Source organism: Mesorhizobium sp. FG116 (assembly GCF_057809835.1).
Map to the genome: position 1 here is coordinate 1 of NZ_JBMDKS010000006.1, position 57,671 is coordinate 57,671.

At 59.4% G+C, this 57,671-nt stretch carries 50 protein-coding genes and 1 tRNA gene (1 of these 51 running past the window's edge); 23 read left to right on the plus strand and 28 right to left on the minus strand.

Features of this window, described 5'->3' with window-relative positions; genetic code table 11:
- Positions 1-227 precede the first annotated feature (227 nt).
- The 4 genes from cysQ to ACODTY_RS06985 form a co-directional block, all read right to left on the minus strand.
- Positions 228-1,013, minus strand: a complete 786-nt coding sequence (gene cysQ / locus ACODTY_RS06970; protein ID WP_488993709.1) for a 3'(2'),5'-bisphosphate nucleotidase CysQ — start codon at positions 1,011-1,013, stop codon at positions 228-230.
- Positions 1,014-1,023: 10 nt separating this feature from the next.
- A complete protein-coding gene (gene cysN / locus ACODTY_RS06975; RefSeq protein WP_488993569.1) occupies positions 1,024-2,958 on the minus strand; it encodes a sulfate adenylyltransferase subunit CysN in 1,935 nt (644 codons plus the stop codon).
- A gap of 3 nt (positions 2,959-2,961) precedes the next feature.
- Positions 2,962-3,915, minus strand: coding sequence for a sulfate adenylyltransferase subunit CysD (gene cysD, locus ACODTY_RS06980; protein ID WP_488993570.1), 954 nt, complete (start codon positions 3,913-3,915; stop codon positions 2,962-2,964).
- A 208-nt stretch (positions 3,916-4,123) separates the two neighbouring features.
- Positions 4,124-5,470: a UDP-glucose dehydrogenase family protein gene (locus ACODTY_RS06985; RefSeq protein WP_488993571.1), complete on the minus strand. Its 1,347-nt coding sequence runs from the start codon at positions 5,468-5,470 to the stop codon at positions 4,124-4,126.
- 327 nt (positions 5,471-5,797) lie between these two features.
- On the opposite strand from ACODTY_RS06985, the gene ACODTY_RS06990 reads away from it, so the two are divergent.
- On the plus strand, positions 5,798-6,997 hold the full coding sequence (locus ACODTY_RS06990) for an O-antigen ligase family protein (RefSeq protein ID WP_488993572.1): 1,200 nt from the start codon (positions 5,798-5,800) through the stop codon (positions 6,995-6,997).
- A gap of 34 nt (positions 6,998-7,031) precedes the next feature.
- On the opposite strand, the gene ACODTY_RS06995 is transcribed toward ACODTY_RS06990, so the two are convergent.
- The gene (locus ACODTY_RS06995) at positions 7,032-7,388 is read right to left on the minus strand and encodes a hypothetical protein (protein WP_488993573.1); all 357 of its coding nucleotides are present in this window, start codon (positions 7,386-7,388) and stop codon (positions 7,032-7,034) included.
- A gap of 161 nt (positions 7,389-7,549) precedes the next feature.
- Here ACODTY_RS06995 and ACODTY_RS07000 point away from each other — a divergent pair, with 161 nt between their 5' ends.
- Both ACODTY_RS07000 and ACODTY_RS07005 read left to right on the plus strand, forming a co-directional pair.
- On the plus strand, positions 7,550-9,178 hold the full coding sequence (locus ACODTY_RS07000; protein WP_488993574.1) for a fatty-acid--CoA ligase: 1,629 nt from the start codon (positions 7,550-7,552) through the stop codon (positions 9,176-9,178).
- Positions 9,179-9,282: 104 nt separating this feature from the next.
- Positions 9,283-10,068, plus strand: a complete 786-nt coding sequence (locus tag ACODTY_RS07005) for a DUF1499 domain-containing protein (protein WP_488993575.1) — start codon at positions 9,283-9,285, stop codon at positions 10,066-10,068.
- A 3-nt stretch (positions 10,069-10,071) separates the two neighbouring features.
- On the opposite strand, the gene ACODTY_RS07010 is transcribed toward ACODTY_RS07005, so the two are convergent.
- A complete protein-coding gene (locus tag ACODTY_RS07010; protein WP_488993576.1) occupies positions 10,072-10,980 on the minus strand; it encodes an MBL fold metallo-hydrolase in 909 nt (302 codons plus the stop codon).
- Positions 10,981-11,092: 112 nt separating this feature from the next.
- On the opposite strand from ACODTY_RS07010, the gene ACODTY_RS07015 reads away from it, so the two are divergent.
- The 4 genes from ACODTY_RS07015 (at position 11,093) to wecB (ACODTY_RS07030) (ending at position 15,714) form a co-directional block, all read left to right on the plus strand.
- Complete coding sequence (locus tag ACODTY_RS07015) at positions 11,093-11,686, plus strand: biotin transporter BioY (RefSeq protein WP_488993577.1); 594 nt, start codon at positions 11,093-11,095, stop codon at positions 11,684-11,686.
- Positions 11,687-12,142: 456 nt separating this feature from the next.
- Positions 12,143-13,258: a non-hydrolyzing UDP-N-acetylglucosamine 2-epimerase gene (wecB, locus tag ACODTY_RS07020; RefSeq protein ID WP_488993578.1), complete on the plus strand. Its 1,116-nt coding sequence runs from the start codon at positions 12,143-12,145 to the stop codon at positions 13,256-13,258.
- Positions 13,251-14,498, plus strand: a complete 1,248-nt coding sequence (gene wecC, locus ACODTY_RS07025; protein ID WP_488993579.1) for a UDP-N-acetyl-D-mannosamine dehydrogenase — start codon at positions 13,251-13,253, stop codon at positions 14,496-14,498. The genes wecB (ACODTY_RS07020) and wecC overlap by 8 nt, the downstream gene beginning before the upstream one ends.
- A gap of 61 nt (positions 14,499-14,559) precedes the next feature.
- Entirely contained in the window at positions 14,560-15,714 is a 1,155-nt protein-coding gene (wecB, locus tag ACODTY_RS07030) for a non-hydrolyzing UDP-N-acetylglucosamine 2-epimerase (RefSeq protein WP_488993580.1), read from the plus strand.
- Between the two features lie 28 nt (positions 15,715-15,742).
- Here wecB (ACODTY_RS07030) and ppdK read toward each other — a convergent pair whose 3' ends face one another.
- On the minus strand, positions 15,743-18,406 hold the full coding sequence (gene ppdK / locus ACODTY_RS07035) for a pyruvate, phosphate dikinase (RefSeq protein WP_488993581.1): 2,664 nt from the start codon (positions 18,404-18,406) through the stop codon (positions 15,743-15,745).
- Positions 18,407-18,712: 306 nt separating this feature from the next.
- Between ppdK and ACODTY_RS07040 the strand changes: the two genes are divergently transcribed.
- The 3 genes from ACODTY_RS07040 (at position 18,713) to ACODTY_RS07050 (ending at position 20,708) form a co-directional block, all read left to right on the plus strand.
- Entirely contained in the window at positions 18,713-19,057 is a 345-nt protein-coding gene (locus ACODTY_RS07040; protein ID WP_488993582.1) for a VOC family protein, read from the plus strand.
- A 108-nt stretch (positions 19,058-19,165) separates the two neighbouring features.
- Positions 19,166-19,240: transfer RNA gene (locus ACODTY_RS07045), tRNA-Gln, on the plus strand.
- Between the two features lie 331 nt (positions 19,241-19,571).
- Positions 19,572-20,708 (plus strand): Wzz/FepE/Etk N-terminal domain-containing protein, encoded by a 1,137-nt coding sequence (locus ACODTY_RS07050; protein WP_488993583.1) that lies wholly within the window; start codon positions 19,572-19,574, stop codon positions 20,706-20,708.
- Between the two features lie 36 nt (positions 20,709-20,744).
- On the opposite strand, the gene ACODTY_RS07055 is transcribed toward ACODTY_RS07050, so the two are convergent.
- The 4 genes from ACODTY_RS07055 to ACODTY_RS07070 form a co-directional block, all read right to left on the minus strand.
- The gene (locus ACODTY_RS07055) at positions 20,745-21,953 is read right to left on the minus strand and encodes a DegT/DnrJ/EryC1/StrS family aminotransferase (protein WP_488993584.1); all 1,209 of its coding nucleotides are present in this window, start codon (positions 21,951-21,953) and stop codon (positions 20,745-20,747) included.
- 11 nt (positions 21,954-21,964) lie between these two features.
- Entirely contained in the window at positions 21,965-22,597 is a 633-nt protein-coding gene (locus ACODTY_RS07060; protein ID WP_488993585.1) for an acetyltransferase, read from the minus strand.
- Positions 22,594-23,205, minus strand: coding sequence for a sugar transferase (locus tag ACODTY_RS07065; protein WP_488993586.1), 612 nt, complete (start codon positions 23,203-23,205; stop codon positions 22,594-22,596). Before ACODTY_RS07065 ends, ACODTY_RS07060 begins: the two co-directional genes overlap by 4 nt.
- A gap of 105 nt (positions 23,206-23,310) precedes the next feature.
- Positions 23,311-24,582, minus strand: coding sequence for a nucleotide sugar dehydrogenase (locus ACODTY_RS07070; protein ID WP_488993710.1), 1,272 nt, complete (start codon positions 24,580-24,582; stop codon positions 23,311-23,313).
- 276 nt (positions 24,583-24,858) lie between these two features.
- On the opposite strand from ACODTY_RS07070, the gene ACODTY_RS07075 reads away from it, so the two are divergent.
- Positions 24,859-25,887: a glycosyltransferase family 4 protein gene (locus tag ACODTY_RS07075; protein WP_488993587.1), complete on the plus strand. Its 1,029-nt coding sequence runs from the start codon at positions 24,859-24,861 to the stop codon at positions 25,885-25,887.
- 31 nt (positions 25,888-25,918) lie between these two features.
- Here the strand turns inward: ACODTY_RS07075 and ACODTY_RS07080 are convergent, their stop codons facing one another.
- From ACODTY_RS07080 to rfbC, 7 genes are all read right to left on the minus strand, one after another.
- A complete protein-coding gene (locus ACODTY_RS07080; RefSeq protein ID WP_488993588.1) occupies positions 25,919-27,052 on the minus strand; it encodes a glycosyltransferase family 4 protein in 1,134 nt (377 codons plus the stop codon).
- Between the two features lie 35 nt (positions 27,053-27,087).
- On the minus strand, positions 27,088-28,323 hold the full coding sequence (locus ACODTY_RS07085; protein WP_488993589.1) for a hypothetical protein: 1,236 nt from the start codon (positions 28,321-28,323) through the stop codon (positions 27,088-27,090).
- A gap of 65 nt (positions 28,324-28,388) precedes the next feature.
- Positions 28,389-29,663, minus strand: coding sequence for an oligosaccharide flippase family protein (locus ACODTY_RS07090; RefSeq protein WP_488993590.1), 1,275 nt, complete (start codon positions 29,661-29,663; stop codon positions 28,389-28,391).
- A gap of 120 nt (positions 29,664-29,783) precedes the next feature.
- On the minus strand, positions 29,784-30,671 hold the full coding sequence (rfbA, locus tag ACODTY_RS07095; RefSeq protein WP_488993591.1) for a glucose-1-phosphate thymidylyltransferase RfbA: 888 nt from the start codon (positions 30,669-30,671) through the stop codon (positions 29,784-29,786).
- Positions 30,668-31,531 carry a dTDP-4-dehydrorhamnose reductase gene (rfbD, locus tag ACODTY_RS07100; RefSeq protein WP_488993592.1) on the minus strand — a complete coding sequence of 288 codons (864 nt, stop codon included), beginning with the start codon at positions 31,529-31,531 and terminating at the stop codon, positions 30,668-30,670. The genes rfbA and rfbD overlap by 4 nt, the downstream gene beginning before the upstream one ends.
- Positions 31,528-32,568: a dTDP-glucose 4,6-dehydratase gene (gene rfbB / locus ACODTY_RS07105; RefSeq protein WP_488993593.1), complete on the minus strand. Its 1,041-nt coding sequence runs from the start codon at positions 32,566-32,568 to the stop codon at positions 31,528-31,530. Before rfbB ends, rfbD begins: the two co-directional genes overlap by 4 nt.
- Positions 32,565-33,128, minus strand: coding sequence for a dTDP-4-dehydrorhamnose 3,5-epimerase (gene rfbC / locus ACODTY_RS07110; protein ID WP_488993594.1), 564 nt, complete (start codon positions 33,126-33,128; stop codon positions 32,565-32,567). The genes rfbB and rfbC overlap by 4 nt, the downstream gene beginning before the upstream one ends.
- 261 nt (positions 33,129-33,389) lie before the next feature.
- Here rfbC and ACODTY_RS07115 point away from each other — a divergent pair, with 261 nt between their 5' ends.
- From ACODTY_RS07115 to ACODTY_RS07125, 3 genes are read left to right on the plus strand one after another with little or no spacing between them, the layout of a single operon-like run.
- On the plus strand, positions 33,390-34,541 hold the full coding sequence (locus ACODTY_RS07115; protein WP_488993595.1) for a DUF2793 domain-containing protein: 1,152 nt from the start codon (positions 33,390-33,392) through the stop codon (positions 34,539-34,541).
- Positions 34,541-34,846 (plus strand): hypothetical protein, encoded by a 306-nt coding sequence (locus ACODTY_RS07120; RefSeq protein WP_488993711.1) that lies wholly within the window; start codon positions 34,541-34,543, stop codon positions 34,844-34,846. Before ACODTY_RS07115 ends, ACODTY_RS07120 begins: the two co-directional genes overlap by 1 nt.
- 3 nt (positions 34,847-34,849) lie before the next feature.
- A complete protein-coding gene (locus tag ACODTY_RS07125) occupies positions 34,850-35,173 on the plus strand; it encodes a hypothetical protein (RefSeq protein WP_488993596.1) in 324 nt (107 codons plus the stop codon).
- Between the two features lie 7 nt (positions 35,174-35,180).
- Here the strand turns inward: ACODTY_RS07125 and ACODTY_RS07130 are convergent, their stop codons facing one another.
- From ACODTY_RS07130 to ACODTY_RS07150, 5 genes are all read right to left on the minus strand, one after another.
- A complete protein-coding gene (locus ACODTY_RS07130) occupies positions 35,181-36,212 on the minus strand; it encodes an NAD-dependent epimerase (RefSeq protein ID WP_488993597.1) in 1,032 nt (343 codons plus the stop codon).
- A gap of 133 nt (positions 36,213-36,345) precedes the next feature.
- On the minus strand, positions 36,346-38,328 hold the full coding sequence (locus tag ACODTY_RS07135; RefSeq protein WP_488993598.1) for a polysaccharide biosynthesis protein: 1,983 nt from the start codon (positions 38,326-38,328) through the stop codon (positions 36,346-36,348).
- A 255-nt stretch (positions 38,329-38,583) separates the two neighbouring features.
- A complete protein-coding gene (smc, locus tag ACODTY_RS07140) occupies positions 38,584-42,042 on the minus strand; it encodes a chromosome segregation protein SMC (protein ID WP_488993599.1) in 3,459 nt (1,152 codons plus the stop codon).
- 57 nt (positions 42,043-42,099) lie between these two features.
- Positions 42,100-42,840 (minus strand): DsbA family protein, encoded by a 741-nt coding sequence (locus ACODTY_RS07145; RefSeq protein ID WP_488993600.1) that lies wholly within the window; start codon positions 42,838-42,840, stop codon positions 42,100-42,102.
- A 132-nt stretch (positions 42,841-42,972) separates the two neighbouring features.
- Positions 42,973-43,470 (minus strand): DUF721 domain-containing protein, encoded by a 498-nt coding sequence (locus tag ACODTY_RS07150; protein ID WP_488993601.1) that lies wholly within the window; start codon positions 43,468-43,470, stop codon positions 42,973-42,975.
- 58 nt (positions 43,471-43,528) lie between these two features.
- Here ACODTY_RS07150 and mutY point away from each other — a divergent pair, with 58 nt between their 5' ends.
- A complete protein-coding gene (gene mutY / locus ACODTY_RS07155) occupies positions 43,529-44,638 on the plus strand; it encodes an A/G-specific adenine glycosylase (RefSeq protein ID WP_488993602.1) in 1,110 nt (369 codons plus the stop codon).
- A gap of 4 nt (positions 44,639-44,642) precedes the next feature.
- Positions 44,643-45,251 carry an HAD family hydrolase gene (locus ACODTY_RS07160; protein WP_488993603.1) on the plus strand — a complete coding sequence of 203 codons (609 nt, stop codon included), beginning with the start codon at positions 44,643-44,645 and terminating at the stop codon, positions 45,249-45,251.
- Between the two features lie 75 nt (positions 45,252-45,326).
- On the opposite strand, the gene ACODTY_RS07165 is transcribed toward ACODTY_RS07160, so the two are convergent.
- Positions 45,327-46,460 carry a site-specific DNA-methyltransferase gene (locus tag ACODTY_RS07165; RefSeq protein ID WP_488993604.1) on the minus strand — a complete coding sequence of 378 codons (1,134 nt, stop codon included), beginning with the start codon at positions 46,458-46,460 and terminating at the stop codon, positions 45,327-45,329.
- A 165-nt stretch (positions 46,461-46,625) separates the two neighbouring features.
- Here ACODTY_RS07165 and ACODTY_RS07170 point away from each other — a divergent pair, with 165 nt between their 5' ends.
- Positions 46,626-47,315 carry an HAD family hydrolase gene (locus tag ACODTY_RS07170; RefSeq protein WP_488993605.1) on the plus strand — a complete coding sequence of 230 codons (690 nt, stop codon included), beginning with the start codon at positions 46,626-46,628 and terminating at the stop codon, positions 47,313-47,315.
- 70 nt (positions 47,316-47,385) lie between these two features.
- On the opposite strand, the gene ACODTY_RS07175 is transcribed toward ACODTY_RS07170, so the two are convergent.
- Positions 47,386-47,982: a hypothetical protein gene (locus ACODTY_RS07175; RefSeq protein ID WP_488993606.1), complete on the minus strand. Its 597-nt coding sequence runs from the start codon at positions 47,980-47,982 to the stop codon at positions 47,386-47,388.
- A 214-nt stretch (positions 47,983-48,196) separates the two neighbouring features.
- Here ACODTY_RS07175 and thrC point away from each other — a divergent pair, with 214 nt between their 5' ends.
- Genes thrC through ACODTY_RS07195 form a run of 4 tightly spaced genes read left to right on the plus strand, consistent with a single transcriptional unit; the run spans position 48,197 to position 54,396 of the window.
- Positions 48,197-49,594 (plus strand): threonine synthase, encoded by a 1,398-nt coding sequence (gene thrC, locus ACODTY_RS07180; protein ID WP_488993607.1) that lies wholly within the window; start codon positions 48,197-48,199, stop codon positions 49,592-49,594.
- Between the two features lie 14 nt (positions 49,595-49,608).
- A complete protein-coding gene (locus tag ACODTY_RS07185; protein WP_488993608.1) occupies positions 49,609-50,901 on the plus strand; it encodes a M16 family metallopeptidase in 1,293 nt (430 codons plus the stop codon).
- A gap of 6 nt (positions 50,902-50,907) precedes the next feature.
- Complete coding sequence (locus ACODTY_RS07190; protein ID WP_488993609.1) at positions 50,908-51,504, plus strand: GNAT family N-acetyltransferase; 597 nt, start codon at positions 50,908-50,910, stop codon at positions 51,502-51,504.
- A gap of 3 nt (positions 51,505-51,507) precedes the next feature.
- Positions 51,508-54,396 carry an EAL domain-containing protein gene (locus ACODTY_RS07195; protein WP_488993610.1) on the plus strand — a complete coding sequence of 963 codons (2,889 nt, stop codon included), beginning with the start codon at positions 51,508-51,510 and terminating at the stop codon, positions 54,394-54,396.
- A 36-nt stretch (positions 54,397-54,432) separates the two neighbouring features.
- On the opposite strand, the gene ACODTY_RS07200 is transcribed toward ACODTY_RS07195, so the two are convergent.
- Entirely contained in the window at positions 54,433-55,041 is a 609-nt protein-coding gene (locus tag ACODTY_RS07200; RefSeq protein WP_488993611.1) for a YqgE/AlgH family protein, read from the minus strand.
- A 142-nt stretch (positions 55,042-55,183) separates the two neighbouring features.
- Between ACODTY_RS07200 and ACODTY_RS07205 the strand changes: the two genes are divergently transcribed.
- Positions 55,184-56,008, plus strand: coding sequence for a protein-disulfide reductase DsbD domain-containing protein (locus tag ACODTY_RS07205; RefSeq protein WP_488993612.1), 825 nt, complete (start codon positions 55,184-55,186; stop codon positions 56,006-56,008).
- Positions 56,009-56,138: 130 nt separating this feature from the next.
- Positions 56,139-56,624, plus strand: coding sequence for a peroxiredoxin (locus tag ACODTY_RS07210; RefSeq protein WP_488993613.1), 486 nt, complete (start codon positions 56,139-56,141; stop codon positions 56,622-56,624).
- A gap of 30 nt (positions 56,625-56,654) precedes the next feature.
- On the opposite strand, the gene rnhA is transcribed toward ACODTY_RS07210, so the two are convergent.
- Positions 56,655-57,182: a ribonuclease HI gene (gene rnhA / locus ACODTY_RS07215; RefSeq protein WP_488993614.1), complete on the minus strand. Its 528-nt coding sequence runs from the start codon at positions 57,180-57,182 to the stop codon at positions 56,655-56,657.
- 1 nt (position 57,183) lies between these two features.
- A protein-coding gene (locus tag ACODTY_RS07220; RefSeq protein WP_488993615.1) for a homoserine kinase crosses the window boundary here: on the minus strand, positions 57,184-57,671 show its 3' portion. 478 nt of this gene lie beyond the right edge of the window; the window shows 488 of its 966 coding nt (coding positions 479-966); the start codon falls outside the window, past its right edge; its stop codon occupies positions 57,184-57,186.

Here is a 57,671-nt window from a genome sequence, read left to right on the forward strand (position 1 = left end):
GCAGGCCGAAGGCCGTTGCGGAGACCCTAGGATCCATGCCGTGACCAAACGGCAGTGCGCAAAAGGCGCAAAAGAATGCTCCTCATTCTGAGCCGCCCCTTCCACAGTGAACCTCACGGCATGGATCATCGGGTCGCGCCTTTCGCTACGCTCAGGCTTGCCCGAGGATGACGAAGCCGAAGGGAACCCCATTCCGGCCATAGTGGCTGCGCTGGCGATCCCCGACTTTACGAAATCTTCGGGGCTCCGCTGGCGATGAAATGGGGATTGGCGAAATCCTCGTCGTGGTCCTGATTGCGCTTGCCATACGTCAATGGCGAACCATCGAGCTTGCGCGTCATGCCGCCTGCCGCCCGCAGCACGGCATCGCCGGCGGCGGTGTCCCACTCCATGGTGCGTCCGAAACGCGGATAGACGTCGGCCTCGGCGGCGGCAACCAGGCAGAATTTCAGGGACGAGCCGACCGACACGATCTCGGCTGCGCCCAGACTGCGGATATAGGCTTCGGTTTCAGGCGTGTTGTGAGACCGACTGGCGACGACCGCCAAAGGCAGGGTGGGCTCCCGCGCGAAAATGGGCTGGCGAGCGACGACAACGAAATCCTCGCTGACCCAAAGCGCCTCGGCATGGTTCGGCCTTCCGCAAAAGAACCGGCCCGTGCAAGGCGCGAACACGACGCCGATTTCCGGCACACGATTGCGGATAAGCGCGATATTGACGGTGAAATCGGTGCGGCGCTTAACGAATTCCTTTGTTCCATCAAGCGGATCGACGAGGAAAAAGGCTTGCCCCAGACGATCGGGCAAGATGCCTGCGGCAGCCTCTTCCTCGGCCACGCAGGGAATGTCGGGAAAGGCAGCCCGCAACCCGGCCAGAATGATTTTTTCGGCGGCGCGGTCGGCTTCGGTTACAGGCGTGCTGTCGGCCTTGCTGTCGACGTTGCAGCCCGCGTGGTAGACGCGCATGACTTCGCGACCTGCCTCGAGGGCCAGCTGCTCGAAGATTGCGAGGATGGCTCTGTCGTCAGATTCCGGCACCGCTGTCGTACTGGTCCTGGGCAATGTCGCGCTCAATCAGCCACCGTTCCACCATCTCCACCATTTCCTCGGGCGTCCGTCCAAGGGTTTTCAGGTGTATCTCCGGGTTCTCGGGCGATTCGTAAGGCGAGTCCACACCGGTGAAGTTCTTGATCTCACCTTTGAGCGCCCGTGCGTACAGACCTTTCGGGTCACGCTTGGCGCATTCCTCGAACGGCGTGTCAACGAACACCTCGACGAATTCGCCGGACATCAATTCCCGTGCCAGACGCCGCTCGGCCTTGAACGGCGAAATGAACGAGACGATGACGATCAGGCCCGCATCGGCCATCAGCTTGGCGACTTCCGCCACACGCCGGATGTTTTCGACGCGGTCGGCATCGGTAAAGCCGAGGTCGCGGTTCAAGCCATGACGGACATTGTCGCCGTCAAGAATGTAGGTGTGGCGGCCGGTGGCATGGAACTTCTTGTCGAGCAGGTTGGCAATCGTAGACTTGCCCGAACCGGAGAGGCCGGTAAACCAGAACACGGCGGGGCGCTGGCCCTTCAACGCCGCGCGGGCGCGCTTGTCGACATCAAGCGACTGCCAATGGATGTTGTCGGCGCGGCGCAGCGAATGCTGGATCATGCCGGCACCAACAGTCGCGTTGGTGATGCGGTCGATCAGGATGAACGCGCCGGTCGAACGGTTCTCGGCGAACGGATCGAAGGCAATCGGCGAGCGGGTCGAAATGTTGACGACGCCGACTTCGTTGAGCCCCAGCGACTTCGCCGCCTCTTGCGCGAAGTCGTTGATATTGAGCCGATATTTGAGATCGGTGACTGTCGCGCTCGCCTGATCGGTCTCGGTGCGCAGAATGTAGGAACGCCCCGGCAACAGAGCCTGTTCATCGAACCAGACGATGTTGGCGGCAAACTGATCCGCCACTTGCGGGCGCGCGGATGGAGCAACCAGCAGATTGCCGCGCGAAACCTCGACCTCCTCATCAAGGACCAGCGTCACCGCCTGCCCGGCAACCGCACTCTCAAGATCGCCGCCATGCGCGACGATGCGCTTGACGTTGACCGAGGTGCCCGACTTGGCGACCACGACCTCGTCGCCCTTGGCAATCGACCCCGAGGCAATCGTTCCGGCAAAGCCGCGAAAATCGAGATTGGGCCGGTTCACATACTGCACCGGAAAGCGGAACGGCAGTTCGTTTGCCACATCGTCGACCACGACGGTCTCGAGGTGTTCGATCAGCGTTGGCCCATCGTACCAAGCCATGTTTTCCGAGCGCTTGCTGACGTTGTCGCCATAGCGGGCGGACATCGGAATGGCCGCGACGGAGCGGAAGCCGAGTGTTTGCGAGAACTGCACGTAATCAGCGACGATTGTGTCGACAACGGCCTTGTCGAAATCGACAAGGTCGATCTTGTTGACGGCCAGTACGATGTGCCTGATGCCGAGCAGCGAAGCGATGACCGAATGGCGTCGGGTCTGGCGCAGAATGCCCTGGCGCGCATCGACAAGCACAATGGCGAGATCGGCGGTCGAGGCACCTGTTGCCATGTTGCGCGTGTACTGCTCGTGGCCGGGCGTGTCGGCAACGATGAACTTGCGCTTCGGCGTGGCAAAGAAACGGTAGGCAACGTCGATGGTGATGCCCTGCTCGCGTTCGGCCTCGAGGCCATCGACCAGAAGCGCGAAGTCGACATCGTCGCCGGTGGTGCCGTGCTTGCGTGAATCGCGCTCAAGCGCTGCAAGCTGATCCTCGAAGATTTGCCTGGTGTCGGAAAGCAGGCGACCGATCAGCGTCGACTTGCCGTCGTCAACCGAGCCGCAGGTCAGGAAGCGCAACAGCGACTTCTTTTCCTGCGATGCGAGGTAGTCGCGAATATCGTCGGACGCTGTCAGATTGTCGGCGGAGACATGGCGCATGGCTTAGAAATATCCTTCGCGCTTCTTCTTTTCCATCGAGCCGGATTCGTCGCGGTCGATGAGTCGTCCCTGCCGTTCCGAGGTGCGGGCCGTCAGCATTTCACCCACAATCGCTTCCAGCGTGTCGGCGTCGGATTCGATCGCACCGGTCAGCGGGTAGCAGCCCAGCGTGCGGAACCGCACCATCTTGTCCTCGATGCGCTCATCGGGACGCAGCTTCATGCGGTCGTCGTCCTTGAGGATCAGCATGCCGTCGCGCTCGACCACCGGCCGCTTCTTGGCGAAATAAAGCGGAACGATGGGGATGCCTTCCTGCAGGATGTACTGCCAGATATCGAGTTCGGTCCAGTTCGAGAGCGGGAAGACACGGATCGATTCGCCGGCGGAAATGCGGGTGTTGTAGATGTTCCACATCTCCGGCCGCTGGTTCTTCGGGTCCCAGGCATGCTGGGCGTTGCGGAACGAAAAGATGCGTTCCTTGGCGCGCGACTTTTCCTCGTCGCGGCGCGCGCCACCGAAGGCCGCGTCGAAGCCATATTTGTCGAGCGCTTGCCTGAGCCCCACCGTCTTCATGATGTGGGTGTGCGTGTTGGAGCCGTGATCGAACGGATTGATGCCGTCGCGGACACCTTCCTCGTTGATGTGCACGATCAGATCGAAGCCGAGTTGCTTGGCCATCGTATCGCGAAAAGAGATCATTTCGCGGAACTTCCAGGTCGTATCGACGTGAAGGAAGGGAAACGGAGGCTTGGCCGGGTAGAACGCCTTGAGGGCCAAATGCATAAGGACCGAGGAATCCTTGCCCACCGAATAGAGCATCACCGGCTTGGAAAAGTTTGCGGCAACCTCGCGGAAAATATGGATAGCCTCTGCTTCCAGCCGTTGCAGGTGGGTAAGCGCGAGGTTCATGGCTGCGTTCGTTCCTTTCCCGGATGTACGCCCTTGTTCGCCGGCCACCAAGCCCGATCGGCAGTCGTAGCATCCTTGGAGTTGTCTGCGGCTGTCTTCTATCCGCGTCCCATCCAACAGCCAACGTCGGTCCCGCTCATTCCACCGTCAGGTTGAAATGATTTTTCTACATATACGGCAATTCGGGCAAAAAAACTTGAGAGGCGGCTGAGGCAATTCAAACCGTATGGCGGCGTCGATGGCCGGGGAAGGCTGGCTAACCAAGATGGGGCCTGTGGGCACTGCGGCCTACACTGTAAAGTTCGAAGCCGTGCCGCGTCGCGATGGCCGGATCGTAGACATTGCGTCCGTCGAAGATGACCGCTTGTTTCATTGCCGACTTCATCATGCCGAAATCGGGGACGCGGAAACTCTTCCATTCGGTGGCAACGATCAGGGCGTCGGCACCCTGCAGTGCCATTTCCTTGGTCTCGCACAAAACGAGATCATTGCGGTGGCCATACAGGCGTCGGCACTCGTTCATGGCCTTGGGATCATGTGCCTGAACACTGGCGCCGGCTTGCCACAGCGCCTCCATCGTCGCCCTTGCAGGTGCTTCGCGCATATCATCGGTGTTCGGCTTGAATGCCAGTCCCCACAGCGCAAACGTGCGGCCGGAAACATCGCCGCCGAAGTGCCGCGTGATCTTGTCAACTAGCACCAGCTTCTGCCGGTTGTTGCGCTCCTCGACTGCCTTCAGGACAGACGCACCGAAGCGGATTTCCTCCGATGTCTGGATCAGGGCGCGGACGTCTTTCGGAAAGCATGAACCGCCGTAGCCTAGGCCGGGGTAAATGAACTGGTAGCCGATGCGCGGATCGGAGCCGATGCCGTGGCGAACGCGCTCTATATCCGCGCCCAGCATTTCCGCCAGGCTGGCGATTTCGTTCATGAAACTGATGCGCGTGGCGAGCATGCAGTTGGCCGCATATTTGGTGAGCTCGGCGCTGCGGACGTCCATCACGATGATCTTTTCGCGGTTGCGATTGAACGGCGCGTAGAGTTCTCGCAGTGACTGCTCAGCGTCGGCGCTCGACACACCGATAATGATACGGTCAGGCCGCATGCAGTCATCGACCGCCGACCCTTCCTTCAGAAATTCCGGGTTGGAAACGACATCAAAGACAATGTCTTCGCGTCCCCTCTCCTTCAGTCGCCTTGCGATCTGGTCGCGAACCTTGTCGCCGGTACCGACGGGCACCGTCGATTTGACCACGATGAGCTTGCGATCATCCATGTGCGCAGCGATGGTATCGGCTACCGCAAGGACGTGGCGCAGGTCAGCCGAGCCGTCCTCGCCGGATGGCGTTCCGACGGCAATGAACTGGACATCGCGGCCGCGCACGCCCATCTCCGGGCTGGTTGTGAAACGAAGATTTCCAGCTTCGCTGTTTTCACGAACGAGCTTTTCCAGACCTGGCTCGAACAGTGTGATCTCGCCCCGCTGCAAGGCTTCGATCTTGCTCTGGTCAACGTCTACGCAAACAACATCGTAGCCGGTTTCAGCCAGAACTGCGGCCTGCACAAGACCAACGTATCCGGTTCCGAATATCGTTACTTTCAATTTGCTTCCTTGTGGGCGAAAGGAATGATTGTGCAAATTTGCGTAAGCGACGGCTTGATCGTTGCGCTCGCGCTGCAGCCCCTTAAAAGGCCGATACGGCGATTTACATGTCTCTTGTGAAAGCTTGACGACATGGCGGGACACACCTGACGCCATTCGTGCGTTCAACGCCCAATGCGACCACATTTTGAGTAGACTATCGTTTGAATTGGCGAATCATTGCAAAGTCTTGATGTGAACGTAGGTGTCCTAGGCGGATCGAAAACGCTTGGTATGGCGTTGCCAAAGAACGGCATCGATCGAAACAACGTCATTTCGATATTTCTGATGGGAGCGCTTCCAGCAGTCGGCGGGAGCGTGATTTCCGTCATGCTCTACTCGTTCTTCGTATGGGGCGTTCTTTCGCTTGCGTTGCAGCGGTTCGAGTTCGAGATGACTCGCTCCGACCGGGTGCTGGCCGTTACGTTTACCGCTTTTGCCGCGTCGATCGTGCTGACCGCCCTGATTGGCCCGAACCGGTCTGACATCCCGCATTCTATAATTTGGCTTCTGGCGTTCCTCGCGCCCTGGGTTGTCATTCCCAGGCTAAGGGCCACCAAGGGCATTGATCTTCTTTCGCCTTATCTCATCGGTGCCGCTGTCGGCGCCGTGATCGCGGCTTTCCTGGCGCTCATACAATCGGGACTGTCCGGCGTTCGCTCGGAGGGTGGCGCAGGCAACGCTGCGGTGTTCTCGATCATGTCGCTTTGCTTGATGGGAATAGGAGGGCTGAACATCGCATCCGCCTCCAAAGCCCGACAACTCCTCGCAATTGCCGCAGTCGTTGGCGGCACCGTAGCGTTGGTCATGTCGCTTACCCGGGGCGTTGCCATTGCCTTGCTTCCGGTCCTTTTCCTGCTTTTCCTGTTCGATCCCGCGCGCTGGCGCTCCGTTGTCGTCCGCCCGATCAGCCTTGCGATACTGACTGCCGCAACAATCGCATTCTACAGTTTTCAGAGGATGCTTGACTGGCGTTGGGAACAAACGGTCCGCGAGTTTCACCGCATACTGATGGGGCAGCAGACGACGAAAAGCATCGGCGAACGACTGAGGCTTTGGGAAGCAGGACGTGACGCTTTCCTGGAATCGCCCTTCTGGGGCCACGGCATTCAAAACAGGATGGCGTCGCTGGTGCCGGAACTGTCCAAGGACGACCTACCGATCCGCAGCTTTACCCACGCACATAACGGCTTTCTTTCTTTTGCCCTCGACGGCGGCATCCTGACATTGACCGCATTGATTGCGGTCTTGTGCGCGCCGGTTTTCATCGCATGGCGCGCTCCACGCGATGCCAACTACCGGATGCGGTTTTGTCTCTCGCTTATCGTCTCCACCTCCTACGCCGTCTCCGGCATGACGCAGATCATGTTCAAACATGACATCATGGATGCGTTCTTCGTCTTTTGCGCCATACTGATTGCAGCATCCATACCGGCTGGTTCAGTGTCGGACGCAATCAGAGCCAACGCAAAACCGCCCGCCTCCTGATCGTGCAATCAGGCAAATCCCATATGTTTGCTAGTCAGGCGGCGGCCTGGAAAACGTCCATCAATCCGGCATAAGCAGGTGCTATACCGGCTACCGGATTCGTGCTCTTCGATGCTGTCTCAACCTTCAGTGTCCCACCGTTGACAGGCAGGGTGAGAAGCAGGAACTGACGCTTTGAGTCGCTGCCGACCGTTGCAGCCGCCACGAATTCGCTGCGGCCACCAACATCAATACACATCTTGAACAGCATTTCGCCGCCGACCAATTCCAAAGCCTGGCCGACGATCTCAACGAACTCGTCTTCGGAAACGGTTCGCTCTTCTGGCACGAGATCGCCAAGGCTATCAGCCAAGCTCTTCTCCAGTGCCTTTTCATCAAGCTGCGCGTCCATGCAAACCTCGTGCATTTCGCTGACCAGCCCCGCCTCACAAAAGATTTACGTCGACAATGGCTGCATTATGGCGCGCATCGTAGCCAATTCGACCTAACCGACGGCATTGGCGACTCGACAATTCTGCGGTTCGTTCCACAATGCATTCAGGGAGAAACATCATGCTCGGATTGATGCAGGAATGGCCGCTGCTTTGCCATAAGGTACTGGACGCGGCCGCGACCCAACACGGCAAGCGGGAAATTGTCACGCGCTCGATCGAAGGCCCCATCGTCCGCACCACTTATACCGACATCCGCACGAGATCGCTCAAGCTGGCGCAGAGGCTTGAGCGCGACGGTTTCCAACTGGGGGACCGGATTGCAACGCTTGCCTGGAACAGCGCCCGCCACCTCGAAGCGTGGTACGGCATCATGGGTATCGGCGCCATCTACCATACGCTGAACCCGCGGCTCTTTCCGGAGCAATTGGCCTGGATAATGAACCACGCCGAGGACAAGGCGATCTTTGTCGACCTGACCTTCGTGCCGCTCCTGGAAAAGATCGCCGGACAGGTCAAATCATTGACCAAGATCATCGTTCTGACTGACCGTGCGCACATGCCTGAAACCGCCCTTGCAAACGCAGTTTGCTACGAAGACTGGCTGGCCGAAGCGGACGGCAACTTCCAGTGGAAAGAGTTCGACGAGCATACCGCAGCCGGCATGTGCTACACTTCGGGCACCACCGGCGGCCCTAAAGGTGTTCTCTACAGCCACCGCTCGAATGTGCTGCACGCCATGATGGCGGCAATGCCCGACGCAATGGGAATATCGGCGCGCGACGTCATCTTGCCGGTCGTTCCCATGTTCCACGCCAATGCGTGGGGGCTCGGGCAAGCCGCACCAATGATCGGCGCGAAGCTTGTCATGCCCGGCGCAAAGATGGACGGCGCCTCGATCTATGAACTTCTCGACACCGAGAAAGTGACGTTCAGCGCCGCCGTGCCGACAGTATGGCTGATGCTGCTGCAATATCTTGAGGAGACCGGCAAGAAACTGCCATTCCTCAACAAGGTGGTAATCGGCGGGTCTGCCTGTCCCCGCGTCATCACCCAGAAATTCCAGGACAACTACGATGTCGAGGTGGTGCATGCGTGGGGCATGACTGAAATGTCGCCGCTTGGAACGCTTTGCACGATGAAGCCCGAAACCCAGGACCTGGAAGGCGAAGAACGGCTGGCAATCCAGAAGACGCAAGGGTTCGCGCCGTTCGGGGTGGAGATGAAGGTAACTGACGACCACGACAACGCACATGCTTGGGACGGCAAGACCTTCGGCCGGCTCAAGGTGCGTGGTCCGGCTGTGGCACGCGCCTATTATGGCGGCGCGGGCGCGGAACAATTCGACGAAGACGGCTGGTTCGACACCGGCGACGTCGCCTTCATCGACCCCAATGGCTACATGCAGATCACCGATCGGGCCAAGGATGTTATCAAGTCCGGGGGCGAGTGGATATCCACCATCGACCTCGAAAACCTCGCGGTCGGCCATCCCGACATCGCGGAAGCTGCGGTTATCGGCATAATTCATCCGAAATGGGACGAGCGGCCCTTGCTTGTCGTTGTGCCCAAGGCGGGCAAGGAACCCAGCAAGAGCGAGATACTTGGCTTCATGGACGGCAAAGTCGCGAAATGGTGGATGCCCGACGATGTCGCCTTCGTCAGCGAAATTCCGCACACGGCCACAGGAAAGATCCAGAAGACGGCGCTGCGGGAACAATTCAAGGATTATCGTTTGCCAACCGCCTGACGGGCACCAACATATCCGCCAACTTCTTGCGACCCGGCATTCAACTTTGCCGGATCATGCGCTAAGCATCTGGCCGGAAAGTGCGAAACGGTCTTTGGCAGGCAATGAGCGAATATCCTGACAGGCAGACGTCGAAAGCCGCGGGCTGGTCACGCCGAACGGGTGCCTTTTCCCTCGTCCTTTTGTCGACGGCATGGGTTGGACACCATTTCAACCTTGTGGAAACGCCCGCGTTCCTCTGGGTTCTGGCTCTAGTAGCGCTGCTTGCGGCATTCGCATTGCTGTTTGCCGGCTTTGCTTTTTCAAGGTTGTGGACTTTTGGCGACCGGGGCGGCCACGACCTGATGGTGGGCGCGTTCTTGGCGCTCGTCGTCCTGGCTCCATTTGCGGTTGCAGCCTACTGGGCAACGATCTACCCGCCGCTAAAGGACATTTCCACCGATCTGGAAGATCCGCCTTCGCTCGCAACTGCCAAGGAAAGTGCAAGCGGGATGCCGGCACCGACCACGCCCGGCGAACGGCGCTTGCAGGCGCAGGCTTATCCGTTGGTGACGGGCCGGCGTTACGAGCTTCCGTTCAAGGAAACCGTCGATTCTGTCGAAGCCGTGTTCGCGAGACAGGGATGGCAGGTCGAAGGTTCTTTGCCTTCATCCGATACCAATGCCAGCGATGCGGTCGTCAACGCTGTCGCAAAGAGCTTCGTGCTCGAACTGCCCGCCGATGTTGCAATCCGCGTAACCAGCGAAGGCGAGACGAGCTATGTCGATATGCGCTCGGCCTCGCGCTATGGCCGACACGACCTTGGCGACAATGCTGCCCGCATCGTGAAATTCCTGTCGGAACTGGATCAGGAAGTGGTCGGCCAGATCGGCACCACCTCGACCGAGTAGAGATCAGTTCGCAGGGAAATAGACGCTGTCGATCGATGGGCTCGCTTCTGTAACGACGATGCCGCGCGCTACCAGATCTTCGAGATGGGCAAGGACAGAGAGCCCCGCCGCACCGTGAAGACGCGGATCGGTGTCCCGATAGATCGCCTCCACCATCGCCTTGATGGTGCGGTCGCCCTTCCTGACCCGCTCGAGGATGGCGCGCTCGCGCATTTTCCGATGCGCTTTCAAACCGCGCATGAAGGCATGCGGCGCACTCACCTGCCCGCCGTGGCCGGGCAGAAACAGACGGTCATCGCGTTCGAGCAACAAGTCTAGAGACGCCATGTAGTCGGCCATCGCCCCGTCCGGCGGTGCAACGATGGTAGTCGCCCAGGCCATGACATGATCGGCAGAAAACAGGATACGGCGACCTTCAAGGGCAAAGGCCAGGTGATTTGCCGTGTGGCCGGGGGTGAAGACCCCGCGGATCGACCAACCGTCTCCATCGATGACGGCACCGTCCGCCATGGCCACGTCCGGCTTGAACTCGGTATCGGCACTGGCGTCGAGTGGATTTGTTTCACCAATCCTTAGCGGGCGCGCGGGACGGTGCGGCCCCTCGGCTACGACCACCGCTCCCGTTTCGGCCTTCAAGCGCGCAGCGAGCGGAGAATGGTCGCGATGGGTATGGCTGACAAAGATGTGGCTGACCGGCCGGCCGGCAATGGCTGCAAGCAGCGTCTGCAAGTGCGAGTCGTCGTCGGGGCCGGGATCGATCACGGCCAGCGAATCGTGGCCAATCAGGTAGCTGTTGGTGCCATGAAAGGTGAAAGGCGAAGGGTTGGGCGCGGTAACGCGCTGCACGCCTGACGCGACGGCAACTGCCTTGCCGTATGCCGGTTGAAAACTCGTATCGAATTTGAGGGGCATAGCCTATTTACTCAGGCAAGACGGGCAAAATCGTTTGCCGCATATCACGGAAGACAATATAGGGGAAACCCGAAGCGCATTTGCGCTCTGGCCAAACGGATTGAGGAAGAACATGGCAATTGCAACAACGATGCGTCCGCTTGTTTCACTGGCTCTGCCCGAAAAAGGTGCCGCCAGGCTTGTCACCCAGTTGTTCCTCGCCATTGCCGGAACGCTCTTGCTGACGCTCTCGGCCAAGACGAAAGTCATGCTTGGCCCCGTCGATATGTCGCTGCAAACGCTTGCGATCTTCCTGATCGCAGCGGCTTTTGGCATGCGGCTCGCCGTCGCGACGCTGGTTCTCTACATGCTCGAAGGTGCGATGGGCTTCCCCGTGTTCCAGAGCACGCCTGAAAAGGGCATTGGTCTTGCCTACATGGTCGGCACCACCGGCGGCTATCTGGCCGGCTTCGTGGTCATGGCCGCTATCGCCGGCTGGGCTGCCGATCGCGGCTTCGACCGTAACCCGTTCAAGCTGTTCGGTGCGCTGCTCGTCGCGGAAGTCATCATGATGGCTATGGGCTTTGCATGGCTTGCGACGATCATCGGGGCCGAAAAGGCTTGGCAGTTCGGCGTCGTCCCGTTCATCGTGCCCGACCTTGTCAAGGTTGCACTGGCCGCCAGTTTGGTGCCGGCCGTATGGTCGCTGCTGCCGCGCCGCAAGTAACCAAGTCCGCGCCGGTACACCCGGCGCAACACAGAAAAGAATGCCAACGCCCGGTGCGCACGTACCGGGCGTTTTCTTTTGCAAAGGCTGCCCAGTTGGCGGATGCCACCGGTACCGCCTCGATAGCATGTGCAGATCGACAACGGCTCCGATACCTCCCGACGTCGGAATGGCGGGTACGCACTTCGCCTTATGGGCTAGGTCGTACCCGGCCCTGTTAGGCCATTGAGAGTAGAGATTTCCGGGCTCCTCGTAGGGTATCAGTTAGATCATGAGGACAAGGAGCTAAATCGGGAAACAGCTCTGCGAGGCGGCACTGGCAACAAGGCAACGCCGACCCGCGTGAACTGAGGTCCAGGGGCAGGTTCGCGGCGGCTTGAAACACCACTCGACGAGCATTCCCATTCGGCGAAATGTCCGGCAACCGGCCCGTTGGGTTTGGCTTGGGGCTTGCGCATGAAGGCGATGATTGTATTTGGCACACGCCCGGAAGCCATCAAGATGGCTCCCGTCATCAAGGCGTTTCGGGCCGACGGCCGTTTTGAAACGGTGGTTTGCGTGACGGGCCAGCACCGGTCAATGCTCGACCAGGTTTTGCAGGCATTCAACATCGTTCCCGACATCGACCTCAACATCATGCAGCCCGGTCAAACGCTGACGGATGTGACGGTCAACGTACTCGAGGGGTTGGGCAAGGTCCTTGCCGATACGAAGCCGGATTTCGTGCTGGTGCACGGAGACACCACAACCGCAATGGCAGCCTCTCTGGCCGCGTTCTACCAACGGATTCCGGTGGGTCACGTCGAAGCCGGTCTGCGCACACGTGACGTCTGGCGCCCGTGGCCGGAGGAAATGAACCGCTGCGTCATCGACGTGTCAGCCCGGTGGCTGTTTGCACCGACCGAAGGCGCGCGCAACGCGCTGATCGAAGAAGCAATCCCCGACGAACGCATTGTCGTGACGGGCAATACCGTCATCGATGCCCTGTTGATGGCTTCCGAACTCATCAGGTCCGACCCGATCGCCGAAGAGGCGTTTCGCAACAAGTTCTCCTTCCTGAATCCAAACAAGAAGCTCGTGCTTGTCACCGGCCACCGCCGCGAGAACTTTGGCGACGGCCTGCGCCGCATGTGCGAAGCTCTGGTGAGCCTTGCTTCAAAAGGCGATATCCAGGTCGTCTATCCCGTTCACCTCAACGAGAATGTCCAGCAAGCAGCCAAGGCAACGCTGGCCGGCGTCAGCGACGTATTCCTGATCGATCCGCAGGAATATCTGCCGTTTGTCTACCTGATGGGCCGCTCTCACATTATCGTCACCGATTCCGGCGGCATACAGGAAGAGGCCCCGGCTCTGGGAAAGCCTGTCCTGGTGACCCGCGACGTGACGGAACGCCCCGAGGCGATCGCGGCAGGCGCCGCGCGGCTCGTCGGCACCGATCCCTGCCGCATTGTCGCCGAAGCGCGACGGTTGATCGACATCCCAGAGGAATACAAGCGCGCGAGTTCCGCCACCAATCCCTACGGTGATGGCCGCGCAGCGCATCGGATATTGGAGACCATCGCCAATGCCTAGCCAATTTGAAGCGGTCTCGGTCATCGGGCTTGGCTATATAGGACTGCCGACTGCCGCGACCATAGCAAGCCGTGGCATCCAGGTTCTCGGCGTCGATACGAGTTCAAAGGCGGTTACCGCCATCAATGCCGCGCGCGCACATTTCAGCGAGCCCGATCTGGATGGCCTCGTCCATTCGACCGTCAGAAGCGGCCGCCTCAAGGCGTTTACCGAGCCGCAACCGGCGGACGCCTTCATCGTCGCCGTCCCGACGCCGATCCAGCCCGACAAACAGCCCGACATCTCCTTTGTCGAGCAGGCGATACGGTCGATCTGCAAGGTTCTCAAGGCCGGCAACCTGGTGATCCTGGAATCGACGAGCCCCGTGGGCACCACACAGAAGATGGCGGAGGTCATTGGCCAGGAGCGACCTGACCTTGTCGCGGCAAACGGCTCCAAAAACCACTTGAAAATATCGATGGCCTACTGTCCCGAGCGCATCCTGCCCGGCCGGATGGTCTACGAACTGGTGCAGAACGACCGCATCGTGGGCGGCATCACGCCGGAATGCGCCAGTCGGGCCAAGGAACTCTACAGCACATTCGTGCGTGGGCAGATTTTCGAAGCGTCTGCGGCTGCGGCCGAGTTGGTCAAGCTGATCGAGAACGCCTATCGCGACGTCAACATCGCCTTCGCCAACGAAGTCGCCAATGTCTGCGACCATCTCGGGCTGGATGCGTGGCAAACGATTGCGCTCGCCAACCGGCACCCGCGCGTCAAAATACTAAACCCCGGTCCCGGCGTCGGCGGTCATTGCATCGCCGTCGATCCCTGGTTCCTGATCACGCAATTTCCGGAACTGACACAAGTTATGCGGGCAGCCCGCAACGTCAATGACGGACGCCCCCACTCGGTTGTCGACAGGATAGAGACAGCACTCAACCAGACGGGGAGCAAGAAGGTTTGCTGCCTGGGTCTCTCGTACAAGGCCGACGTGGACGACCTACGCGAGAGCCCTGCGGTGGAGATCGTGGAGATGCTGGGTCACAAGGGCTACGATGTTACCGTCGTAGAGCCCCATGTCACTGAGCTTCCGAATGCCCTGGTCGGCCACTCCAATATCAGGCTGCAACAGCTCGAAGATGCGGTAACCGGCAGCGACGTGGTCGCGCTCCTCGTTGCGCACATGCCGTTCAAGAACGTCGACCGCGCCAAGCTGCAAGGCAAGCATCTGGTCGATTGCGTCGGGTCCTGGAACTAAATTACGCGTTTTTCCGGACTGGTGTTAGAAGATCGGCAATCAGCCGGATTCGACACCAGTCATGACACGACGCCCCTGCATTATCCATCTCGTTGCCGGCACGCGCCCCAACATCATCAAGATCGCACCACTTCACAAAGTTCTGTCTCAGCAGGACTGGTGTTCTGTGCGGCTGATTTTTATCCAGCAGCACAACTCGCCCAGCATGACGACCGAGATATTCGATGATCTCGGCATTTCAGAAATGGTGTCGCTCGACCTGACCGCCACGGGCTACGGGCCGCGCATGGGCGAGATCATTGCGAGATACGAAGAGTTGTGTGCGCAGGATCATCCCGACATGGTGGTGGTATCCGGCGACGTAGATGCCTCGATAGCAACCACCCTTGCCGCCAAGCGGCTTGGCATCCCTGTCGTACATCTTGAAGCAGGGCTTCGCAGCGGCGACATGCTGATGCCCGAAGAGATCAACCGTGTCGTGATCGACTCGATATCGGACCTCATGCTTTCGCCTTCCGAAGAAGCGATGAACAACCTCATCTTCGGAGAGGGCAAACCGCCTGAGAAAGTCGAGTTCGTCGGCAACATCATGATCGATTCGCTGTCGTCGACCGTCAAATCCGAGCTCCAGGCGGAACTTCTCACGCAATACAAGCTCACCGCACGATCATTTGCCGTTGCGACATTCCACCGACCTTCCAACGTCGATTCAAAGAAGCCGATCGAAGCGATTTGCGATCTTTTGCTTTGGCTTGCGCAGCGCACCGTCGTGCTGTTCCCGGCCCACCCACGAACCCTCAAGCAGTTGGAGCGGTGGAAATTCGACACCCGGCTTCGTGAGAACGGCAACATTCGCCTCGTTCCGGCGCTGCGCTATGCGGAGTTCGTCAACTTGGTCGCGGCATCGGCACTGGTGTTGACGGATTCCGGTGGCATTCAGGAAGAAACGACCTGGCTGGGCATTCCCTGTTTTACCTTTCGCGACACCACCGAGCGCCCCGTCACCATCCGAGACGGTACGAACTGCCTCGTCAACATCTATGACGTGCGCAGCCGACTGGAGGTTTGCCTGAACCGCCTGGCGAAGAACGCCGAACCCAGCAGGACGCGCATTCCGCTATGGGACGGGCAAACAGCATTTCGCTGCGCTGCGGCCCTCAACAGGTGGTGGACCGCCGATCAAGCCCGCAACAGGCGAAGGCTCGATCAAGCGTGAGATAAGGCAAGTTCAGTCCGACGAGACGCTATCGCTTGCGCACTGCCGCCTGGGCCGCCGCCAGCTTGGCAATAGGGACGCGGAACGGAGAGCAGGACACATAGTCCAGGCCAACCGTTTCGCAGAAGTGGATCGACGCCGGGTCGCCACCATGCTCGCCACAGATGCCGAGTTTGATGTCGGGGCGCGTCTTGCGGCCCTTTTCGGCAGCCAGTTCCACAAGTTCGCCAACGCCTTCGATGTCGATCGACACGAACGGGTCCTGATCGATGATGCCCTTCTGCCGATAGACCTCGAGGAACGAGGCTGCGTCGTCGCGTGAGATGCCGAAGGTGGTCTGCGTCAGGTCGTTGGTGCCAAAGGAAAAGAACTCGGCCGTTTCTGCGATGACATGGGCGCGGATCGCCGCTCGCGGCAGCTCGATCATCGTCCCGATCAGGTATTCGAACTTGACGCCGGTTTCTTCCATCACGCTTTGGGCAACCGCATCAATGCGGGCCTTGACGTAATCGAGCTCCTTCTTGAGACCGACCAGCGGCACCATGACTTCCGGCACGACCAGCTTGCCAGCCTTGCGGCCCGCTTCCACGGCGGCCTCGAAGATGGCGCGCGCCTGCATCTCGGCGATCTCGGGATAAGAGACGGCCAAGCGGCAGCCACGATGACCCAGCATGGGGTTGAACTCGTGCAGGGCTTCCGTGCGCTGGCGCAGCTTGTCTGCCGCGACCTGCATGGCGTCGGCAACCTCGGCGATCTCTTCCTCGGTCTTGGGCAGGAATTCGTGCAGCGGCGGGTCCAGCAACCGGATCGTGACCGGCAAGCCGGCCATGATTTCGAACAGCTCAAGAAAATCCGAACGCTGCATGGGCAACAGCTTGGCAAGTGCCGCGCGGCGGCCCTTTTCGGTATCGGCGAGGATCATTTCGCGCATGGCAACAATGCGGTCGCCATCGAAGAACATATGTTCGGTGCGACAAAGCCCTATGCCTTCGGCACCGAATGAACGCGCCATACGGGCGTCCGCCGGCGTTTCGGCGTTGGTTCGCACCTTCATGCGGCGTGTCTTGTCAGCCCACTCCATGATGGATGCGAAATCGCCCGAAAGCTCAGGCTGCAGCATCGGCACAGCACCCTTTAGAACCTGGCCGGACCCGCCATCGATGGTGATGATATCTCCCTTGCGGAAGGTCTTGCCCATGGCGATCAAGATGCCGTTCTTGTGGTCGACCCGCAAGGAACCGACGCCAGAGACGCAGGGCTTGCCCATGCCGCGGGCAACGACAGCCGCGTGGCTGGTCATGCCGCCACGCGTCGTCAGGATGCCTTGCGAGGCATGCATGCCGTGGATGTCTTCAGGGCTGGTTTCGACGCGCACGAGAATGACCTTGCGCCCTGCCGATTTCATCTCTTCGGCTTCGTCGGACGTGAACACGATTTCGCCCGTCGCGGCGCCGGGCGATGCAGGCAAGCCAATACCGATCACGTCGCGTTCGGCCTTCGGGTCGATTGTCGGGTGCAGCAACTGGTCAAGCGAAGCCGGGTCGATGCGATCGACGGCTTCGGCCTGTGTAATCAGGCCCTCATTGGCCATGTCCACCGCCACCTTGAGCGCCGCCTTGGCGGTACGCTTGCCGGACCGGGTCTGCAGCATCCACAACTTGCCGCGCTCGATGGTGAATTCGAGGTCCTGCATGTCGCGGTAGTGGTTTTCGAGACGCCGCGAGATTTCGACAAATGCGTCGAACGCTTCAGGCATCAGCTTCTCAAGCGATGGCTTGTCGGAACCGGCAGCGATCCTCGCCTTCTCCGTGATGTTCTGCGGAGTGCGAATGCCTGCCACGACGTCTTCGCCCTGGGCATTGACCAGGAACTCGCCATAAAGCGCCTTCTCACCGGTCGAGGGATTGCGAGTGAACGCAACGCCGGTGGCGGAGGTGTCGCCCATGTTGCCGAACACCATGGCCTGCACGTTGACGGCGGTGCCCCAATTTTCGGGGATATCGTGCAGCCGCCGGTAGGTGATGGCGCGGGCGTTCATCCAGCTCGAAAACACAGCGCCGATGGCGCCCCACAATTGCTCGCGCGGGTCTTGCGGGAACGGCGCGCCAAGTTCTTCCTCGACCTTGGCCTTGTAGAGCGCGATGACCTGCTGCCATTGGATAGCGGTCAGTTCGGTGTCGAGTTCATGGCCGAGGCTCGCCTTTTGATCCTCAAGGATTTCCTCGAACATCTCGTGGTCGAGATCCAGCACCACGTTCGAATACATCTGGATGAAGCGGCGATAGCTGTCATAGGCGAAACGCGCATCACCGGCATCGGCGGCAAGCGCTTCGACCGTCTCGTCGTTGAGGCCAAGATTGAGCACCGTGTCCATCATGCCCGGCATGGAGGCGCGCGCACCGGAGCGCACGGAGACCAGCAGAAGCTTGGCGGGATCACCGAAACGACGGCCGGTGATGCGGCTGATGTGCTCCAGCGCGCTATCGATCTCGGCTTCCAGCGCTTGCGGATAGGAGCGCCCGTTGGCGTAGTACCAGTTGCAAAGCTCAGTGGTGATGGTGAACCCCGGAGGCACCGGTAGGCCGAGGCTGCACATTTCGGCAAGATTGGCGCCCTTGCCGCCGAGCAAAGCCTTATCGCCAGCGCGGCCTTCGGCCGCTCCGTCACCAAAGGTGTACACCCACTTCGTCATTCCTGGTCCCCAACATTCGGAGATTGACTAGGCCCCTGATCGGGGCTGGATGCGGGGAGCGATAAGGTGCCGGAGCCTGAAACGCAAGCGTTCGCTGCCGCACAGAAGAGCTACAATCGATTAAAGACGGGCTGAAGGCCTAGCCGCAGACATTCCTATGAATTTCCACGCGCAAACAATGGGATAGCAAACCTCTACAAGATTACGAATCGCCCGCTCACACATTGAAACGGACAATTGTCCGCTCTTGCGCTTGCTCTTCGCCTCTGGAAGAAATAGAACATAATAAGAACAAACGAGGTTACCATGAGACAGACAGGGAAACTCGACTATCTTGAAATGCCTGCAACCGGGGGTTCGCTGGACAGCGTCAAGGCATTCTACAGCGCGGCGTTTTCGTGGTCGTTCACCGACTACGGACCAGACTATTCGGCATTCAGCGAAGGGCTGGATGGCGGCTTCCACACGAACGCGGCGGAAGGATCGGCAAAGCCGTTGCCGGTGCTCTACAGTGAAAACCTGGAAGAAACGCTTTCCGGCGTCAAGAATGCAGGTGGGCGGATCGTAAAGCCGATTTTTTCATTTCCGGGCGGGCGACGCTTTCATTTCACCGACCCCGCCGGCAATGAACTTGCGGTGTGGGGCATCTAGGCAGCTTCTTCGTCCTGAAAAAGCGGCGACATAGATGGCAGCGCCGGATTGTGCTTTTCACCGGCACTGCCTATAAGGCCGCTCTGTTCGACTCTACGCGTCGGCTTTTGGGGCGTCGCCAAGCGGTAAGGCATCGGTTTTTGGTACCGACATTCCCAGGTTCGAATCCTGGCGCCCCAGCCAACTTTCAATTTCACTGCCGGCGAATTTGAGCTCAACTGCTGGTAGCGGGAATTGCCGGCCAAGACGCTTGCTTGTGGCGTGGTGGCAATTGGAAGCCGAAGCGGATAACGTTTGCCGGTAACGTCTCTGTATCCGGTTTCCCGTGGCGCAGCCTGCGACGGAACACGCTAGCTTGCCAGACGAAACCATCCTTGAATGCGCATGCCTTGTTGTGAACACGCCTAGCGACTACCGCGAGTCGCAGCAGGCATAGCCAAAGTTGAAATGGGGCCTCGGCCCATCATTTTCATACGCGTACTCGAACATCGCATGAATTCATGGGAGGGCAGGTTTGGACAACGCAGTAGGCAACGAAATCGACCTACGTGACGTGCTTTCAAGGCTTTGGCGGGGCAAACTTACAATACTCGCGACTACCGCCCTTGCCGCTCTCATCGGCGCCGGGGCGTACTATGCCTCGCCGAATGTCTACCAGTCCGAATCGACCATCTATCCAATCACTCAAAGCGAATACGCAGGGTACATTGACCTGCTGGCGCGAAGCGCCTTGCCCGATCTCAACACCGTGGATAGCGAGACAGATCCCGTGTTGGGATCAGCGTTTCCCTACACGCGCGACAGCCTTTTTCAGGAATTCACCACCTACCTACAATCGCCAGGGCATCTCATCTTGGCAGCGCAGGAAAGCGGCGTGGCGAGAGACGAAGGACAAAAGGATACGTCAGAAGCCGCCGCCCTCGCTTTTGCGCGTACCGTGAGGTTCACACCCGCGACGGACAAGAAACCCAGTTTCGAAATGCGCGTGAGGGGAAGCGACAGAGAAGCCGTCAACAAGTTTGTTGCATGGAGCCTCGAAAACGCAGGGCTTGAGGTCGCGAAAACAATCCGCGAAGCCACAATGGGCAAGATTGCAGCCGGTGCAAAAATTCGCGGCGACGCCATCGCCAAATTGCGGGTCGAGATCGATGCACGCAGGAACCAGCAGGAAAAAGCTCGCAAGGACGAAGCCATCATGGTCGCGGAGCAGGCCAAGATCGCAGAGACCCTTGGCATCAAGGACCCTGTTACGGTTCCCTCATCGGTTGCTCCCGGGCAAACTTTTACCGTTCCTTCAACCCAGGTGATATCCGGCGAACAGCCAATGTATCTCCAGGGCAGCCGTGCGCTCGAGGAACAGATCAATCTTCTCAACACCCGCAGCGACAACGATCCATTTATCACCCAACTGCGGGATCTCGAGCGGCAGATCTACCAATTGGAAAACAACAAGGACAGCGAGCGTCTCACCCAGCTTCTGAATGAGTCGCCCCTGAGCGACCCGGCAACGGCTCCGATTGCAGATTACAGCGTCATCGGCGCCAGCGCAGAGAAGGTGTTTCCCAATATCAGCATCTTCTTGGGCGGCGCGGTGCTTCTTGGTCTCCTTTTGGGCTCTATGATCGTGCTGCTTCGGGTAGACCGAAGCTGAGGTACGACAGATTCGAGCGTCTAAGGACCAAATACGCTAGGGTTTTTGTGCCTCCGTAAGAACTTTTCCAATCGCTTCGATCGATTTCTGCATTTCGCCCGGTGTTAGTGTTGGGTGGACGAGAAACATCAGACTCGTCTCACCCAATTCACGCGCTACCCGCAATGGCAAGCTTGGACGCCAGGTTGTGTTATCGAATGCCCGCTCAAGATAAACCTCCGAGCATGAGCCTTGATAGCAAGGAACGCCGCAAGCGACGATCTCGTTGACGATTCGATCTCGAGACCAACCGTCAGCCAGATTTTCCGGTCGGACATATGCGTAGTATTTGTAATAGGCGTGTCGCGAATCGTTACCCAGTTCAGGACGCCCATACGGCGACGGTATTCGCACCGGACCGTTTTCATGCGCGAAAGCTGCCAGTGCTCTATGAAGGACTGCGGCGTTGGCTTCGCGTGCCGTGGACCAGTCACTCATTCTTCCTACCTGTACCCGGCCAATTGCCGCTTGCATTTCTGTCATGCGCCAATTTGTGCCGAAGCTTTCATGCAGCCAGCGAAAGCCTGGCGGGTGCGCACGTTCGAAAACAGCTTCCCAACTCTTGCCGTGTTCCTTGAAAGACCACATCCGGGACCATAGGTCGGCATCGTTGGTTGTGACCATGCCGCCCTCGCCGCCGGTAGTGATGATTTTGTCCTGACAGAATGACCAGGCACCTATGTGCCCGATCGTTCCGACCGAACGGCCCTTGTAGCGCGCTCCATGAGCCTGGGCACAATCTTCAATGACCTTGAATCCATTCTGCTCTGCGAGTTCCATGATCGGATCCATATCGCAGGGCCAGCCCGCCAGATGCACCGGAATTACCGCCCTTGTGCGCGCAGAGAGCACCGCTGCAATCGTCGCCGCTGTAATATTGCCGGTGTCCCTGTCCACATCTGCAAATACAGGTGTCGCCCCTGCATTCACAACGCACGACACCGAAGCGAGAAATGTGCGTGGGGTGACGACAACTTCATCTCCTGGACCGATGTCCAGCGCGCGAAGCGCGATATCTAATGCAACCGTGCCGTTGGCGAGCGCAATAGCATGACTTGATCCACACCATTGCGCGAACTCGCGCTCAAAACTTCGACATTCATCGCCGGTCCAATAGTTCACGCGGTTGGAGCGAAGCACATTCGAGACGGCATCAACCTCTTCTTCGGAGAAGGACGGCCATGGGGAGAACGGAGTATTGAGCACTTTTTCAACCGTTAGAGATGCGTTTCAACGAGTCTGGCGGGAACACCGACATAGGTCCGTGCAGGCGCAAGGTCAGACACGACAGCCGCACCTACACCTACTATGGCATCGTCACCTATTGTAATGCCCTGGCGTACCGAACAACCTGTGCCCAGCCAGACCTTTGACCCGACCGTGACGCTACCCGAAAGTGTCACCCCTGGCGCAACATGGCTGGCGGCACCGATCACGCAGTCATGATCGATCCGCGCGCCTGTATTGATGATGGCAGCATTAGCCACCTTTGCACCGATGTTGATAACGGCGGCAGGAGCAACGAAAACCCCATCATCGATTTGCGCACGACGGCTTATTACGGAAGCTGGGTGGATTATCGAGGGCACCTGGAAACCGAGATCCACCAGAAGAAGAAAAAGCTCTTGCCTGACGGTATTGTTTCCAACCGCAGCGATTGCTTGCGGCCACTTCCGCAGCAGTTGGCCTGCCATGGGAATCGGACCCAGAAGAGGAAACGGGCTAGCGAAGCTTTCCGCTTGGGGAGAATCGTCGAGAAAGGCAATTTCTTCGTAACCGCAGTCGGAAGCGGCGTCAGCAACGACCCTGCCATGGCCACCGCATCCCAAAACCAGAAGCGATTTCCTCATTGTCTGCCGGCACCATTTCGGCTGCTACCGGTGAAACGCGGCATGGTGGCCTCACCTCCGGCGGAAATGCCGGCTCGCCCAAGAACCTTTGCCAAGGTAAGCGCCATGATCTTCATATCTAGCCACATGGACATGTTATCTACGTACCACACGTCAAAGGCAAATTTCTCTTCCCAGGAAATTGCATTGCGGCCATTTACCTGCGCCCAGCCAGTGATGCCCGGCTGCACCTCATGCCGTCTCGCCTGATCGGGTGAATATAGCGGCAGGTACTCCATCAACAACGGTCGTGGGCCGACAAGACTCATGTCTCCCTTCAGCACATTCCATAGTTCCGGCAATTCATCGAGGCTGGTTGAACGCAGGAAGCGACCAAAAGATGTCAGCCTCTCGGCATCCGCAAGCAACTTGCCGTCCTTATCGCGTGCCTCTCGCATTGTCCGGAACTTGACCATCATAAACGGCTTGCCGCCTTTTCCAGGCCGAAGTTGAGAAAAGAAGATCGGGCTGCCAAGTCGCAACCGAACAAAAAGCATTACCGATAGGCAAACAGGGATCAGCAGAACCAGCAAGATCGCTGAAGCAACAATATCAAATGAACGTTTCATAAAGGAACAACCGATTCAACAAACCATGTTCAAGTAATGAAAGTGATCCATCGCACTTTTGCTGCTGACTCCCGCGGGTTGTGGGCGCTGCCTCAAGTGGCTCCGCTATAGACGCAGATCGCTGTCGGTAACACCGAGCATCCCCTTGATATCAAAAAGCACGCCGTTCGGCTTGACGTAGCCGCGTATGCCGCCGGCACCCATATCGCGGAACTCATCATGCGAGACTGCTACGATTACCCCGTCATAACCCGCAGCCAATGGCTCCGGGGCTAGGTGCAAGCCATATTCCTTCTCGACTTCTTCGCCATCCGCCCAAGGGTCATGAATGGATACCTCCATCCCGTAGTCCGATAGTTCGCGGACGACGTCGACCACCTTTGTGTTGCGTATGTCGGGGCAATTTTCCTTGAAGGTGATGCCAAGCACCAAAACGCGGGCACGAGACGCATCGATGCCTTTTGAAATGAGGGCCCGTACAAACCTTGAGGCGACCAGTTCCCCCATCAAATCGTTGATGCGGCGCCCGGCCATGATGATCTCGGGGTGATGGCCCACCTCTTGCGCCTTGTGGGTAAGGTAGTACGGATCGACGCCAATGCAGTGACCACCCACAAGGCCGGGACGAAACGGGAGAAAATTCCATTTCGTGCCGGCAGCTTCCAGAACGCTCATCGTGTCGATGCCCAGCTTCTGGAACAGCGTCGCAAGTTCATTGACGAGCGCAATGTTTACGTCGCGTTGCGTGTTTTCGATGACTTTGGCAGCCTCGGCGACCCGGATCGAGGGCGCACGATAGGTGCCGGCGGTGACGACTGCGGCATAGACCGCGTTGACCAGGTCAGCAGTTTTCTGCGTGGAGCCGGAGGTTACTTTGACGATCTTGTCGATGGTATGAAGCTTGTCACCCGGGTTCACGCGTTCCGGGCTATACCCGGCGAAGAAATCGGTATTGAAGCGCAGGCCGGATACTTGTTCGATGACTGGAACGCACTCCTCCTCCGTAACGCCGGGATAGACGGTCGATTCGAACACGACCGTATCGCCGGCCGAAATCACCTTGCCAACCGTCGCACACGCCGCCTTGAGCAAACGCAAGTCGGGTCGTTTGGCGGCGTCGATGGGAGTTGGCACTGTGACAATATAAAAATTGCAGGCGCGCAGGTCATCAAGAGCGTCGCTGAAGGAAAGCGTCGTACCACGCAGTTCGCTTTCAGTGACTTCGAGGGTACGGTCGTGCGCGTTCCGCAACTCCGCAATACGCTTGGCGCTTATGTCGAACCCGGTGACCGGAAAGCGCTTGGCAAGCAGTACAGCTAGAGGCAGGCCGACATATCCCAACCCAATGACACCAATTCGGATATTGTCGAGAATCACCACAATCAAAGCTCCAGTCGTCGAAAAAGTGATCGTTTTCTAGCCCATTCCGTTCCCCGCGCAACGAAAACCCTTTTCGTGCTTCCATCACAAATGTTAACCGAAGGCCTCGTAGCTGCTGTTCCCATGATCGATTCCATTCGGCCACCAAGCCGTGCCCCACACCAATGTCGCGTATTTCTGCTCGGCAGCTTCGCCCATTCAATCGTAACCTTGCGCATGCCGCTTATCCGAAAGATCAGGGCACTGGGCGGACATGTGGCGGTCGGCGCACCTATGGCTCAGTTCTCTCAAGAGCATCTCGCGCTTCTTGAGGACGCAGGTGTTCCCGTTCACGACGTTCCCGTGGATCGTCACGCAGTGATGAACCCGGTTGATGAGCTGAACTACGTTCGCCGGGTCAGGGCCGTGGCTCGCCTGGAGCGTGCGAACGTATTCATTCCCTACACGATCAAGCCGGTCGTATTCGGCACATTCGGCGCACGGCTGGCGGGTGTCGGGCGCATCATGCCGATGGTCACCGGCCTCGGGTCGGTCTTTATCGAAAAGACACCATCAATGCGCGCCCGATTTGTTCGCGGCGCTGCAGTCGGCCTCTATCGCACGGCCTTCAAATTTGCCGATACGGTCTATTTCCAAAACCCCGACGACATCAGTGATCTTAGAAAACTTGGCGCGCTTGGCCAATCCACGCGGGTCGATATCCTGGCGGGCTCCGGCATAGACATAGAGCAATTCGCTGAAGTCCCCTTGCCTGGGACATCCGGTGGCAGGCCAAGATTCCTGATGGTGTCACGGCTTCTCGCCGACAAGGGACTTCGGGAATTCGCCGAGGCGGCCCGCGTCGTCAAATCCCGCCACCCGCAAGTGGAGTTCGCGCTGGTTGGCCCGGCAGATACCAATCCAACCGCTGTTCCAATTGAGGAAGTCAGGAGTTGGAGCTGGATAAGTCATACGCCATGGATGGACGACGTCAGGCCGGCGCTTGCGGAATGCTCGGTCTACGTGCTGCCCTCCTACCGGGAGGGCACGCCTCGCAGCGTCCTGGAGGCCATGGCGACGGGGCGCCCCATCATCAGCACAGATGCGCCCGGATGCCGCGAACCGGTAGAGGAAGGCATCAATGGTTTCCTGGCGCCGCCGCGTACCGTGGAGCCGCTCGTGCTGGCGATGGAGCGCTTCATAGACCATCCGCGCCTCGTTGCGGAAATGGGCGCGGCCAGCCGCCGGATTGCCTGCGAAAAATATGATTCCCGGTTCGTCTACGACCCGATGCTCAGACGAATGGGGCTGCTGCATGAATAGGCGGTCTGTTGCAGCTCAGGCTTGAAGCAGTTCAAGTGGATTTCAAACCCCATACCCTGTGGTAACGTTCCACCATATTTTCTAGCGAAAATTCGTTCAGGATCCTCTGCCTCGCGGCGCGACTGCGTGATTGCCACTGCTTGGCATCAGTCCGTTCGCGCAGCGCCTCCACAATGGCTTCTGCGAGCCGCTCGGGATCGCGAGGCGGCACTACCCAACCGGTATTCCCTACGATCAACGCAGCATCGCCGACATCAGTGACGACACAAGGCGTGCCGCACGCCATCGCCTCGGCGACTACGTTCGGGAAGGCCTCGCTTCTGGAAGAGAGTACATGAAGGTCGAGCGCATTCATGATCGCAGGAATGTCGCCACGCCGACCGAGCAGACGAACAGCCCCCTGCAACCCGTGATCCTTGATCTGGGCAACAAGGGCGGCGTTGTCGTCTGAACAGCCCGTTCCGGCAAGCAAGAGGCTCGCGCCCGGAAAATGGCCGAAAACTCGCGCAAATGCTGCAAGGAGCGTCGGGTGATCCTTGTCAGGGTGCCAGCGTCCGACGAAACCGACGACGGGAAGTTGTGTTCCTATCCCGAACTCTTGCCGGATTGCCGCACCTGCCGTTTCATCTGGTGCAAATTTTCCGGTCTCATAGCCATTGGGCACCACCACGAACTTTGATGGATCGTAGCCATACTCTTCATGAACAAGGCGCGCGTTCTCGGCGCAGGCCACGATATGGGAAGGGATGCTTGCGGAAAGCCAGCCGCATAGCCGATTCACCAGAAGCGTGCTTTTTCCCGTCGTGCCGGGAACGAGATCGGCGTGACGTATCCCCCAAACAACGTTGCCACATCCGGCCAACCGTGCCGCCAGACCGCCCACGAGATTGGCGTGATACATCCAAGTCTGAACAACATCCGGTTTGAACCGACGCAGCATCCCATACAACCGAATAATGGCAGCTAGTGTAAGACGGCCTCGCGCCAACCCTAGGCAATGGGTCTCAACGTCTGCCTCTCGAAGCATGGGCGCATATTTGCCCTCCGGCCCGAGCGCAACGACGATGTGACGGTAGCCCGGCTGTGGAAAGGTGCAGAGCCGATACAAAACAGCCTCAGCCCCCCCATCAGCAAGACCGGTAATCAAATGGACCACACATGTCACACTTGCGCTCCACAATCCAATTCACGCCTGCTTCATTATACAGATTCATACTTATTACTTCCCAAATTTATATCATTAATAACGACCATAAGCCCTCTTACTAAAAAATAAGAGATCAAAATTTGCCTGAATATCGCAATAATGTTCTCCATTGAGTTTCGATATATAAACGCGCCGCACAAAACACCAAAAATAATCAATAATATCCTCGATGATCCATTTATTTTAGAAGACAAACTATTTACACATATAATAAACAGTGCGTATAAAAAAGCGAATGCGATTACGCAATATATACTACCGATGCTGTATGCCTGCCCGATATAGCTATATGCAATACCATAGCCGAGGTCGACACCAAGAAAATCCTGAAATTGCACATTCCACTCAGAGCTGCGTACTCCGAATACAGACGGCACAAAAAGCACCTGCCCAATTACCCCCCTAATAAGATGCGCGAAACTATAACTAAATCCATCTCCGATCACGATCTCAAGCGTATTGTGAATCACAAACGGCTCGAATGACTTTACCATAGCGATTTGATTTGCCTCCGATAATGGATTTATATCTGGAAATGCGCCACCAAATTTTACCCAATTATACAATGCTTTTGCATTAAATACTGTTATGTACAATATTATTGCTAATACAATAAATCTTATATTAAATATTATTTTTAATATCCTTCTTTGTCTGAAATTCAAAACAAGCAAAGATAATATAATAAATACCGGTATTCCTCTGTCACCAGCCACGACAATCATTATCGTCATTACAGCGAATAATGCCGAGATAACGTATCTCTTCACACTTAAAGACGCTATGAACCCAAGTGCCACAACCCACGACCAGATTAACTTTGGAACAGCAACACGTGTGCTACCTCCGATCTGTCGTTCCCCCAAAAAATACAACGGACTATCCTGTAAAGCGATATAAGCATATATAATAACTGCGATTATCATCGCAGCTCTCGCAAACTCTGCGTATTTAACCCTGTTTAACGGGACCACTTCCCTGGAACTAGGAGAAATCAGCAGCACCGCCATAAAGACAAGCCAGAAAACCAGATGTGCGGCGATCACCAGTTCGGAAGCGGGCAGCAGCGCGCCTCCCTGCTCATACGCAAAAGTGAGGCCGACAAAAGATGGCACAGAATAGGCCGTCAAACCAATAAGGCTGATGCCGACTATGGAGAAGGCACCGTACTTTGCCATCCCCAGCGTGGTCGTCGACAGGGCAACGAGCCAAAGCGCAATCTGATACATTCATCAACCCGATCAGGTAGCCAGACGCTCATTTCCCTGCATGACAGACGGCCCTATACCACCTTCTACCGCGCATTACGCAGCCTCCAAAACACCAACACAATAAGGTTAACGCAGGATATTCCACCGACCACGCTGAATAACGCGACAGTCAGGAGATCATTGGAGAAGTACCTCACGCCGATCGCCAAAGCGGCCGCCCGCGCTGCGAGTGTACAAACAGTGTGGACGAGGAATATTTTCTGCATTCCGAGAACTGAAGTCGCGCCAATGCAAGGCCTGTTCACCAGCATAAAATATAACCACAACGCCAGCCAACTGGCGTAGTCTCCGGCACGCGCCCACTCCGCTCCGAAAACGAGCGCAAAAACCTGCGGACCAAAAAAGAAAACGAATGCGAACGGCGGCAAACCGACGATGGCCAGTCCGCCAACAACCCTCAGGAACGTTGCTTCAAGCGCCATTCCCTGCAGTGAATGAGACCGGAACAACGGATAGAACACGTTGTCCACGCTCTTGCCGATCAGTGAGACTGGCGCCTGCAACGCGAGCGCGGCGAGTGCATAGAAGCCCGCTGATGCAGAGCCCACAGTGCCGCCCAGCACAAGTACCGGCAAACCTTCCGACACCGCGCTGACAACCATCTGCGGGGCGCGGTATATTGGAAAATCGCGATGCAGCCTGGCAACTCGCCACAACTCGGCGGTCAACCATTTCCGCGCGCGTACGACTCGGATCACGCCGCCCAGCTTGCCGGTTAGCATTCTCGCGTAAACCAGCGGTCCTGCCGTGGCAACGGCGATCAGGCTGCTGCCCGTCGGGCTGAGGAACGCAAGCCCACAACGCGCAATGTTGATGTAGATCGCCTGCCATACTGCGACCTTTGCGATGAAGCGAAACCTTTCCTCACGGATTGCCCAATTGTACGCGACCTGTTGCAGACTGGTAAAAAAAACCGAAAGAGGAACGAGCATTATAAGGAGCCCGAACCCGCTTACATCGAAGAAGGTTTCAATATCTCTATATAGAAGCACGATCAGCAGAAACATGACGCTGGACGACATGAATGCGGACAGGATCGAGATTATCGAAAGCGTGACCGAATCCTCGCGGCTTTCCGGTAGGACAATCGCAATCGGGTATCCCAGCGAGGCCAAGGGAGCGGCTATAGCAACGATTGACGCGAACATCCCGTGTACGCCCATGGCCACAGGGTCGTATAGGCGCGTGAGTATCGGTATGAATATCAGCCAGACGCTCTGCGCGGCGGCCGTTCCGCCTGCCATGGTTACGACATTGCGTACGAAAGGCCTTGCCAGGAGACCACGAAAACCTTTCACTGGATCCTACGTTCCAAAGTCACTCGTTTGGGCGCAATCAATGCACCAGCACCCATGCGTCGATATTCGGATGCGCACCCTCAGCCTCACCTATGGCGTCGCGCAAGTACCTGATTCCATTCATGCCCTCGAAATATCCTGAGGCAGGATTCCAAGCAAATACTGACCGTATTCGTTCTTCTCCATCAGCTTGCCGCGCGCAGCGAGTTCGTCAGCGCTGAGCCAGCCATTGGCAAAGCCGATCTCTTCAAGGCAGGCGATCTTGTGGCCCTGGCGCGCCTCGATGGTCTGCACGAAATGTCCGGCTTCGAGCATGCTTTCATGCGTTCCGCTATCCAGCCAGGCAAAGCCTCGGCCGAGCAATTCCACCTGAAGGTCACCCCGTTCCAGATAGGCCTCGATCACGCTGGTGATCTCCAGTTCGCCTCGCGGCGACGGGCGCACGTCGCGGGCAATGTCGACAACGTCCTTGTCGAAAAAATAAAGTCCGGTAATGGCGAAGCGGCTTTTCGGCTGCTTGGGCTTTTCCTCAACGGACAGCACCTTCCCTTCCGAATCGAACTCAACCACCCCAAAGCGGGCGGGATCCTTGACCTGATAGCCGAAGATCGTGGCGCCTTGCGGGCGAAGCGAAGCGGCGCGCAGCTTTTCGGTCAGGCCGTGCCCGTAGAACACGTTGTCGCCAAGAACCAGGCAGGCAGGATCGCCGCCGAGAAAATCCGCACCGATCACAAACGCCTGCGCCAGCCCCTCCGGCCTTGGCTGTGCGGCATACTGGATGCGAGCGCCAAACTGGCTGCCGTCTCCAAGCAGGCGCTGGAATGCGGGACCGTCTTCCGGCGTGGTGATGATCAGGATGTCGCGAATGCCCGCCAGCATCAGCACCGACAACGGGTAGTAGATCAACGGCTTGTCGTAGACAGGCAAAAGCTGCTTCGAGACGCCGATTGTCAGCGGCCACAACCTTGAGCCCGTGCCACCCGCCAGAACGATACCCTTGAAGTTCATGCAGCCTTCTCCAGTTCCTGCAAAATGCGGGCAAGCCCTGCACGCCAGTCCGGTCGTTCTATCCCGAAAGCCGTCGTCAATGAAGCGCAGTCCAGTCTCGAATTCGCAGGCCGGCGCGCGGGCGTCGGATAGGCCGAGGTGGGAATATCGCGAACCGCACAATTTAGTTTCGACTGGCGGAAAATCTCGCGCGCAAATTCTGCCCAGGAAACATCCGGCGCGCCGGCGAAATGAAAGATACCGCCATTGCCCGATCGTTCCTTCATGGCTCGCGCCATCGTCAGCAATGTAGAGGCAATATCGGCGGCAGGTGTCGGTCCGCCAATCTGGTCAGCCACCACATCAAGGGCATCTCGCTGCGCGCCAAGGCGCAACATCGTTTTCACGAAGTTGCTGCCATGGGCTGAAAAAACCCACGAGGTCCGCAGGATCGCATGGGAGCCGCCGGCGGCGACAACACCGTTTTCGCCTGCCAGTTTGGTCCGTCCATAGGCGTTGAGCGGGTTCGTCATTTCATCCGTCTTGCGTGGCTCGGAGCCGCTTCCGTCGAACACGTAATCGGTCGAGATGTGCAGGAACGGTTTGTGCTTTCCCGCAGCAGCACGCGCCATTGCGGCCGGTGCGTCGGCGTTGACAAGGCGCGCCAGTTCTTCTTCGGTTTCGGCGCGATCCACAGCCGTGTAGGCAGCGGCGTTGATGACCACATCGGCGTCACTTTGGCCGATGATTACTGCACAACCGTCCGGGTCGCTAAGGTCAGCCTCAGCGCGCCCGAGACACAGCATCTCCCATCCATCAGGACATTGGCGCCGCAATTCTTGCGCGACTTGCCCGCTGCGGCCGAACACCAGCAATTTCACGCGCGCAATCCCAGCCGCGCGCCAACGCCAGACCGGTCCTGGAGCGCACGCCACCATGGCTCATTGTCAAGGTACCAGGCTACTGTTAGCGCGAGCCCTTCCTCCAGTGTTACCGACGGGCGCCAGCCCAACTCGGAACGAATCCGCTGCGGATCGATCGCGTAGCGCGCATCGTGCCCCGGCCTGTCGGTAACAAAGGTGATCTGGTTGGCGTATTGCGCAGCCTTTGGTCGTTTCGCGTCAAGCAATGCACATATGCTGGTGACGATATCGATGTTTCGCGCCTCGTTCTCGCCGCCGATATTATAGCTGCGACCCGGAACGCCATTCGATAGAACCGTCAGCAAGGCATCGGCGTGGTCCTCGACATAGAGCCAATCGCGCACGTTCTCGCCCTTGCCATAGACGGGGATCGGCTTGCCGGCCAGTGCGTTCAGGATCACGACCGGTATGAGCTTTTCCGGGAAGTGGTATGGGCCGTAATTGTTGGAGCAATTGGTGAGCAAAACCGGAAGGCCGTAGGTTTCTCCCCAGGCCCGTACGAGGTGGTCGCTTGATGCCTTCGACGCAGAATAGGGCGAATTGGGCGAATAGGGAGTGTCCTCCGTAAACTTGCCTTCCGAGCCAAGACTGCCATAGACCTCGTCGGTCGATACGTGGTGAAAGCGAAAGCTTTCCGGCCGCCCGGCCCCGTGCCAATAGCGCCTTGCCGCTTCCAGCAAGGTGCAGGTGCCGGTGACGTTGGTTTCGATAAAGGTAGTCGGGCCGTCAATTGAGCGGTCAACATGGCTTTCCGCCGCAAGGTGCAAAACCGCATCCGGCCTGTGGGCGGTAAAAATGCGATCAAGCGCCGCCCGATCACGGATGTCGGCATGTTCGAAGGCATAGTGCTGGCTTTCGGCGACGCTGGCAACGTTGTCCAGGCATGCGGCGTAGGTCAGCGCATCCAGATTTACGACATCGTGACCGCGAGCGATCGCGAGCCTCACCACCGCAGAGCCGATAAATCCCGCCCCGCCGGTTACCAAGAGCTTCATTGGCTATTCTCCACGTCAAACGGGCTTTCAAAAGCGGACAGAGGTTGGGCTGCCATATCCTTTTGCGACAATACCGGCGGACCTGATAGTCCCCAGTCAATGCCGGCGCTGTCCCAAAGCACTGTACCATCGCATTCCGGCGCATAGTGATCCGTACACTTGTAAACGACTTCGGTGTCGTCCTCGCGCGTGACGAAGCCGTGAAGGAAACCTGCTGGGATCCACAACTGCCGGCCATTTTCGAAACTCAGTTCCGCTCCGAACCATTGTCCGAAGGTTCGGCTGCCGCGCCTTATGTCTACAGCCACGTCGAAAAGGCTGCCACGCCCGCATCGCACCAACTTGCCCTGGGCATGGGGGGGAGATTGGAAATGAAGTCCCCGCAAGGTTCCGGCGCGCTTGGACAATGAATGATTGTCCTGAACGAACTCGGGCAGATCTACCCCATGTTCACGCAGAGCACGCCTGTTCCAGCTCTCGCTGAAAAAGCCACGCTCGTCGGCGAACCGCCGCGGCGTCAGCACCAGCAGTCCATCTATCGGTGTCTTTTCAACTAGCAAGCCGTGCTCCTTTTGGGTCGACGCTGCCGGATATGTGGCCGGCACGACAAGTCCCCTTTTCGTACAAGCCCCGCCGACATGAGGGTAACCGACACCAACCGGGCCAGATCAACGGGCCTGACCTCGAATACGGACCACCTGACTGCGCCCTAGCGAGACGTGGATGGAATAAGCTTCAAATTATGAATTTGCCACAGCTTTATCCACACTCCCCCGGCCGAAACCATAATCCCGTCAATCGGAACGGGAGTGCCTTTGACAATGGAGAATACCACCAATCTCGACCTGCCATACATCATGCCTTCGCAGGCACAAAAGCATGTCACCCACAACGAGGCGCTGTCTATCCTTGACGCAGTGATCCATCTTTCGGTTCGCGATCGCGATCTGACAGAGCCTTTTGGAGAAGAGGAGGATGGCGAACGATACATTGTTGCCGCAGGGGCCACAGGCGCATGGCTGGGTTGGGACGGCGCGATTGCAGCGCGCATCGACGGAGCGTGGCAGCGCATCAACCCCGGCGTCGGCTGGATCGCCTGGGTGGAGGACGAGGCGAGATTCGTTTGCCGGACCAACGGCGAATGGCTCGATCTTGGCGAAACGCTTGCAACGCTGCAAAATATGGAACTGTTCGGTCTCGGCACCACCGCCGATGTGGTCAATCCGTTCGCAGCAAAACTCAACAAGGCGTTGTGGTCCGCCCGCTATTCTGGCGAAGGCGGCGATGGCAACCTGCGCTACACCATGAACAAGGAAGGGCCTCCGGGCGTCCTGTCGTTGCTTATGCAGTCCGGTTGGTCGGGCCGGGCAGAGATCGGCCTGGTCGGCGACGATGATCTTTCCATCAAGACTTCGCCGGACGGCTCGACCTGGAAAGAGGCGCTTCGCCTCGACCGCACGAGCGGAAAAGCGTCGTTTCCCCAAACGCCGGCTTTTGCCGCCCTTGGCGGCTTGACCGGCGCAAACGGCGCGTTCGTGCGCTTCACCGGCTCCAATTCGGCGGTCATGCAGCCGATTTTGGGTGCTGTCTCACAGACCGGCGGCCTACCCACGGGCGCGATGATTGAGAGCGGCTTGAATTCCAACGGCGCATATATCAGGTGGGCGGACGGGACTCAAATCTGCAGCCTGGCCGGTTCAATTAACCCCACGATGGCAACAGCCTCCGGCGCACTATTCTCCAACGACGAAGCCGGCCAATATGTGTGGACTTTCCCCGCTGCGTTCGTCGCTGCTCCCACCATGAGTTCCGGCGTAAGTAGGGCGACTTTTGATTCCCGACGCATCTTCATCACCTACAATGGCGACAACCCAGTCACCACTACCCAAGCGAAGCTGTCATTTGCTTCCACGACATCGGCGGGATCTCTTGGGCTTCGACTACATACGGTCGCATTCGGAAGGTGGTTCTAGTGAGAATTTCATTATGTCCAGTACGGCGCGACGAGAAGCTTTCCGTAGTCAAAGCCGGTGAACTTCTTACTATCAATGGTGACGAGATCGACCTGTCGACCTTGCCCGAAGGCGCCTCTTTGCCAGCGGTCGCGGCCAGCAACCCGTGGATGATCGGCGATGTGCAGCGCGTCGGCGGCGAGCTTCATCTCACATTGCTCTTGCCGCATGGACCGAACCCGAGTGCCGAAGTCGCCTTTCCTGCGACCCTCAACAATCCGCCCGACGGCGAGATCAACCTTCCTCGTGATAAAATGGAGGCGTGAGCGATGTCTCAAATCGACTGGTCGCAGATGGTGACCGCAAACATGAAAGCCGAGCAGGCACGCAAGGAGGCGGCTGCGCGCCTGGATGGCGCTGTTCAGGACCATCTGGACAAAGAGGCGCGCGCCCACGGGTACCGGGATAGTTCGACCCTCACCTCATACTCCGGCTCCGCCGTATCGAAATGGCGGGCAGAAGCAGGGGCCTTCATCGCTTGGCGTGACAGTGTTTGGCTTGCTGTCCAAAGCACAGCAAAGCGAGAGATCATGCCTGAGCTGGACTCTCTCATAGCAGCGCTGCCCGCGATGGCGTGGCCTTCACAAGCCTGATACCTGGTCAGTCCTGAGGTTTGCCGTAGAAGTCGAGGTACCAATCCACAAAACGGCGAACGCCTACGTTCACCGGCGTTGCCGGCTTGTAGCCAAGCTGGGAGACAAGATCGCTCACATCGGCAAATGTGTCGGGCACATCACCGGGCTGCAACGGCAGAAGCTTTCTTTCCGCCTTGCGGCCCAACGCCTCTTCCAGGGCAGAGATGTATTCGCTCAGCCGGACGGGATTGTTGTTGCCGATGTTATAGATGCGAAACGGCGCACGGCTCGATGCGGGATCCGGATTGTCGCCATCCCAGTCCGGGTTGGGCTTGGCGACGGCATCACTGGCGCGGATCACACCTTCGGCAATGTCCTCGACATAAGTGAAGTCGCGCGTGTGATTGCCATTGTTGAAGACAGAGATCGGCTTGCCTTCGAGAATGGCTTTCGTGAACAGAAAAAGGGCCATGTCCGGTCGGCCCCACGGCCCGTAAACGGTGAAGAAGCGCAATCCCGTCGTCGGCAGGTTGAAAAGATTCGAATAGCTATGCGCCATCAATTCGTTGGCGCGCTTGGTGGCGGCATAAAACTGCAGCGGATGATCGGCGATGCCATGCTCGTTGAACGGCATTTTTGTATTCGCACCATAAACGCTTGAGGTGGACGCGTAGGTCAGGTGCCCAACGCCAGTGTGGCGGCAAGCCTCCAGAATGTTGGTGAAGGCAATGATGTTGCTCTCAACATAGGAATGCGGATTTTCCAGGCTGTAGCGAACGCCAGCTTGTGCGGCCAGGTTGATGACGCGATCGAATTTGTTGTCAGCGAAGCACTTTTCGACCGCCGCCCGATCAGCAAGATTGGCGCGGACGAAACTGTAACTGCCACCCTGATTTCCCGCGGCTTCTTCAAGAAGTGCGAGGCGCGCCTCCTTCAGCTTCGGGTCGTAATAGTCGTTGACCATATCAAAGCCGACAACGTCGTCGCCTCGCTCGATCAGCCTTCGTGCGACATGGAAACCGATGAAGCCGGCGTTGCCGGTAACAAGAACCCTCATGGGGCGCAGCTCCTTTGCTCAGTTATGCGGATGGGTAGTGCGAGCCGAACAGTCGATGGTGTTAGCCCTGTCCGCACAGAAGCCGTTCACATTCAGCGGTGTTGATTGTCTAGGCCGGTCGCCTGAATTCCCTTCATGCAACGGGCTTGGGGCGAGAGGGAGGTTTTCTTGCAACCTTGCCGTCCAGTTCGAAATCACTGCTTGCCGACGCCATGACGGGGCCTACTGGCGAGTATTCCGGCACGATATGGTTGAGAAGCTCTACAGCGCGCACCTGATCCTCGTTGGCAATCGCACCCTCCAACACGGCAAGCGTCTTGTGCAGCACATCCTTGTCGATGACACGCGGCGATGCCACGAAATAGGGTACATCCGGGTCTTTCTGGTTGACCTCGGACGGATCGAAAAGTTCTTCGTAGAGCTTCTCGCCGGGGCGTAGACCGGTAAAGACGATTTCGATATCTGCATGCGGCCTGAAGCCGGCCAACTGGATCATCCGCTCGGCCAGATCGATGATCTTCACCGGCTTTCCCATGTCCAGAACCATGATGTCGCCTCGCCTGCTGCCGATGTGCGCGGCAGACGCGTTGAGCACCAGACAGACGGCTTCCGGGATGGTCATGAAAAACCGCACGATCTCGGGATGGGTCACCGTGACAGGGCCACCAGCGATGATCTGTTTCTGGAAGCGCGGCACGACCGAACCGTTCGAGCCCAGGACGTTGCCGAAGCGTACGGTCGTGAACAAGGTCGACTGCGACGTGACGTCCAGGGCCTGGCAATAGGCCTCCGCTGCGCGCTTGGTGGCGCCCATGACATTGGTCGGGTTCACCGCCTTGTCGGTCGAGATCATGACGAAATGCTCGACGCCATGACGCACCGCTGCATCGGCTACGTTGCGCGTGCCGAGGAGATTGGTCTTGATGCCTTCGATGGCGTTGTTTTCCACCATCGGTACATGCTTCAACGCGGCGGCGTGAAAAACGAGCTGGGGATGGAAGCGCGCAAAGACGCTCGCCACCCGGCCGCGGTCGCGGACGTTCACCAGCGCCGTCACTACGTTGAGATTCGGATAATTCTCGCGAATTTCCATGTCCAGCTTGTAAAGATGGAACTCGGAGTTGTCGGTCAGGATCAGCATTTCCGGCCGATATTCCGCGATCTGGCGGCACAGTTCCGAGCCGATCGAACCGCCTGCGCCGGTAACAAGGACAACCCTGCCGCTGACCATGCGCGCCACGCCTTCAAGATCGGCGGTGATTTCGGGGCGGCCAAGCAGATCGCCCAGGTCGATGGTTTTCGGCTGCAGGATCGACTGGCTGGTCAGAAGCGAGGTTTCCCTGAAGTCGGGGATGCGAGAGGCCTTGATACGCATACGCCCGCACTTTTCCACCACCTCGGCCAGATGCTGGCGGTCGGGCTGCATTTCGGTGTCGATCAGCTCCGAAACAACGATCCCCTTTTTCTTCAAGCGCATCACGATCGATTCGAACTGGGTGAAATCGCCGAGTACCTTGACGCCTTGCACGATGCGGGCCTGATTAAGCACCTTGTCGTCGAGGACACCGACAATATTGAACTCGCTCGCGGCTCCCCGCCGGTTTGCGCGGATGAAACTTTCCGCATTATCGGTCAGGCCGTACAGCAAAACATCGTGCACTTTCCTCGGCGGCGATGCTTCCGAACTACGCAGCGAAAAGAAGGAGTGCTCCATCGCCAGGCGATAGCTGAGGCGCGTCAAGGACAAGCCTATGACGAGGTAGACGAAGGTGAGCACCGGTACCGAGCGAGGCACATTCATGCCGCGCGATGTAAGGAACGCGGCCATAGTGTAGGCCACAACCGATGCCAGGCTTACCTTGAGGATCGTGAAGATGTCCGGGATCGAGACATAGCGCCACGAGCCCCTGTGCATGGAAAACAGCCAGAAAAACAACAGGAAGATCCCCGAGAACGCGAGGGTCTTCTCTTCAAGCTCAGGCACCGTGTAGAAGAGCCTGCTTCCGAAGACCGTAAAGTAAGCGAGGAATAGCGCAGCGCCAGCCGATAGAACGTCAAGCAGTGAGCCACCGAGCCGCCAGAGCCGGGTCCCATTGAGGACGTCACCTAGCACCATCTGATTCCCGAACTCCTTCGTTGCATTTCTATATCTGCAACGCGCTCGCATCAATGAAGACTATTCGCGACTGGTCCCGTTCCGCGAGAAGCGAACCGGGAAATGCCATTCAGGTTAAAATTCAGCCACCAAAACCAGCACCCGTAGCGGCTGGCGAGTCTCGTCAAAAGCCGGGAATCGATCCCCTCTCGACTTCATGCTTCGATCACTTTTGCGGCAACAGCGTGGCGAGCCACGAGGGAAGCCGAGGGCAAACTAGCTGGCCTCGCGCATTGCCTCAGCGGCCTGCAAGTCGACCGAAACAAGTTGGCTGACGCCTTGCTCGGCCATGGTCACGCCGAACAGGCGGTCCATGCGCGCCATGGTAATGGGGTTATGGGTTATGACGACAAAGCGCGTTTCCGTAGACGCCGCCATCTCGTCCATCAGGTTGCAGAAGCGTTCGACATTGTGATCATCGAGCGGCGCATCGACTTCGTCGAGCACGCAGATCGGCGCCGGATTGGTCAGGAACACCGCGAAGATCAGCGACATCGCCGTCAACGCCTGCTCGCCGCCGGATAGCAGCGTCATCGTTTGCGGCTTCTTGCCCGGCGGGCGGGCGAGGATTTCCAGCCCCGCTTCAAGCGGATCTTCCGATTCGATCAATTGCAATTCGGCGGTGCCGCCACCGAAGAGATGTGAAAACAGCCTCTGGAAATGACCGTTAACGACATCGAAGGCGGCGAGCAGGCGCTCGCGTCCTTCGCGGTTCAGGCTCTGGATGGCCTGTCTCAGCTTGCGGATCGCCTCGATGATGTCTTCGCGCTCGGACACAATCGCTTCAAGCCGCTCGGATAGTTCCTTCTGCTCTTCCTCGGCGCGAAGGTTGACCGCGCCTAGACGCTCACGCTCGATCTTGAGCCGTTCCAGCGTGCGCTCGATTTCACCCATGTCCGGCATCGGGCTGTCTGCTTCCAGGCCGGTGTGCTTGATGACCAGATGCGGCGGGGTGTTCAGCGCTTCCTGGATACGGGCTTCGACCTCTTGCCGGCGATCGTCGGCAGCGGTCAGCCTCTCCTCGGCGCGGGCGCGGGCCTCACGCGCTTCGGCCAACCCCTGGATCGCAGCGGTCGCTGCCTTGTCGAGTTCGGTCTGCCTGTTTTCCGCGTCCTGCAAACGGTCGCTGGCAGCCATTCGCAGCGCCTCGGCCTCGGAAAGCTGTGTCAGCAAGGCGCGACGGCGGGCGTCGAGCTCATCTGGAGCATCGGCCAGCTTCTCCCGCTCCTCCATCGCCTCGGCCTTGCGCTCGCCGAGAGCCGCGATCTGGGCGGATGCGTTCTCTGCCCGCATCAACCAGTTGCGACGTTCGCCTTCGATGGCCTGCAGCCGGCGGGTGCGGGCCTCAGCTTCGCGGCTAAGCCCGTCATGCACGGCACGGGCATCGGCAAGTGCCGCCCTGTCACCGGAGACGTGCGATGCAGCCTGTTCAAGTCGCGACTGGAGATCACCGAGGTCCGGAGCCTCGCGCAGCAGGGATTCTGCTTCCGCAAATACCGCTGCTGATTCTTCATGTTCTTCCACCACCCTTGCGCGGGCATCGGAGAGAGCATCGCGTCGACTGGACAATTCACCTGCCGCCCGTTCGGCAGCGGCGAGCGCGGTCTTGGCGCCATCCAGCCCCTGCTGGGCTTCGCGCAGGGCTTGCCTTGCAGAACGCTCAGACTCGGTACTCTGGCGAATTGTCGCCTCCGCCCGGGCAAGCGTCTCTTCAGCGGCGCGCACGATACGTGTCGCGGCCACCGCCTCAGCGTCCAGTTCGGCAAGCCTATTCTTCTGAGCAAGGCGCATGGCGGCTGCGGTTGGAGCATCCGCGCTCGCGGTCAGGCCGTCCCAGCGCCACAACGCACCATCCCGGCTGACCAGCCGCTGACCGGGGGCGAGTAACGATTGCAGGCGCGCACCATCGGCCGCTTCGACGATGCCCACCTGCGCCAACCTGCGCGCCAACTGCTGCGGTGCGCGCACCACACTTGCAAGACTGCGCACCCCTGCGGGAAGCGCAGGATCGCCAGCCTGCGGCTCGCTGCCGCCCCAATGGACGGGCGCGCTGCGCTCCAAAGGCACGTCGAGGTCTTCACCAAGAGCCGCGCCTAGCGCCGTCTCGAAGCCGCGTTCGACATTCAACTGCTCAAGCACCGCCGGAAAAAGGTCGCCGCTTGCCGCGTTGAGTATCTTTGCCAATGTGCGCGCTTCAGTCTCGATACGCCCCAGTTCAGCCTTTGCATCCTGCAACGGGCCACGCGCCTGGCCCTCAGCATCCCGAGCCTCCGTGACCGCCTGCTCGGCTGCCTCAACCGCAGCCTCAGCCTCTTCGAGCAAACCGGTGGCCTGCTCGACCACCTCCCGCTTTTCCGCTGGATCAGCCAACCCCGAGATACGGGCACCGATCTCGGACAGCTCGCGATCCATCTCGGCAAGCTGGCGGGCAAAGCGGTCGCGGCGCTCGCCGGTCTCACGCAAAGTCCGCTCGACCTGATTGCGCGATGCTGCGGCGTCGGCACGCTCCGCCGTCAGCGCTGCAAGCTTGCCTTCGCTGGCAGCGAGCGTAGCCGCAGCCTGTTCGAACGCCGACCGCGTTACCGCTTCACGCTCGGCGGCATTGGCGTTTCCCGAGTTCAGCCCGGCTTCTTCTTCCGCCAGGCGTTCCAGAACATCGGCATTGTCGCGCACCATGCGCTCCTCGCGCACGATGTCGGCATCGAGCTGTTCCAGCCTGCGGTCGAGCTCGGACTGGCGCGAGCGAATACGCCCCGCTTCCTCCTCGATCTGCGACTTGGCGATGGAAAGCCGTTGGAATACCGCAGCGGCAGCAGCTTCCGCCTCGCGCAGTTCAGGCAGCTTGTGCGCACCTACGGCCTGATCCTTGGCAGCGTTCATCTGGACTGCGGCCCGTTCGCCAACCAGAGAGGTTGCTACTGCGAGCGCAGAGCGCGCCTCGCCTTCCTGGGTCTTGGCCAACGTCCAGCGAAGATGCAGCAAGGTGGCCTCGGCCTTGCGGATATCCGCCGAAAGGTTCTTGAAGCGGGACGCCTGCCGCGCCTGCCGCTTGAGGTTTTCGATCTGGCCTTCCAGTTCGCCTACGACGTCGTCCAGCCGTTCAAGATTCTGCTCGGCGGCCTTGAGCCGCAACTCCGCTTCGTGGCGACGGGTATGCAGGCCGGAAATACCGGCTGCTTCTTCAAGCAAAGCCCGCCGGGCCTGCGGCTTGGCCTGGATCAGCTCACCAATGCGGCCCTGCCCGACCATAGACGGCGAACGAGCGCCGGTCGACTGGTCGGCGAACAGGAGTTGCACATCCTTGGCGCGCGCCTCCTTGCCGTTGATGCGATAGACCGATCCCGCTTCGCGCTCGATGCGGCGCGACACCTGCAGTTCGTCGGCGTCGTTGAAAGCGGAGGGCGCGGTTCGGTCGGCATTGTCGAGGAACAGCGTGACTTCCGCGGTATTCCGAGCCGGACGCGTGTTCGAGCCGGAAAAGATCACATCGTCCATGCCGGACGCGCGCATGTTCTTGTACGAGCTTTCGCCCATCACCCAGCGCAGCGCCTCGACAAGGTTCGACTTGCCGCAGCCATTCGGTCCGACAATACCCGTGAGACCGCGCTCGATGACGAACTCGCCGGGCTCTACGAAAGACTTGAAGCCGAGAAGACGCAGGCGCGAAAACTTCATGCGCGCCTCATGCCGGAACGAACGCCGAAGCGGAACCGCTCCGGCGTTGCCGAAACTTTAGACGAGAGGGTCGATGATTGCCGACATTTCCTCAATCGACAGCGCGCCTTTGTAGGTTTTCCCATTGATAAAGAAGGTCGGTGTCGAGTCGACCTTGAATTCGTCTGCGCCCCGCTTCTGGACGGCTCTCACTTGTTCAAGAAGGGCTTGGTCCGTCAAGCAGGCGTTGAAGCTCTCCTGTGTAAAACCGGCCAGCTTGGAAAGCTGGAACATCGCGTCCTTGACGTTTTCCGCCGCAGCCCAGCTCTGCTGCTGCTTGAACAGCACATCGACCATCGGGAAATAGTTGTCGCCGGCGCAACGCGCCAGCATGAAACCGGCTTCTGCGCGCGGATCGAACGGGAATTCCCGGAAAATGAAGCGGACCTTGCCGCTGTCGATGTACTTGGACTTCAATTCCGGAAAGGTAGTCTCGGCAAAATGCGCGCAGTGCGGGCAGGTCATCGAAGCGTATTCGACGATGGTGACCTTGGCGTCTTCCTTGCCGAGCACCTTGTCGGGCAGCGCGCCGGGCTTCAGCAACGCCGCCATGTCCACGTCGCCAGCCGATGCCGGGGCAGCAGCGGCGGGCGCGGCAGGTGCGGCTGGCGCCATTGCATCAGTCGAAGTCGAAGCGGCCGGCTTGGCGTCCGTCGCCTTGGCCTCCTCGCCGGAGTCGCTGCAAGCCGAAAGCAGCACGGCTGCCGGCACTGCGGCCAATGAGGTCAGTACGGTTCTGCGAGACAAGGCACGGATCATGCGAATCACCTGATTTTGGTTGAATTTTGCAACGCAAAGGCACGGAAAAGCGAGAGTTGGCGCGAATTAAGGCATTGCCATCCCCAATCCAATCGCCAAATCCCGCGCCTTCGATCACGAAAACGCGAGCATTCACTTCTTGCGGCCCAAAACCGTCGCTCCAAGCTGCTCAAGAGAAGCACGAAGTCCGTCATCCTCAATACGCTCTACAGTCTTGGCCAGCTTGGTTTTCTCGGGTTCGGACAGGGACCGCAGCGTCGGCATCTCGCGCCGCCTGCCCGAAGTCAATGGTTTCTGGACTATTTTGATGCGACCAATCGCCATGAAGCCCAGGAAGGCGTTGGCCTTGCCGATGATTTCGCCGGTCTGGTGCTGCAGATGAAGCGCCGCCATGCCTTCGCACGCGATAACCAGCGTCGCCGGCTCGAACGGATCGTCCTCATGCATGCGGCGCGGCCACTGGATCTTTTCGGGGCGCGAACTGGCAGCCAGCCTCGCACCCACGATTTCTTCCCACGATTGCACGAGGCCAGTCGAGATGCCGGCGCGCTTGCGCAGCACCGGGTCAAGGATATCGGTTGCCAGGTCGCTGACCGGAACGGGATTGCCCGAAGGCCGTTTCCCTGCCATGTGCGTTCTCCAGCGACGATGTTCAAAGACGTTCAGCACAAAAGCCAACGCTCGATAAATGGCACCGCATAATCCAAGCCGCAAGCCTGCGTCCGCGAATGGTGGCGACCTATCCGCCCGGCTGCTCGCCTGGTACGACGCCCATCACCGCGACTTGCCATGGCGCGTGGCCCCGCGCGACCTCGCAAGCGGCACGAAACCCGACCCGTACCGCATCTGGCTTTCCGAGGTCATGCTGCAACAAACCACCGTCGAGGCGGTGAAATCCTACTTCGCCGCCTTCACCGCCAAGTGGCCGACCGTGTCGGCACTGGCCAGCGCGGATACCGACGATGTCATGAAGGCCTGGGCGGGGCTCGGTTATTATTCCCGCGCCCGCAACCTCAAGGCATGCGCCAACTTCATCGCTGGCAACGGCGGTCAATTCCCGGACAGCGAGGAGGGCTTGCGCGCGCTGCCCGGCGTTGGCCCCTATACCGCGGCGGCCATTGCCGCGATCGCCTTTAATCAGCCCGCTGCCGTAGTCGATGGCAATGTCGAGCGCGTCGTTACTCGCCTGCTTTCCATCGCAACGCCCCTGCCGCAGGCGAAAGGCGAAATCCGGTCCCATGTCGAGCGCATGGTCCCATCCGAACGCCCGGGCGATTTCGCGCAGGCTATGATGGACCTTGGCGCAACGATCTGCACACCGCGCAAGCCGAAATGCATGCTTTGCCCGCTGCGCGAGGATTGCAGCGCGATCCGCGCCGGCGATCCGGAATTTTATCCTGTTCGCCTGGCCAAGCCGGCCAAGCCTCTGCGCCGGGGTGCAGCGTTCGTCGCGGTCAGGAAGGATGGGGCGATCCTGCTCCGCAAGCGGCCCGACAAGGGCCTGCTCGGCGGCATGAGCGAGGTGCCGACGACCGGATGGACGGCGCGCGTTGACGGCGAGACGTCGGCGCAGGCCGCGCCATTTTCCGCCGCCTGGCAGCGCGCGGGCAGCATCTCGCACGTCTTCACCCATTTCGCGCTCGAACTTGACGTCTACCGGGCCGAAGCCAATGGCGACACGCCGAGCGGTTGCTTCTGGTCGCAACCGGCCGAAATTTCGGGCGAGGCACTGCCCACCGTCATGAAAAAGGCCATCGAGGCGGCCATTCCCGGCGCGACCAGAAAGCAAAGGCACTGACAGAATGGAAATCCGCCATATCGTCTTCGACATCGGCAAGGTGCTCGTCCACTACGACCCCGACATTCCGTTCAGCCGGCTCATTCCAGACCCCGCCGAGCGCCAGTGGTTCTTCGACAATGTCTGCACCAGCGCATGGAACATCGAGCAGGATCGCGGCCGCAAATGGGAAGATGCAGAGGCATTGCTGATCGCCGAACATCCGGACCACGCCGAAAACATCCGCAACTTCCGCCGCCACTGGCACGAGATGGTGCCCTACGCCTATGACGACAGCGTCATACTTCTCGACCGGCTGCTTGATGCAGGCCATGACGTGACGCTTTTGACCAATTGGGCGGCCGACACGTTTTCAGAAGCGCGCAGCCGGTTCCCGTTTCTGGAAAGACCGCGCGGCGTCACCGTGTCGGGTGAGATCGGAATGATCAAGCCGGAGCGCGGTATCTACGATCATCACGTAGCGAGCTTCGGCATCGATCCGGCGCATGCACTTTTCATCGACGACAGCCAGAAGAACGTCGACGGGGCCAGGGCCGCAGGCTGGCAAGCGGTGCTCTTCACCGATGCGGCAACGCTGGAAGCCGATCTCAGCCGAATGAATATTGCGGCTTGAATTGAAGCAGTTCGCTCAAGGCGTTCAAAAACTGATTCAGCAGCTTCATCCGCTGAATCAACCAACAGAGATGAACTACGCCCCTGCCCGCTCCATGCCGAGCCTTGCGATACGGCGTAGCTCATCGATCGGGGTCAGGCCGCCGGCACGCTCGTAGTGCCAGAAGGTCCAGCCGTTGCACGCGTCCAGGCCTTGCACCTGCGCACCGACCTTGTGGATCGAACCCGCGTTCTCGCCGATCGCAAGAGTTCCGTCGGCACGCACCTTGGCAGCAAAACGGCGCTTGGCGTCATAGAGCGTCGCACCGGGCGTCATCAAGCCGGTATCGAGCAGGCTGACGAAGGCCACTCGCGGCTCGGCGCGCTTGCCTGAAAGCACCGTCAGGTCATCGCTTTCCAGAGGCTTCACCGACGCAATGCGTTCATTGGCGGCATCGATATATGCCTGCTCACGTTCGATGCCGACGAAATGGCGGCCGAGGCGCTTGGCAACAGCTCCCGTCGTGCCAGAGCCGAAGAATGGGTCCAGCACCACGTCACCCGGCTTGGTCGAGGCCATCATGATACGGGCCAAAAGCGCTTCCGGTTTCTGCGTCGGATGCAACTTGTCGCCATTGTCGTTCTTCAGGCGCTCGTTGCCCGTGCAGATCGGGAACAGCCAATCGGAGCGCATCTGCACATCGTCGTTGGAGGCCTTCATCGCTTCATAGTTGAAGGTGTAGCCCTTCGCCTTCTGGTCGCGCGAAGCCCAGATCATGGTCTCGTGTGCATTCTGGAAGCGGCGGCCGCGGAAGTTCGGCATGGGGTTGGTCTTGCGCCAGACGACGTCGTTCAGGATCCAGAAGCCGAGGTCCTGCATCTTGGCGCCGACCCGGAAGATGTTGTGATAGGAGCCGATAACCCAGATGGTCCCGTTCGGCTTCAACACGCGCCGTGCCGCAAGAAGCCATGCGCGTGTGAAGGCATCGTAAGCCTCGAAGCTTTCGAACTGGTCCCAGTCATCGTCAACGGCATCGACCTTGGATTGGTCAGGCCGGTGGAGGTCGCCGTCGAGCTGGAGGTTGTAGGGCGGATCGGCGAAAATCACGTCGATCGACTTTTCCGGCAGGCGGTCGAGCGCCGCCACGCAGTCGCCCTTGAGTATCGTATCCAGCCACTCGGATTTTTGAGGAGCATGCGAAAGTTCGTCGAGACGACGGACTGCTGACATTTTGACACCCAAGACACGTTACTGTTTACCCGCTGTTATGGTTACCGATCAGCGTAAATATTCAGTGAAGTGGGTGCGTGATTTGCGAACGAGCGCCCTTTGGTGTATGCCCCGCCCCGCTCGGGCACTACCGGGCCTCCCCTTCCCCAGCCTTGCCGGATCGACATGAACCAGCCCGACCTCGTAATTTTTGACTGTGACGGCGTGCTCGTCGATTCCGAAATCCTTGCCGCGCGCGTCGAAGCCGAATTGCTTACCGAGGCCGGTTTCGAGATATCAGCCGAGGAATTGTCGGAAACCTATGCCGGCCTGACTTTCAAGGACATCCTGCTCAGCATCGAGCAAAGGGCGGGTATTCCGCTGCAAGCCTCGCTGATCGACAAGGCCGAGGACCTTGTCGACCGCCGTCTGCGCCAGGACGTACGCGCCATCGAAGGCGTGCACGAAGCAGTCGCGCAAGTAGCGACCAAGCGCTGCATCTGCTCCAACTCGCGCGCCGACCGCATCGAGTTCATGCTGAACAAGACACGGCTGTTGCCGCTATTCGAAGGCCGCATCTTTTCCGCGCTGGACACGCCGAGCGGCAAGACCAAGCCAGCGCCGGACGTCTTCCTCCATGCGGCCGCGACGCTCGGCGCCGATCCAGCCCGCACATTCGTCATCGAAGATTCCGTGCATGGTGTTGCCGGCGCTCGCGCCGCGGGCATGCGCGTCATCGGCTTTACAGGCGCCTCGCACAGCTATCCCGGCCACGCCGACGCCCTGACCGAAGCCGGAGCGGAAACCGTCATTCGCCGCTGGGCCGAACTGAAAAGCGTGCTTTCAGCGCTGTCCGAGTGGTCGGAGAACGCTTAACTGCGTCCACATAGCTGGAGCACAGCCTTGTGCGGCGTGAAACGCGCCGTCACTCAACCAACGGCGTCGCCTAGCGCGGAATATCCGATATCGAGGTCTGGGAAGCAGCGGGTTGCTGCGCAGCAGGTGCAGCGGCAGTCGATGCCGGTTTCTTCACCACCTTCTTCGCGACCCTGGCTGGTTTCGCGGCAGCCTTCGGCGGGCCTTCGTCATAGCCGACGAACACCTGGTAGTTCTTCGCCGTGGGCACCGGCACGCTGACATTGGGGTCGTTGAAGACAAACTGGGTTGCCGTCGAGGTGTCGGCAAGCTGCACCTTGTACTGGTGAAGCTGGGAATAGAGGACCTGATCGCCCAAAGTTACGGCAACGCGGATCGGCATCGTAACCGTGCCGGCCTTTGCGAGCGGTCCCGGCACCACCCTGCCCGCGGCTGCGACATTCATCGTCAGCATGCCGTTGGCGTTGGTGCAGTTGCGCGTGACATTGTCGATCGCCGCCTGGTAAATCAGCTTCGACTGTTCGTCCTGGCCGCCGCTGGCGTAATTGTTGAAAAAGGCGGTGCCCTCGCGAAGGGTTACATTCGGGCAGTAAGACCTGAGTTCGCTGGCCAGCACGGTGGCTTCAGCCTGGGGGTCAGGTTGTGTCGGAACCTGCTTATCGCCCATGCCAAGAAACCCGCTGCCGCCTGATTGGCATCCGGCGACGGCAAACATAAAGCCAGACAACGCCAACCCGGTAAAAAAGCGACGACCCGACATACCAACTGCCATGAACTGCACTTCCCTCTCACAACGCTGGTGTCCTATAGCAACCCGGCGGCGAAAATGCGACTGACGAAAGCAACAAATCCACACGACCGAAACAACGGAAGTCCGAACGATGCAATATGTGAGCACCCGCGGAGAAGCACCTCAACTCGGCTTTTCGGATGCGATCCTAACCGGTCTCGCCCGCGACGGCGGGCTCTACGTCCCGTCTGACTGGCCGCAGTTCTCCCCTGCGGACATTCGCGCCATGCGCGGGCTCGCCTATCCCGACCTCGCAATCCGTGTCTTGACGCCCTTCCTCGGCGGTGAAGTCGCCCAACCGGTGTTCGAACGCCTGGTGCGCGAAGCCTATGCCACGTTCCGGCATCAGGCCGTCTGCCCGCTGGTTCAGATCGCGCCAAACACCTTCGTGCTGGAACTCTTCCACGGCCCGACGCTTGCCTTCAAGGACGTGGCGATGCAACTGCTTGCCCGCCTGATGGACCATGTCCTTGCCGAACGCGGCCAACGCGCGACCATCGTCGGCGCCACATCAGGCGATACGGGTGGCGCGGCCATCGACGCCTTCGCCGGTCGTGACCGCACCGACATCTTCATCCTGTTTCCCAATGGCCGGGTCTCGCCGGTCCAGCAGCGGCAGATGACGACGTCCAAGGCGTCCAACGTCCACGCGCTCGCCATCGAAGGCAATTTCGACGACTGCCAGGGGCTATTGAAAGACCTTTTCAACGATCACGGTTTTCGCGACCGGGTTTCCTTGTCGGGCGTCAACTCGATCAACTGGGCCAGGATCATGGCGCAGATCGTCTATTTCTTCTCCTCGGCGCTGTCACTCGGCGCACCGGACCGCGTCGTTTCCTTCACCGTTCCCACCGGCAATTTCGGCGACATCTTCGCCGGCTATGCCGCCAAGAAGATGGGCCTGCCCATTGAGCGGCTCCAGATTGCCACTAACGACAACGATATTCTGGCGCGTACGCTGGCGAGCGGCGAATACCGCATGCAGGGCGTCGTTGCGACGACGTCGCCTTCGATGGATATCCAGATATCGTCCAATTTCGAGCGGCTCCTGTTCGAAGCATCCGGCCGCAACGCAGCGACCGTCAGAGGCTACATGGCGAGCCTCAAGCAATCCGGCGCGTTTACCATCGAGGCAGGCGAGTTGGCCAAAATTCGTGCCGAATTCGACGCCGGCCGCGCGACCATGGCAGAAACGGCCGAAACCATCCGGTCAACGCTTGAAACCAGCAACTACCTGCTCGATCCACATACGGCAACGGCGGTGCGCGTGGCTGCAAACAGCAAAGCCAGCGCCGCGCCAAGGATTGTTCTTGGAACCGCCCATCCGGCCAAGTTCCCGGCCGCAGTCGAAGCTGCGTGCGGCGTCTCGCCCCAATTGCCGTCCTGGCTTGCCGGATTGACGACTTCGGAAGAGAAATACACAGTGCTTCCCTCCGACAAGAAAATGTTGGAAGATTACATAAGCCGTCACGCTAGGGCGGTGGTCTAGGGAGTTTTTGTTATATGGGTGTTGAGGTAAGCCGTCTGTCGAACGGCCTGACAGTCGCCACCGAAACCCTTCCAAGCATCGAATCCGTCGCTTTAGGCGCCTGGGTAAAATCCGGGGCCCGCAACGAACGCGACGACGAGCATGGAATGGCTCACCTGCTTGAACACATGGCGTTCAAGGGTACCAACAAGCGAAGCGCATTCCAGATCGCTTCCGACATCGAAAATGTCGGCGGAGAGATCAACGCGGCGACCAGCGTGGAAACCACTTCGTTCTACGCCAGGGTGCTTTCGGACGACGTGCCGCTGGCGGTGGATATACTTGCCGACATTTTGCAGGATTCTACCTTCGATCCAGACGAGCTTGCGCGCGAGCAGCACGTCATCCTGCAGGAAATCGGTGCCGCCCACGACACCCCGGACGACATCGTCTTCGACCGCTTCACCGAAACGGCTTTCCGTCACCAGACCCTCGGCCGCTCCATCCTCGGCACGCCGGAAACGGTGCAATCCTTTACGTCCAAGCAGTTGCACGACTTCATGGAACGCCAATACGGCGCCGACCGCATGGTTCTCGTGGCAGCAGGAGATATCAAGCACGACGACTTCGTGCGCCAGGTCGAAGACAAGCTCGGCGGCTTCCGCCCCCACGCGGAAAGCGTCACGCCGCAATATGCGCAGTATGTCGGCGGCGACTTCCGCGAAGACCGCGACCTGATGGATGCGCAGATCGTGCTGGGTTTCGAAGGCCGCGCCTACCATGTGCGCGACTTCTACGCCTCGCAGGTGCTGTCCATGATCCTCGGCGGCGGCATGTCGTCCCGCCTGTTCCAGGAAGTGCGCGAGAAGCGCGGCCTCTGCTATTCGGTCTATGCCTTCCACTGGGGCTTTTCCGACACCGGAATTTTCGGCGTGCATGCAGCCACCGGCCAAAGCAACATCGGCGAACTGGTGCCGGTGATTGCCAACGAACTGCAGAAGGCCGGCGAAGAGATCTTCCAGGAAGAACTGGATCGTGCGCGGGCACAGTACCGGGCCGGCCTCATCATGTCGGCGGAAAGCCCGGCAAGCCGCGCCTCGCAGATCGCCCGTCAGCTTCTGCTGTTCGGCAGGCCCATTCCCAAGGAAGAGCTGATGGAGCGCCTTCAGGCGCTGACCGTCGGCAGGCTTACCGATCTTTCGGCACGGCTCTTTTCCACCAAACCGACACTGACCGCAGTCGGCCCCGTGGGAACGCTCGCGCCATACGAAGCGATCCTCGACGTGCTGCCGAACGCCGGCGCTCCAGCACGGCGCATTGCCGTATAAACCATTGTGTTCGCGCTCCCTTTCTTCCGCCGCGACCTGCCGGCGCTGAAAGGCGAGAAGGTAATCCTGCGCTTCCCACTGGCAAACGACTATCGGGAGTGGGCTGCGCTACGCGGTGATAGCCGTGCCTTTCTCGAGCGGTGGGAGCCACGCTGGACGCCGGACGAACTGGACCGTACCGCGTGGCGTCACAGGATCGGCCGATACCGCGAGGACTATGCCCAGGGCGTGGCCATAGCCCTCTTCATTGTGGAAAAGACGAGCGGCAAGCTGGTCGGCGGCATTACACTGGGCAATATTCGGCATGGTGTCTGCCAAAGTGCCCATATTGGCTATTGGATGGGCGAACGCTATGCCGGGCGCGGTCTGATGACGGATTCGGTAAATGTGCTGGTGCGGTTCGCTTTCGATACGCTAAAGTTGCACCGGGTCGAAGCGGCCTGTATTCCCGACAATGCCCGCTCGATCCGTGTGCTTGAAAAAGCCGGATTCCAGCGCGAAGGACTTTTGCGATCCTATCTCAGGATCAATGGCTCCTGGCAGGACCACTATCTATACGCCCGGATCGTGGACGATCCGCCGGGTGCGCGAACAAAGGACTGATTTTTGACGACATTTCCGCGAATCAGGTCGCTGCTCGCCTTCTTTCTTGCAGCTCTGGTCACCATTGGCTCGGTCAGCTCGTCTTTTGCGATCGAGCCGATCAAGATTGCGCGTGACGATGTGGCGCTCGACCTTTCCGGCGCGGTTGAAATCTATCGCAACCAGGGTGAAAATTTTCAGGTCTCGACCGCTCCCGGCCCCGACGGCATCGTCCGGCGCATCGAGGTGGAGAGTAACGACAAGCGTTCCACCGGCGACTGGGCGGTGTTTGCGCTGGCCAACACCACCGACCAGCAGATCGACCGCCTGATCGTCGCGCCACACTTTCGGCTGGTCAACTCCGGCCTGTTCTGGCCCGATCTCGGTTCGACGCGCATTGCCGCCATCACGCCCAGCGAAGGTTTTGCCCTCGACCGGCAGGCAAGTCCCGACGCCGACGTGTTCCGGGTCACGCTGAACCCCGGCGCAGTCGTCACATTCGTCGCCGATCTCGCCTCGCCAAAACTGCCGCAGGTCTATCTGTGGGAGCCGGAAGCCTACAAGGATTCCGTCAATTCCTACACGCTCTATCGCGGCATCGTCATCGGCATCGCCGGCCTTCTGGCGCTGTTCCTTACCATCCTGTTCGTGGTCAAGGGCACCTCGATGTTTCCGGCAACGGCGGCCCTTTCCTGGGCGGTTCTGGCCTATATCTGCGTGGATTTCGGTTTCCTCAGCAAGATCATCGAGATGTCGCCGGGCAACGAGCAATTGTGGCGAGCGGGCACGGAGGTGGGCCTCGCCGCGACCTTCGTTGTGTTCCTGTTCGCCTATCTCAATCTCAACCGCTGGCACGGCCATTTCAGCTACGGCGCGCTGGTCTGGGTGCTGGGTCTGGCGCTGATCGCCGGCATCGCCATTATCGATCCCGCCGTGGCCGCCGGTATTGCCAGACTGTCCTTCGCCGCAACCGCGCTGACCGGCATCGGTCTCATCATCATGCTCGGCATACGCGGCTACGACCGCGCCATCATGCTGGTGCCAAGCTGGGTCATGGTGCTTCTGTGGCTCACCGGCTCATGGATGGCGGTCAACGGCCTGCTCGACAACGATATCGTGCAGCCGGCGCTTGGTGGCGGCCTGATCCTCATCATCCTGCTCATCGGCTTCACCGTCATGCAGCACGCGTTTGCCGGCGGCGCGCTGCATCAGGGGCTGTTCTCGGACATCGAGCGGCAGGCACTGGCGGTCATCGGCTCGGGCGACATCGTCTGGGACTGGGACGTTCTGCGCGACCGCGTCGTCACCCGTCCCGATGTCAGCCTGCAACTTGGCCTCGCACCCAACAGCCTTGGCGGCCCAGCCCGCAACTGGCTGCCGGTTTTGCACGCCGACGACCGAGACACCTTCCGCACCACGTTGGACATCGTGCTTGAGCATCGGCGCGGCCGCGTCTCACAAAGCTTCCGCCTGCGAGGCGCCGACGGCCACTACCACTGGTTTGCGCTGCGCGCCCGCCCGGTCATCGGCTCCGACGGCGAAGTGATCCGCTGCGTTGGCACCATGGTCGATGTGACAGAGCAGAAGAAGGCCGAGGAGCGCCTGCTGCACGACGCCGTGCATGACAATTTGACCGGCTTGCCCAATCGCGAATTGTTCATGAACCGCCTGGAAGCGGTGATCTCGATTGCTCGAACCGAGGAAAAGGTCCGGCCGACCGTGTTCGTGATCGACATCGACCGCTTCAAGCAGGTCAATGACGGGCTCGGAATTTCGGCCGGCGACACCATCCTGCTCACCATTGCCCGGCGCCTGCACCGCCTGCTTAAGCCCAAGGATTCGCTGTCGCGCTTCGCTGGCGACCAGTTCGCCCTCATGCTGTTGTCGGAACAGGACCCGGCCCGCATTGCGGCTGTGGCCGAAGCGATCAAGCAGGCCATCAGCGCGCCGATCACTTTTGCCAAGCGTGAAATCGTGCTCACCGCCTCGATGGGCCTCATCACCTGGACGTCCGAGCAAACCGCAGCGGAAGACATGGTCAAGGACGCCGAGCTTGCCCTTCATCAGGCAAAGCGCTTCGGCGGCGACCGGATCGAGCCGTTCCGGCCCGCCTTCCGTACTGTCGGCACCGACAAGCTGCAATTCGAGTCCGATCTGAGGCGTGCGATCGAACGGCGGGAATTTACCCTTGCCTATCAGCCCATCGTGCGGCTGGAAGACAACAGTATCGCCGGCTTCGAGGCCCTGTTGCGCTGGGATCACCCAAGGCGAGGCATGATCCCGCCGGGCGACTTCATTCCCGTCGCCGAGAATTGCGGCTTGATCGTCCAGCTTGGCCTGTTTGCCATGCAGCGCGCAGCCGAAGACCTCGCGTCATGGCAAAAGCAGATCAGCGACGCTCCCCTCTCGGTTTCCGTCAATCTGTCTAGCCGGCAACTGATCCGCCGCGACCTGGTCAGCGACGTTCGTTCCATCATCGCGCGTGCCAATCTCAAGGCTCGCTGCTTCCGGCTGGAACTTACGGAATCGCTGGTGATGGACAATCCCGAGCAGGCGGCCCATGTCCTCAACAAGTTGAAGCGCCTTGGCATCGGCCTGTCACTGGACGATTTCGGTACCGGCTATTCGTCGCTTTCCTACCTCACGCGCTTTCCCTTCGACACCATCAAGATCGACAAGAGCTTCGTCGATGACACGACGCCGAAGCGCGCCATGCTCATCAAGTCGATGGTCAACATGGCGCATGAACTGGGCCTGTCGGTGGTGGCGGAAGGCATTTCCGATCAAAGCGATGCGTTGGAACTGCGCCAGATCGGCTGCGAATACGTCCAGAGCTTCATGTTCGGCGCGCCTGTAGCAGGCGACCAGGTACTGAAGATGCTGAAGGAACAGTACCCGCTGGAGCAAGCTTAGAGCGCTCCGCGAAGCAGAGCGCCCGAAGGTCGCGGCTCAGGCGTGGCCGGCGGCAGAGCTCAGATGGGCAATATCGATGCCGATCGCGGCAAGGATGCGGTCGTATTTGCTTTCTATATCGGGATCGAACAGCAACTCCGGCGTCGCCGGGCAGGTCAACCAGCCGTTCTGGGCAATTTCGCTTTCCAGTTGGCCTGCGCCCCAGCCCGAATAGCCCAGCGCCATCAGCGCGCGGCGTGGCCCTCGACCAGTAGAAATGGCCCTCAGAATATCAACCGTAGCGGTCAGGCAAACCTCGTCGGACACATTCAGGGAAGATTCGACACGGTAGTCGCCGGAATGCAGGACGAACCCGCGGCTGCGATCGACCGGCCCGCCATTGCGAACGATGAAGTCGCGAGCGGGCGGCGGCAAGCGGATCGCTTCCTGCTCGTCCATGATGCCGAGCTGGACCAGAAGATCCGGAAAAAGCATCTGCTGGGTCTGGTTGATGATCAGCCCCATGGCGCCTTCGTCGCTATGCGCGCACACGTAGATGACCGAGCGCGCAAAGCGGTTGTCCTTCATGCCGGGCATGGCAATGAGGAACTGGTCATCAAGAAAGCCGCCGCCTGCGGGCTTGCCATTGTTGCGCAACAAATCCATGACGCAAGGGTAGCGCGTTTCCCTCACATGTAAAAGATGCACCAAAGTAAGCTGCAAACTATTTGGGCCAGCCCTGCGTGCGCTGGGTAACGCAAAAATGATGCGCGTCATGTGCGAAAATCGGTTGCTTCAACGTCCCGCAATGATCAATTCAGGCCTCATGCGAAGCTTCGTCCTGTTGGCGTCCGCCATCTTTGTCCTCAGCGCCGCTGCCGCGCCTGCAAACGCCTCATCATCCGACTGGCACGACAGCGAGGGCGGCAAGGTGCGTCTTGTCACCACAGGCAAGCCTGATGTGCAAGGCAAGCTGCAAGGCGCTCTGGAAATCGCACTCAAGCCGGGCTGGAAAACCTATTGGCGCGATCCGGGCGACAGCGGCGTTCCTCCCCAGATCGGCGTCGAGCGCAGCAGCAATGTGGCCAAAGCCGTGTTGGCCTATCCTGCCCCCCAACGTCATGACGATGGCTATAGCAAGTGGGCGGGCTACGACTATCCCGTCACCTTGCCCGTCTCGTTCACGGTTCCCTCTCCCGGCGAGCCCGTGAAGATCGAAGCCGATGTCCTGCTTGGCATCTGCGAAACGATCTGCATTCCGGTTCAAGCGAAATTCACGATCGATCCGGCTACAGGCTCCGACGATCAGGCGGATGCGACGGTGGTGAAGGCGGCGCTATCTGCCCTGCCGGCGGCTGCTCAAGCCGATTTCGGCATCAATGTCCTGCCAGGCGACCAGGAAACACTGGTTGTGGAGGCCAAGGTCCCGGGCGACGGCACTGCATCAGACTTTTTCGTCGCCGGCGAACAGGGCTATATGTTCGGCACGCCGGTCAAAGCCATGAAATCCGGCAAGACCGTCTTTACCGTGCCGATCCTTGACCGCCCCTCCGAAGTCCCGACGGGCGAAGGCCTGTTCTACACGCTGACTGATGGCGGGTCCTCAGTTTCCGGCATGCTGCGCTACCCATGAAACTCAACATTGCCTTGACGATTGCCGACCTGCAGCCAACGGGCTACAGCGTTTCATATCTGGACTAGAAAGCTCAATTTCTCCGGCGCCGAGCCACCTTCCCATGAATTTGCGACAAGCGAGGACTGCAATGACGATTTCCGTTGGCGACAAGCTGCCCGAAGCAACCTTCAAGACAATGACTGAGGACGGCGCGAAAAGCCTGACGACAGCGGACATCTTCGCCGGCAAGAAAGTCGTTCTCTTCGGTGTGCCCGGTGCCTTCACGCCAACCTGCAGCAACAATCATCTTCCCGGTTACCTTGAGAACCATGATGCCATCCTCGCGCGTGGCGTGGATGCGATCGCCGTAGTTGCGGTCAACGACCATCATGTCATGGGCGCCTGGGCCCGTTTCACCGGCGGCGAAGGCAAGATTGTTTATCTCGCCGACGGCAATGGGCAGTTCACCAAGGCGGCGGGACTCGATGCCGACATGTCCGGTGGTGGCATGGGTTTGCGTTCGAGGCGGTTTTCGATGATCGTCGATGACGGTCGGGTTACGGCGATAAACGTCGAAGGATCGCCCGGTCAGGCGGTGGAATCGGGCGCTTCCCGCATTCTCGAGCAACTTTGAGGCATTCAACCGGGTTTCGCTGCGGCCAGCTCAATAGCTTTGTAACGAGCGTTTCGGTTTCCTCGGCGCTGGAGCGGTCGCCTTGCCGCTCGGTGCCGACGTGGCCGCTAGCTTCACCGGCCCCTTTTTGAAGGGCGCCATTCCGGCGCGGGCGAGTTCGTCCGCGCGTTCGTTCTCCGGGTGGCCGGCATGGCCCTTCACCCAGTGCCACGTCACCTTGTGGCGCTTGCGCGCTTCGTCCAACGCCTGCCAAAGCTCGACGTTCTTGACCGGCTTGTTATCGGCCGTCTTCCAGCCGCGCCGCTTCCAGCCGTCTATCCAGCTTGAAATGCCGTCCTTGACGTAGCTGGAATCCGTATGCAGATCGACGGCGCAGGGTTCCTTCAGCGCATTCAGCGCGGAGATTGCCGCCATCAATTCCATGCGGTTGTTGGTGGTCAGGGCCTCACCGCCAGAAAGTTCCCGGGTCGCCCCGTTGAAGCGCAGGATCGCGCCCCACCCCCCTGGGCCGGGGTTGCCGGAACATGCTCCGTCGGTGAAAATCTCGACGTTCTTCACGCTATGCCCTCAGCCCATATTCGGCCGCCGAAGCGACATGGCGATGGAAGCGCATGCGGCGCAGATATTCCAGCGGGTCCTTCTTCACCACAAGGCTCCCCTGAGGCGTGTTCAGCCAGTCATAGAGCCTGGTCAGCATGAAGCGCAGCGCCGAACCACGCGCCAGTATCGGCAGCGCTGCGGCCTCTTCCTGCGACAAGGGACGCACCGCCGTATAGCCGCCAAGCAGGGCCATGCCCTTGGTGAGATTAAAGGAATTGTCCTTTTCGAAACACCAGGCATTGAGGCAGACAGCGACGTCATAGGCCAACAGATCGGTGCAGGCGAAATAGAAATCGATCAGCCCCGACAGCCGCTTGCCGAGGAAGAAGACGTTGTCCGGGAAAAGATCGGCATGGATGACGCCGACCGGCAAGCTGGACGGCCAATTGACCTCGAAGTCGGCGAGATCGGCCTCGACTTCGTCAGCCAGGCCGGGTTCCACTTCAT

What these genes read in the sequence shown, in the direction of transcription:
- cysN (WP_488993569.1), bottom strand. Translation starts at nt 2,958, where the DNA reads ATGCGCCATGTCTCCGCCGACAATCTGACAGCGTCCGACGATATTCGC.
- ACODTY_RS06990 (WP_488993572.1), top strand. Translation starts at nt 5,798, where the DNA reads ATGGGAGCGCTTCCAGCAGTCGGCGGGAGCGTGATTTCCGTCATGCTC.
- ACODTY_RS06995 (WP_488993573.1), bottom strand. Translation starts at nt 7,388, where the DNA reads ATGGACGCGCAGCTTGATGAAAAGGCACTGGAGAAGAGCTTGGCTGAT.
- ACODTY_RS07000 (WP_488993574.1), top strand. Translation starts at nt 7,550, where the DNA reads ATGCTCGGATTGATGCAGGAATGGCCGCTGCTTTGCCATAAGGTACTG.
- ACODTY_RS07005 (WP_488993575.1), top strand. Translation starts at nt 9,283, where the DNA reads ATGAGCGAATATCCTGACAGGCAGACGTCGAAAGCCGCGGGCTGGTCA.
- ACODTY_RS07010 (WP_488993576.1), bottom strand. Translation starts at nt 10,980, where the DNA reads ATGCCCCTCAAATTCGATACGAGTTTTCAACCGGCATACGGCAAGGCA.
- ACODTY_RS07015 (WP_488993577.1), top strand. Translation starts at nt 11,093, where the DNA reads ATGGCAATTGCAACAACGATGCGTCCGCTTGTTTCACTGGCTCTGCCC.
- wecB (WP_488993578.1), top strand. Translation starts at nt 12,143, where the DNA reads ATGAAGGCGATGATTGTATTTGGCACACGCCCGGAAGCCATCAAGATG.
- wecC (WP_488993579.1), top strand. Translation starts at nt 13,251, where the DNA reads ATGCCTAGCCAATTTGAAGCGGTCTCGGTCATCGGGCTTGGCTATATA.
- wecB (WP_488993580.1), top strand. Translation starts at nt 14,560, where the DNA reads ATGACACGACGCCCCTGCATTATCCATCTCGTTGCCGGCACGCGCCCC.
- ppdK (WP_488993581.1), bottom strand. Translation starts at nt 18,406, where the DNA reads ATGACGAAGTGGGTGTACACCTTTGGTGACGGAGCGGCCGAAGGCCGC.
- ACODTY_RS07040 (WP_488993582.1), top strand. Translation starts at nt 18,713, where the DNA reads ATGAGACAGACAGGGAAACTCGACTATCTTGAAATGCCTGCAACCGGG.
- ACODTY_RS07060 (WP_488993585.1), bottom strand. Translation starts at nt 22,597, where the DNA reads ATGAGGAAATCGCTTCTGGTTTTGGGATGCGGTGGCCATGGCAGGGTC.
- ACODTY_RS07065 (WP_488993586.1), bottom strand. Translation starts at nt 23,205, where the DNA reads ATGAAACGTTCATTTGATATTGTTGCTTCAGCGATCTTGCTGGTTCTG.
- ACODTY_RS07075 (WP_488993587.1), top strand. Translation starts at nt 24,859, where the DNA reads ATGGCTCAGTTCTCTCAAGAGCATCTCGCGCTTCTTGAGGACGCAGGT.
- ACODTY_RS07085 (WP_488993589.1), bottom strand. Translation starts at nt 28,323, where the DNA reads ATGTATCAGATTGCGCTTTGGCTCGTTGCCCTGTCGACGACCACGCTG.
- rfbA (WP_488993591.1), bottom strand. Translation starts at nt 30,671, where the DNA reads ATGAACTTCAAGGGTATCGTTCTGGCGGGTGGCACGGGCTCAAGGTTG.
- rfbB (WP_488993593.1), bottom strand. Translation starts at nt 32,568, where the DNA reads ATGAAGCTCTTGGTAACCGGCGGGGCGGGATTTATCGGCTCTGCGGTG.
- ACODTY_RS07115 (WP_488993595.1), top strand. Translation starts at nt 33,390, where the DNA reads ATGGAGAATACCACCAATCTCGACCTGCCATACATCATGCCTTCGCAG.
- ACODTY_RS07125 (WP_488993596.1), top strand. Translation starts at nt 34,850, where the DNA reads ATGTCTCAAATCGACTGGTCGCAGATGGTGACCGCAAACATGAAAGCC.
- ACODTY_RS07130 (WP_488993597.1), bottom strand. Translation starts at nt 36,212, where the DNA reads ATGAGGGTTCTTGTTACCGGCAACGCCGGCTTCATCGGTTTCCATGTC.
- ACODTY_RS07135 (WP_488993598.1), bottom strand. Translation starts at nt 38,328, where the DNA reads ATGGTGCTAGGTGACGTCCTCAATGGGACCCGGCTCTGGCGGCTCGGT.
- smc (WP_488993599.1), bottom strand. Translation starts at nt 42,042, where the DNA reads ATGAAGTTTTCGCGCCTGCGTCTTCTCGGCTTCAAGTCTTTCGTAGAG.
- ACODTY_RS07145 (WP_488993600.1), bottom strand. Translation starts at nt 42,840, where the DNA reads ATGATCCGTGCCTTGTCTCGCAGAACCGTACTGACCTCATTGGCCGCA.
- ACODTY_RS07150 (WP_488993601.1), bottom strand. Translation starts at nt 43,470, where the DNA reads ATGGCAGGGAAACGGCCTTCGGGCAATCCCGTTCCGGTCAGCGACCTG.
- mutY (WP_488993602.1), top strand. Translation starts at nt 43,529, where the DNA reads ATGGCACCGCATAATCCAAGCCGCAAGCCTGCGTCCGCGAATGGTGGC.
- ACODTY_RS07160 (WP_488993603.1), top strand. Translation starts at nt 44,643, where the DNA reads ATGGAAATCCGCCATATCGTCTTCGACATCGGCAAGGTGCTCGTCCAC.
- ACODTY_RS07165 (WP_488993604.1), bottom strand. Translation starts at nt 46,460, where the DNA reads ATGTCAGCAGTCCGTCGTCTCGACGAACTTTCGCATGCTCCTCAAAAA.
- ACODTY_RS07170 (WP_488993605.1), top strand. Translation starts at nt 46,626, where the DNA reads ATGAACCAGCCCGACCTCGTAATTTTTGACTGTGACGGCGTGCTCGTC.
- ACODTY_RS07175 (WP_488993606.1), bottom strand. Translation starts at nt 47,982, where the DNA reads ATGGGCGATAAGCAGGTTCCGACACAACCTGACCCCCAGGCTGAAGCC.
- thrC (WP_488993607.1), top strand. Translation starts at nt 48,197, where the DNA reads ATGCAATATGTGAGCACCCGCGGAGAAGCACCTCAACTCGGCTTTTCG.
- ACODTY_RS07185 (WP_488993608.1), top strand. Translation starts at nt 49,609, where the DNA reads ATGGGTGTTGAGGTAAGCCGTCTGTCGAACGGCCTGACAGTCGCCACC.
- ACODTY_RS07200 (WP_488993611.1), bottom strand. Translation starts at nt 55,041, where the DNA reads ATGGATTTGTTGCGCAACAATGGCAAGCCCGCAGGCGGCGGCTTTCTT.
- ACODTY_RS07205 (WP_488993612.1), top strand. Translation starts at nt 55,184, where the DNA reads ATGATCAATTCAGGCCTCATGCGAAGCTTCGTCCTGTTGGCGTCCGCC.
- ACODTY_RS07210 (WP_488993613.1), top strand. Translation starts at nt 56,139, where the DNA reads ATGACGATTTCCGTTGGCGACAAGCTGCCCGAAGCAACCTTCAAGACA.